The sequence below is a fragment of the Bradyrhizobium sp. Kon69 genome (assembly GCF_055807515.1).
Genome location: NZ_JBVVOS010000044.1, coordinates 1 through 48,800, shown reverse-complemented (window position 1 = coordinate 48,800; position 48,800 = coordinate 1). Strand labels below are relative to the sequence as shown.

Annotated in this window: 46 protein-coding genes; 30 read left to right on the top strand and 16 right to left on the bottom strand. The window is 63.6% G+C overall.

All coding sequences use genetic code 11. The features are described 5' to 3' along the window. Positions 1 to 200: 200 nt before the first annotated feature. Complete coding sequence (locus AC0L3U_RS36105; protein ID WP_473364824.1) at positions 201 to 743, bottom strand: winged helix-turn-helix transcriptional regulator; 543 nt, start codon at positions 741 to 743, stop codon at positions 201 to 203. Between the two features lie 224 nt (positions 744 to 967). On the opposite strand from AC0L3U_RS36105, the gene AC0L3U_RS36100 reads away from it, so the two are divergent. Further along, positions 968 to 1,705 (top strand): SDR family oxidoreductase, encoded by a 738-nt coding sequence (locus AC0L3U_RS36100; RefSeq protein ID WP_473289135.1) that lies wholly within the window; start codon positions 968 to 970, stop codon positions 1,703 to 1,705. 32 nt (positions 1,706 to 1,737) lie between these two features. Here AC0L3U_RS36100 and AC0L3U_RS36095 read toward each other — a convergent pair whose 3' ends face one another. Further along, positions 1,738 to 2,637: an SMP-30/gluconolactonase/LRE family protein gene (locus AC0L3U_RS36095; protein ID WP_473364823.1), complete on the bottom strand. Its 900-nt coding sequence runs from the start codon at positions 2,635 to 2,637 to the stop codon at positions 1,738 to 1,740. A 55-nt stretch (positions 2,638 to 2,692) separates the two neighbouring features. Next, a complete protein-coding gene (locus tag AC0L3U_RS36090) occupies positions 2,693 to 3,352 on the bottom strand; it encodes a GntR family transcriptional regulator (RefSeq protein WP_473364822.1) in 660 nt (219 codons plus the stop codon). A 227-nt stretch (positions 3,353 to 3,579) separates the two neighbouring features. Between AC0L3U_RS36090 and AC0L3U_RS36085 the strand changes: the two genes are divergently transcribed. The 9 genes from AC0L3U_RS36085 to AC0L3U_RS36045 all read left to right on the top strand — a co-directional run bounded on the left by AC0L3U_RS36085 (position 3,580) and on the right by AC0L3U_RS36045 (position 11,194). Next, positions 3,580 to 4,596: a TRAP transporter substrate-binding protein gene (locus tag AC0L3U_RS36085; RefSeq protein ID WP_473289130.1), complete on the top strand. Its 1,017-nt coding sequence runs from the start codon at positions 3,580 to 3,582 to the stop codon at positions 4,594 to 4,596. A 76-nt stretch (positions 4,597 to 4,672) separates the two neighbouring features. Then, entirely contained in the window at positions 4,673 to 5,182 is a 510-nt protein-coding gene (locus AC0L3U_RS36080; RefSeq protein WP_473364821.1) for a TRAP transporter small permease, read from the top strand. Between the two features lie 61 nt (positions 5,183 to 5,243). After that, positions 5,244 to 6,524, top strand: a complete 1,281-nt coding sequence (locus AC0L3U_RS36075; RefSeq protein ID WP_473364820.1) for a TRAP transporter large permease — start codon at positions 5,244 to 5,246, stop codon at positions 6,522 to 6,524. A gap of 31 nt (positions 6,525 to 6,555) precedes the next feature. Beyond that, the gene (locus AC0L3U_RS36070) at positions 6,556 to 7,050 is read left to right on the top strand and encodes a type II 3-dehydroquinate dehydratase (protein ID WP_473364819.1); all 495 of its coding nucleotides are present in this window, start codon (positions 6,556 to 6,558) and stop codon (positions 7,048 to 7,050) included. Positions 7,051 to 7,064: 14 nt separating this feature from the next. Next, positions 7,065 to 7,721 carry a hypothetical protein gene (locus AC0L3U_RS36065; protein WP_473364818.1) on the top strand — a complete coding sequence of 219 codons (657 nt, stop codon included), beginning with the start codon at positions 7,065 to 7,067 and terminating at the stop codon, positions 7,719 to 7,721. A 29-nt stretch (positions 7,722 to 7,750) separates the two neighbouring features. Further along, entirely contained in the window at positions 7,751 to 8,539 is a 789-nt protein-coding gene (locus tag AC0L3U_RS36060; RefSeq protein WP_473347654.1) for a sugar phosphate isomerase/epimerase family protein, read from the top strand. A 27-nt stretch (positions 8,540 to 8,566) separates the two neighbouring features. Further along, positions 8,567 to 10,288: an FAD-dependent oxidoreductase gene (locus AC0L3U_RS36055; RefSeq protein ID WP_473364817.1), complete on the top strand. Its 1,722-nt coding sequence runs from the start codon at positions 8,567 to 8,569 to the stop codon at positions 10,286 to 10,288. A gap of 158 nt (positions 10,289 to 10,446) precedes the next feature. Next, the gene (locus tag AC0L3U_RS36050; protein ID WP_247358340.1) at positions 10,447 to 10,608 is read left to right on the top strand and encodes a DUF2934 domain-containing protein; all 162 of its coding nucleotides are present in this window, start codon (positions 10,447 to 10,449) and stop codon (positions 10,606 to 10,608) included. A 298-nt stretch (positions 10,609 to 10,906) separates the two neighbouring features. After that, positions 10,907 to 11,194, top strand: a complete 288-nt coding sequence (locus tag AC0L3U_RS36045) for a DUF2934 domain-containing protein (protein WP_456768181.1) — start codon at positions 10,907 to 10,909, stop codon at positions 11,192 to 11,194. A gap of 243 nt (positions 11,195 to 11,437) precedes the next feature. Here the strand turns inward: AC0L3U_RS36045 and AC0L3U_RS36040 are convergent, their stop codons facing one another. Continuing rightward, positions 11,438 to 12,169, bottom strand: a complete 732-nt coding sequence (locus AC0L3U_RS36040; RefSeq protein WP_473364816.1) for a DUF3750 domain-containing protein — start codon at positions 12,167 to 12,169, stop codon at positions 11,438 to 11,440. Positions 12,170 to 12,289: 120 nt separating this feature from the next. Between AC0L3U_RS36040 and AC0L3U_RS36035 the strand changes: the two genes are divergently transcribed. Continuing rightward, on the top strand, positions 12,290 to 12,550 hold the full coding sequence (locus AC0L3U_RS36035; RefSeq protein WP_007595982.1) for a hypothetical protein: 261 nt from the start codon (positions 12,290 to 12,292) through the stop codon (positions 12,548 to 12,550). A gap of 109 nt (positions 12,551 to 12,659) precedes the next feature. Here AC0L3U_RS36035 and AC0L3U_RS36030 read toward each other — a convergent pair whose 3' ends face one another. Next, a complete protein-coding gene (locus AC0L3U_RS36030) occupies positions 12,660 to 12,917 on the bottom strand; it encodes a hypothetical protein (protein WP_473364815.1) in 258 nt (85 codons plus the stop codon). Between AC0L3U_RS36030 and AC0L3U_RS36025 the strand changes: the two genes are divergently transcribed. Next, positions 12,916 to 16,032 (top strand): DEAD/DEAH box helicase, encoded by a 3,117-nt coding sequence (locus AC0L3U_RS36025; protein ID WP_473364814.1) that lies wholly within the window; start codon positions 12,916 to 12,918, stop codon positions 16,030 to 16,032. The two genes, AC0L3U_RS36030 and AC0L3U_RS36025, sit on opposite strands and share 2 nt — an antisense overlap. Positions 16,033 to 16,035: 3 nt before the next feature. Here the strand turns inward: AC0L3U_RS36025 and AC0L3U_RS36020 are convergent, their stop codons facing one another. The 5 genes from AC0L3U_RS36020 to glgA all read right to left on the bottom strand — a co-directional run bounded on the left by AC0L3U_RS36020 (position 16,036) and on the right by glgA (position 21,876). Then, complete coding sequence (locus tag AC0L3U_RS36020) at positions 16,036 to 17,307, bottom strand: DUF892 family protein (RefSeq protein WP_018453925.1); 1,272 nt, start codon at positions 17,305 to 17,307, stop codon at positions 16,036 to 16,038. 145 nt (positions 17,308 to 17,452) lie between these two features. Further along, positions 17,453 to 17,746, bottom strand: coding sequence for a hypothetical protein (locus tag AC0L3U_RS36015; RefSeq protein WP_473289105.1), 294 nt, complete (start codon positions 17,744 to 17,746; stop codon positions 17,453 to 17,455). A gap of 104 nt (positions 17,747 to 17,850) precedes the next feature. Further along, the gene (glgX, locus tag AC0L3U_RS36010; protein ID WP_473364813.1) at positions 17,851 to 20,091 is read right to left on the bottom strand and encodes a glycogen debranching protein GlgX; all 2,241 of its coding nucleotides are present in this window, start codon (positions 20,089 to 20,091) and stop codon (positions 17,851 to 17,853) included. Between the two features lie 43 nt (positions 20,092 to 20,134). After that, positions 20,135 to 20,392: a hypothetical protein gene (locus AC0L3U_RS36005; RefSeq protein ID WP_473364812.1), complete on the bottom strand. Its 258-nt coding sequence runs from the start codon at positions 20,390 to 20,392 to the stop codon at positions 20,135 to 20,137. Positions 20,393 to 20,466: 74 nt separating this feature from the next. Next, entirely contained in the window at positions 20,467 to 21,876 is a 1,410-nt protein-coding gene (glgA, locus tag AC0L3U_RS36000) for a glycogen synthase GlgA (RefSeq protein ID WP_473364811.1), read from the bottom strand. A 335-nt stretch (positions 21,877 to 22,211) separates the two neighbouring features. On the opposite strand from glgA, the gene treZ reads away from it, so the two are divergent. Further along, positions 22,212 to 24,023 (top strand): malto-oligosyltrehalose trehalohydrolase, encoded by a 1,812-nt coding sequence (treZ, locus tag AC0L3U_RS35995; RefSeq protein WP_473364810.1) that lies wholly within the window; start codon positions 22,212 to 22,214, stop codon positions 24,021 to 24,023. A gap of 62 nt (positions 24,024 to 24,085) precedes the next feature. Beyond that, positions 24,086 to 24,943 carry a glucose 1-dehydrogenase gene (locus tag AC0L3U_RS35990; RefSeq protein WP_473364809.1) on the top strand — a complete coding sequence of 286 codons (858 nt, stop codon included), beginning with the start codon at positions 24,086 to 24,088 and terminating at the stop codon, positions 24,941 to 24,943. A 63-nt stretch (positions 24,944 to 25,006) separates the two neighbouring features. On the opposite strand, the gene AC0L3U_RS35985 is transcribed toward AC0L3U_RS35990, so the two are convergent. Beyond that, positions 25,007 to 25,522, bottom strand: a complete 516-nt coding sequence (locus tag AC0L3U_RS35985; RefSeq protein WP_027519885.1) for a YciE/YciF ferroxidase family protein — start codon at positions 25,520 to 25,522, stop codon at positions 25,007 to 25,009. A gap of 86 nt (positions 25,523 to 25,608) precedes the next feature. On the opposite strand from AC0L3U_RS35985, the gene AC0L3U_RS35980 reads away from it, so the two are divergent. From AC0L3U_RS35980 to AC0L3U_RS35970, 3 genes are all read left to right on the top strand, one after another. After that, a complete protein-coding gene (locus AC0L3U_RS35980) occupies positions 25,609 to 25,803 on the top strand; it encodes a hypothetical protein (protein WP_027519884.1) in 195 nt (64 codons plus the stop codon). 122 nt (positions 25,804 to 25,925) lie between these two features. Beyond that, positions 25,926 to 26,108 (top strand): hypothetical protein, encoded by a 183-nt coding sequence (locus AC0L3U_RS35975; RefSeq protein WP_473364808.1) that lies wholly within the window; start codon positions 25,926 to 25,928, stop codon positions 26,106 to 26,108. Positions 26,109 to 26,443: 335 nt separating this feature from the next. Beyond that, positions 26,444 to 26,629, top strand: coding sequence for a hypothetical protein (locus AC0L3U_RS35970; RefSeq protein WP_473364807.1), 186 nt, complete (start codon positions 26,444 to 26,446; stop codon positions 26,627 to 26,629). 44 nt (positions 26,630 to 26,673) lie between these two features. Here AC0L3U_RS35970 and AC0L3U_RS35965 read toward each other — a convergent pair whose 3' ends face one another. Then, positions 26,674 to 28,461 carry a peptide ABC transporter substrate-binding protein gene (locus AC0L3U_RS35965; RefSeq protein ID WP_473364806.1) on the bottom strand — a complete coding sequence of 596 codons (1,788 nt, stop codon included), beginning with the start codon at positions 28,459 to 28,461 and terminating at the stop codon, positions 26,674 to 26,676. Between the two features lie 391 nt (positions 28,462 to 28,852). Here AC0L3U_RS35965 and AC0L3U_RS35960 point away from each other — a divergent pair, with 391 nt between their 5' ends. The 10 genes from AC0L3U_RS35960 (at position 28,853) to AC0L3U_RS35915 (ending at position 40,179) form a co-directional block, all read left to right on the top strand. After that, on the top strand, positions 28,853 to 29,647 hold the full coding sequence (locus AC0L3U_RS35960; RefSeq protein ID WP_473364827.1) for a MetQ/NlpA family ABC transporter substrate-binding protein: 795 nt from the start codon (positions 28,853 to 28,855) through the stop codon (positions 29,645 to 29,647). Between the two features lie 135 nt (positions 29,648 to 29,782). Next, positions 29,783 to 30,817: a putative FMN-dependent luciferase-like monooxygenase gene (locus AC0L3U_RS35955; protein ID WP_473364805.1), complete on the top strand. Its 1,035-nt coding sequence runs from the start codon at positions 29,783 to 29,785 to the stop codon at positions 30,815 to 30,817. Positions 30,818 to 30,854: 37 nt separating this feature from the next. Then, on the top strand, positions 30,855 to 31,454 hold the full coding sequence (locus tag AC0L3U_RS35950) for a CMD domain protein (RefSeq protein ID WP_473364826.1): 600 nt from the start codon (positions 30,855 to 30,857) through the stop codon (positions 31,452 to 31,454). A gap of 14 nt (positions 31,455 to 31,468) precedes the next feature. After that, a complete protein-coding gene (locus tag AC0L3U_RS35945) occupies positions 31,469 to 32,047 on the top strand; it encodes an alkylhydroperoxidase domain protein (protein WP_473364804.1) in 579 nt (192 codons plus the stop codon). Between the two features lie 59 nt (positions 32,048 to 32,106). Continuing rightward, the gene (locus AC0L3U_RS35940) at positions 32,107 to 33,264 is read left to right on the top strand and encodes an ABC transporter substrate-binding protein (protein WP_473364803.1); all 1,158 of its coding nucleotides are present in this window, start codon (positions 32,107 to 32,109) and stop codon (positions 33,262 to 33,264) included. A gap of 13 nt (positions 33,265 to 33,277) precedes the next feature. Continuing rightward, positions 33,278 to 35,101: an ABC transporter permease gene (locus AC0L3U_RS35935; RefSeq protein ID WP_473364802.1), complete on the top strand. Its 1,824-nt coding sequence runs from the start codon at positions 33,278 to 33,280 to the stop codon at positions 35,099 to 35,101. Then, entirely contained in the window at positions 35,101 to 35,934 is an 834-nt protein-coding gene (locus AC0L3U_RS35930; protein ID WP_473364801.1) for an ABC transporter ATP-binding protein, read from the top strand. Before AC0L3U_RS35935 ends, AC0L3U_RS35930 begins: the two co-directional genes overlap by 1 nt. After that, on the top strand, positions 35,931 to 36,671 hold the full coding sequence (locus AC0L3U_RS35925; RefSeq protein WP_456768200.1) for an ABC transporter ATP-binding protein: 741 nt from the start codon (positions 35,931 to 35,933) through the stop codon (positions 36,669 to 36,671). Before AC0L3U_RS35930 ends, AC0L3U_RS35925 begins: the two co-directional genes overlap by 4 nt. A gap of 183 nt (positions 36,672 to 36,854) precedes the next feature. Continuing rightward, complete coding sequence (locus tag AC0L3U_RS35920; RefSeq protein WP_473364825.1) at positions 36,855 to 37,886, top strand: HoxN/HupN/NixA family nickel/cobalt transporter; 1,032 nt, start codon at positions 36,855 to 36,857, stop codon at positions 37,884 to 37,886. Then, complete coding sequence (locus AC0L3U_RS35915; protein ID WP_473364800.1) at positions 37,867 to 40,179, top strand: TonB-dependent receptor; 2,313 nt, start codon at positions 37,867 to 37,869, stop codon at positions 40,177 to 40,179. Before AC0L3U_RS35920 ends, AC0L3U_RS35915 begins: the two co-directional genes overlap by 20 nt. On the opposite strand, the gene AC0L3U_RS35910 is transcribed toward AC0L3U_RS35915, so the two are convergent. The 3 genes from AC0L3U_RS35910 to AC0L3U_RS35900 all read right to left on the bottom strand — a co-directional run bounded on the left by AC0L3U_RS35910 (position 40,176) and on the right by AC0L3U_RS35900 (position 43,906). Further along, on the bottom strand, positions 40,176 to 41,687 hold the full coding sequence (locus AC0L3U_RS35910) for a helicase HerA domain-containing protein (RefSeq protein WP_473364799.1): 1,512 nt from the start codon (positions 41,685 to 41,687) through the stop codon (positions 40,176 to 40,178). The two genes, AC0L3U_RS35915 and AC0L3U_RS35910, sit on opposite strands and share 4 nt — an antisense overlap. A 102-nt stretch (positions 41,688 to 41,789) precedes the next feature. Further along, positions 41,790 to 42,605 carry a YkgJ family cysteine cluster protein gene (locus tag AC0L3U_RS35905; protein WP_473364798.1) on the bottom strand — a complete coding sequence of 272 codons (816 nt, stop codon included), beginning with the start codon at positions 42,603 to 42,605 and terminating at the stop codon, positions 41,790 to 41,792. 236 nt (positions 42,606 to 42,841) lie between these two features. Further along, the gene (locus AC0L3U_RS35900; protein WP_473347646.1) at positions 42,842 to 43,906 is read right to left on the bottom strand and encodes a ketopantoate reductase family protein; all 1,065 of its coding nucleotides are present in this window, start codon (positions 43,904 to 43,906) and stop codon (positions 42,842 to 42,844) included. Between the two features lie 316 nt (positions 43,907 to 44,222). Between AC0L3U_RS35900 and AC0L3U_RS35895 the strand changes: the two genes are divergently transcribed. Together AC0L3U_RS35895 and AC0L3U_RS35890 are read left to right on the top strand one after the other, a co-directional pair. Then, positions 44,223 to 44,507, top strand: coding sequence for a hypothetical protein (locus AC0L3U_RS35895; protein ID WP_473289069.1), 285 nt, complete (start codon positions 44,223 to 44,225; stop codon positions 44,505 to 44,507). 261 nt (positions 44,508 to 44,768) lie between these two features. Next, on the top strand, positions 44,769 to 45,851 hold the full coding sequence (locus tag AC0L3U_RS35890) for an alpha/beta hydrolase family protein (RefSeq protein ID WP_473364797.1): 1,083 nt from the start codon (positions 44,769 to 44,771) through the stop codon (positions 45,849 to 45,851). 90 nt (positions 45,852 to 45,941) lie between these two features. Here the strand turns inward: AC0L3U_RS35890 and AC0L3U_RS35885 are convergent, their stop codons facing one another. Further along, the gene (locus tag AC0L3U_RS35885; protein WP_473364796.1) at positions 45,942 to 46,421 is read right to left on the bottom strand and encodes a MarR family winged helix-turn-helix transcriptional regulator; all 480 of its coding nucleotides are present in this window, start codon (positions 46,419 to 46,421) and stop codon (positions 45,942 to 45,944) included. A 505-nt stretch (positions 46,422 to 46,926) separates the two neighbouring features. Here AC0L3U_RS35885 and AC0L3U_RS35880 point away from each other — a divergent pair. Beyond that, on the top strand, positions 46,927 to 48,510 hold the full coding sequence (locus tag AC0L3U_RS35880; RefSeq protein WP_473347649.1) for a porin: 1,584 nt from the start codon (positions 46,927 to 46,929) through the stop codon (positions 48,508 to 48,510). The last annotated feature ends 290 nt before the right edge of the window (positions 48,511 to 48,800 follow it).

Below are 48,800 nucleotides of genomic sequence, written 5' to 3'. Positions count from 1 at the left end.
TGTGCTTTTCGCGCAGCGGACCGCGGGTGCCAGCCGGCACCCGGCCTTCCCTGCGCCCTCTTGGATAAGAGGGTGGAGTGACCAGGCAAAGCTCGGGCGAAACGCGCTGCGAGAACGAGAACTCATGTTCGCTGTTGAAAGATCAGTCGCATCATTTCCCGGGATATGTCGAACGGCGCTCGCGCTACGCGGCCGTCTCCTCACGCGGCCCTGCGGCGGGCCTTCGCCTTTGTCTCTAGCTTTGCCTTCAGCTTTGCTTTGGGCTTCTCCGGCGCCGCCGATGCCGGGGTGCGTCGAGCACCGGGGCCGGCGTGGATATGAACCTCCTTGGCCAAAAGCGGCTCGCCGCATTCGGAGCACACCATGACCGGATTGAAGTCCTTGCCGCATTTGCGGTGTTGATGCAGCAAAGGTCGCCCGCGCGCGTCGACCATATGAGTGTCGCCCCAATGCACGATCGCCATCATGATCGGATAGAGATCGAGCCCCTTCTGGGTGAGGATGTATTCGTGCCGCTTGGGCGAATCCTGATAGGGGGTACGACGCAACACGCCCTGCCGGACCAGCTTCTTCAGCCGTTCGGCGAGCAGGTGGCGCGTGATTCCGAGCGAAGACTGAAACCCCTCGAAACGGCGTGTGCGCAGGAAGCATTCACGCAGGATCAGAAGGGTCCAGCGGTCGCCGATCACGCCGATGGTTCGGGCCATCGAACACGGCTCGTCCTCCAGCTCACCCCATTTCATTCCAGATCTCCACTCTGCCCGCGGCTTCTGCGCGAATCGTCCAGGAATCCTTTTGGTCTGAAGACCATTCTAAATCGGCACTTACTGCGAGACAATGTTTCTCTGATCCTAAAGTCAGCCGGAAATGTACCAGGATTGACAGTTCTATTTTAGAACTGTAGGAATAGTCTGCGGCCTGGATGATGGTCCGACGACCGGATCCAGGCCTGACCGGGAGAAAGCCCTTGCAAAAGAGAAACGCGACCGTGGCCGTGATCGGCGCCGGTGATTTTATCGGCAGCGAGATTGCAAAGAAGTTCGCCTCCGAGGGCTTCACGGTGTTCGCGGGACGCCGCGACGGCGCCAAGCTCGAACCGCTCGTCAAGGAGATCGAGCAGGCCGGCGGCGAAATTCACGCCCGCGCGCTCGATGCGCGCAAGGAAGACCAGATCATCTCGTTTCTCGGCGACGCCGACAAGCACGCGCCGCTCGAGGTTTGCATCTTCAACGTCGGCGCCAACGTCAACTTTCCGATTCTCGACACGACCGAACGGGTGTTCCGCAAGGTCTGGGAAATGGCTTGCTATTCCGGCTTCCTCGCCGGCCGCGAGGCCGCGCGCCTGATGCTGCCCCGCGGCCAGGGCAACATCTTCTTCACCGGTGCGACGGCGAGCCTGCGCGGCGGAAGCGGCTATGCGGCGTTCGCCAGCGCCAAGTTCGGCCTGCGGGCGGTCGCGCAAGCCGCGGCGCGCGAATTGGGCCCGAAGAACATTCACGTGGCGCATCTGATCATCGATTCCGGCGTCGACACGGAATGGGTCCGGCAACGGCGGATCGAGGCGCTCGGTCCGAACGCGCTGGATGATCCCGACCTCCTGATGCCGCCGTCGTCGGTCGCCGAATCCTACTGGATGCTCTATCAGCAACCCAAAAGTGCCTGGACCTTCGAGCTGGAGATTCGTCCCTTCGGCGAGAAATGGTAGCGAAGCCGGTTCACGATGGCCCGTGCAAAGGTTCAGGATGAATTGCCGAAGCGGTGTTCCGGAAGTCCCTGTGCGATGCCATCGATGGCCAGAACATGGCCCGCCTGGGGTTCGCGGCTCAATTGCTCGCGATCCAGAAACTTCCTCGCCGTCGTCACGAACAGCGTCTTCAGGTCGGCTCCGCCGAAGCAGACGCAGGTCGGATTGGTCGCCGGCACCGGAATGACGGTATCGATCCGGCCGTCCGGCCGATAGCGCACCACCCGGCCGCCGGAGAAGAAGGCGGTCCACAGTCCGCCCGCGACGTCGATACACGCGCCGTCCGGCCTCTCCCCGGAGGTGCTGTAATCCGCGAACAGCCGTCTGTTGCGGATCACGCCGTCATCGAGATCGAAGTCGAACTGCCAGGTGCGGTATCGCCTCGTATCGGTGAAATAGAGCGTGCGATTGTCGGGTGAGAACGCGATGCCGTTCGTCACGATGACATCGCCGAACACGCGCGCCGTCCGGCCGTCCGGGTCCACACGATACAGCGCTCCGTTCGGTCGATGCAGCTGGTTGTCCATGGTGCCGATCCATAGCCGGCCTCGCGCGTCAACGCGCCCGTCGTTCAGGCGGTTGTCGGGGCCGCTTTCGACCTCGCAGAGCTGAGCTGGAGGACCGTCATCGGACGCGCGGCGATAAAGTCCCAGATCCTGCGCGAGCAGGTGGGAGCCATCCGCCGTCAGAGCCTGACTGCCGAGGAAGTTGCATGCGTAGGGAACAATCTGATGAGCGCCTGTCGCCGGATCGAACGATTGATGCAGCCGCCGGTCGATGTCGACCCACCACAGTCTGCGGGAGCGGTCGCACCACAACGGCGTCTCGCCGAGGATATCGCCGGCGGCGACCGCGGTCTCGACCCGATGCGCGGGGATCATGTCGGTGGTCATCCCGATCCGATTCCAACCACGAGCTGCCGTCGAAAGACGTCAGGCCGGTGGGCAATTAATCCTCGTTCCAGGAGGCGAGGGCGTGCGCGACGCAGCCGTTGATGTGGTCGGTGAGGACGGCTTTGGCACTCTTGATGTCGCGCTTGAGGGCACAGTCCAGCAGCGCCTTGTGCTGATTGATCGTCGCTGCGCCGCGGTAGCGCAGCGCATAGCGGAAATATTTGTCGAATACCACCGCGTGGGTCTGCATCAGCTCGCGCGAACCGCAGCTCGAGATCAGCGCCTGGTGGAATTCGCCGTCGTAGCGTTTGCGCAGCTCGGGATCGTCACCCTCCTTGAGCACGGTGCGTTCGGTCGCCGCCAGCTTGTGATGCGCCGACACCACGCGGCCTTCCCACTCGACGTCGCCGGCGCGGAACGACTCGGCCATCGCATGATGCTCCAGCAGGATGCGCAGACCGGCGAGCTCACGCAGGTTCTGGATGGAGATCGGCGCCACCTCGAAGCCGCGCTGGCCCTCGGCAACCACGAATCCCTCGGAGGTCAGACGATTGAGAATCTCGCGCAGCGTGCTGACGCTGAGGCCGTAATCTTCCTTCATGGCATCAAGCTTGAGGCGTCCGGATGGCGTGAGCACTCCGAAAATGATGTCGGCCCGGATGCGCTGATAGCCGCTGTCGCCCGCCGACAGGGGCCGTTCCTCGAGTGACGTCATGCCTTCTGATCCCGCCTGTCCCGATGGTCCGCCACCTCGGAGGCGGCCGAACCATCAATGTTGCCAGCACTATAGCAGATTTCGAACGTCCGACGCACAGTAAATCGTCATATGAAATGGATATCGTCATTTGACATGGAATACATGTGTGATGTCTAAATAGACCGAGGGTACGAAAAATGATGGCTTAAGCCGCCGTTCGCGCCCGTTCGAACAGGGAGGAAACGATGAGCTTGCTGGTACGGGCGCTGTCTGCGACGGCGATTTGCGTGGCGCTGACGGTCGGCGCATCCGCTGAGGACATTCAGGAGCGCACGATCAGGTGGGGACACCTGAACAACACCGATCACCCCGTCAGCGCGGGGGTGCAGAAATTTGCCGAGATCCTGCTGGCGAAGAGCGGGGGCAAGATGAAGGTTCGCGAGTTCGCGGCCTCGCAGCTCGGCAACGAGCTGCAGCAGCAATCCGCACTGCGTGGCGGCACGCAGGAAATGCTGTCGGCCTCGACGACGTCGCTCGCAACCGTCGTGCCGGAGTTCGGCCTCATCGACTTTCCATTCATCGTGAAGACCATCGAGCAGGCCGACGCGCTCGGGACCGGCAAATTCGGCACGTCAATGCTCGATACGTTGCCGCCGAAGGGGCTGATCGGTCTGGGCTATTGGGGCCTCGGCTTCCGCAACGTCACCAACAGCACGCGGCCGATCACCAAGGTCGAGGATTTCAACGGCCTCAAGCTTCGCGTGATTCCGAATCCGGTCTACCTTGAGACCTTCGGGTCCTTCAAGGCCAATCCCGTTCCGATGGCCTTCGGCGAACTCTACTCGGCGCTGGAGACCCGCACCGTCGACGGCGAGGAGAACCCCTTCACGGTCATTCTCTCCAACAAGTTCTACGAAGTGCAAAAATACGTCTCCGCCACCAATCACACCTTCACCCTGAACATCATCCTGGTGAGCAAGGCGTTCTGGGACAAGTTGTCGCCGACCGAGCAGCGCCTGATGCGCGAGGCGTACGAGGAGAGCCGAGGCTATCAAAAGGAGCAGACGCGCCTTCAGACCGAAAAGGCCCTGTCGGAACTGCAGGCGAAAGGCATGCAGTACAACACCGTCGCGCCGGAAGAGCTCGATCGCATGCGCAAGACGGCGCAGCCGGTGGTCGACAAGATTGCCGCCAATCTCAAGCCGGAGGCGGTCAAGCTGTTCAACGACGAGCTCGATCGCATCCGCAAGGACGTGAAATAGTCGACCTCGTCAGCATGCATAAGTAGGAGCCGACCGGTCGGCCGGCTCTTGAACTGACCTTGCCTGGACGGCCCGCATGGCACGAATTCTCGACCTCTATTGCACCCTGCTGAAGGGCATCATTGCCGCATTTCTTGCGGTGATGGTGGTGCTGGTGTTCGGCAACGTGGTGCTGCGCTACGGCTTCAACTCGGGAATCGCGATTTCCGAGGAGCTGTCGCGCTGGCTCCTGGTCTGGCTGACTTTCCTCGGCGCGGTCGTGGCAATGCGTGAGCACGCCCATCTCGGCGTCGATAGCCTTGTGCGGATGCTGCCGGCTTACGGCAAACGCATCTGCTTCATCGTCAGCTACGTCCTGATGCTGTTCGCCGACTGGCTTCTGCTCTCGGGAAGTTGGCGTCAGACGATCATCAATCTCGACGACCGCGCGCCGGCGACGGGGCTATCGCTCGGCATCTTCTATGGCGTCGGCGTGATCTTCGGCGTTTCGGCCGGAGTGATCCTTCTCTACGACCTGTTCCGTGTCATTTCCGGACAGGCCAGCGAAGCCGACATGGTCGCCGTCAGGGAATCGGAGGAGCACTGATGCTGTCTCCCCGTATCGTACCGCCCGGCGCTCCAATCCTGAAAATCACCGGGATCACGCCATGACGATTGCCGTCTTCACGTTCTCGCTGCTCGGCGCCATGGCGCTGGGCATGCCGATCGCCTTTGCGCTGATCGTCTGCGGCGTGGCCTTGATGAGCACGATCGACATGTTCGACGCCCAGATCGTGGCGCAGAACGTCATCAACGGCGCGGACAGCTTTCCGCTGATGGCCATTCCCTTCTTCATGCTCGCCGGCGAGGTCATGAACAAGGGCGGACTGGCCAAGCGAATCGTCAACGTTGCGCTCGTCGCAGTCGGACATTTTCGCGGCGGACTCGGTTACGTCACGATCCTCGCATCCTGCATCCTTGCGTCGCTCTCGGGCTCCGCGGCAGCCGATGCCGCGGCGCTGGCCGCCCTGCTGGTGCCGATGATGGTGGCGGCGGGCCACAAGAAATCCTATGCGGCGGGTCTGGTGGCGGCCGGCGGCATCATCGCGCCCGTGATTCCGCCCAGCATCGGGTTCGTTATCTTCGGTGTCGCCGCGGGCGTGTCGATCTCAAAACTGTTTCTGGCCGGGATCGTCCCGGGGATGTTGCTCGGGGCAGGGCTCTGCCTGGCCTGGTGGTGGGTGGTGCGCCGGGAGAACCTGACGCCCCCGCCAAGAGCATCGCTCGCGGAAATGGTGAAAGCGGTGGTCGACGGCTTCTGGGCGTTGATGCTGCCGGTTATTATCATCGTCGGCCTGCGCTTTGGCATCTTCACGCCGACGGAAGCCGCAGTGGTCGTCGCCGTCTATTCGCTGTTCGTCGCGATCTGCATTTATCGGGAATTGAAGCCGTCGCAGCTTTACGAGGTGTTCGTCTCCTCGGCGCTGACGACGAGCATCGTGATGTTTCTCGTGGCAGCGGCGCTGGTGTCGTCCTGGCTGATCACCGTGTCCGAGATTTCGACACAGATCGTCACCCTGCTGAAGCCGTTCATGGGCAACAACACGCTCCTGATGCTGGCGATCATGGTCGTGGTGGTGATCGTGGGAACGGCCCTCGACATGACGCCGACCATCCTCATCCTCACGCCGATCCTGATGCCGATCGTCAAGGCGGCGGGGATCGATCCCGTCTACTTCGGCGTCCTCTTCATCATCAACAATGCGATCGGCCTCATCACGCCGCCGGTCGGTATCGTGCTGAATGTGGTTTGCGGCGTCTCCAGGATCAGCATGGAGGACATCATCAAGGGCGTCTGGCCCTTCCTGATTGCACAATTGATCGTCCTGTTCGCGATGGTGCTATTCCCGGGATTGGTGACGATCCCTGCCAAATGGTTTGCCGGCTAGACGCGTCGGCAACAAAAGAAGGACAAGCGAAATGGCCGCAAGGATCATGATCCTCAACGGACCCAATCTCAATTTCCTCGGCATCCGCGAGCCCCACATCTACGGCTCGACGACGCTCGATGAGATCGAGGCGAGCTGTAAGTCGCTGGCCGATCAGCTCGGGGTTTCGATGTCGTTCCATCAAACGAACATGGAGGGCGAGCTCGTCAGCCTGATCCAGTCCGCCCATGGCAACGCGGATGCCATCATCATGAATCCCGCAGCCTATTCGTTCACCTCGATCGCGCTGATCGATGCGCTGAAGATTTTCGAGGGCGTGAAGATCGAGGTGCACATCTCGAACATCCACGCGCGGGACGAGCTGCACCGCCACTCGATCACGTCGAGTGCCTGCACGGCGGTCATTTGCGGTCTCGGTCCATATGGCTATCTCGCCGCGATGCTCGCGGTCGTCCAACGGTTGGGGCAATTGCCTGAGACCATCGCACCGGCTCTGCACGGGCTTGCGGCCCGCGGCAAGGCGTAGGCATGGAGGGCGGGATGCGCGGCACGGGATTTCTGGCCATCTGGAGCGACGTCGAGGCTCACGACCTGACCGACTATCGGCACTGGCTGACGCGTGAGCACACGACCGAGCGCGTGACGACGAAGGGCTTCCTGGCATCGCGTGTCTTCCGCGCGGCAAGGGACGACACCGATCGCTTCTTCATTCTGTATGAGTTGGAAACACCAGAGGTCCTCGACGGCGAGGCCTATCTGGCGCGCCTCAACGCACCGACGCCGTGGTCCCAGCGCATCATGCCGAAGCTCGGCAATTTCATGCGGGGCGGCGGTGCCATGATCGCGCGGGCAGGGCGGGGCGAGGGCGCATCGATCGTGGCGCTCCGGATCGAAACGCTGCCGAAGGATCCCCAGGGTCTGGCTCAGGCGCTCGTTGCGTGCGACGGGATTGCCGCCGTACAGATCGGCGCGACCGACGAGGCGCGGACGTCGGTGCGGACGACCGAGAAGGGCATGCGGAAGAACGAGGGCTTCTTCGCGGGGCTTTTGCTGATCGAGGCGCTCGACGTCGCCTCGTTGCAGGCTGCCTTGCAGCGGGCAAGCGAGCTTGCGCCCGACGTCATGGCCGGGGCGAGCGAGCCGGAAGTTTATCAAAGCATGTTTGCGCTCGACGCCCGTATCGCGGATTTCGGTTGATGGCAACGTTCTCGCTCGCCGCCTTGACCGTGCTCGAGCTTGCGCCGCCCGAGATGATCGAATTGGCCGCGCATTGCGGCTACGAAAAAGTCGGGCTCAGACTGTTGCCCGCCACGCCTGGCGGTGTTGCCTATCGCCTGATGGACGATGCGCCGCTCCTGCGGGAGACGCTCCGGCGGTTGGAGTTGACGGGGGTGACTGTCGCCGATCTCGAGGTCGTTGCGTTCAGACCGGAAACCGAGATGGCCTCGTTCACGCCCTTCTTCGAGGTGGGCGCGCGCCTCGGCGCCAAACACATCCTCGTCGCGGCCTACGATCCGGATCTGGCGCGGTTTTCGGATCGCTACCAGCAATTTTGTGAAGCGGCAGCAAGCTACGGCCTGACCTCCGATCTCGAATTCATGCCCTGGACCAGCGTTCCGGACCTGAAGACCGCAATGCGGATCGTCGGCGACGTCGATCATCCCGGTGCCGGCATTCTGGTCGATGCACTGCATTTCGATCGGTCGCAAAGTTCGCTTGCGGACCTCCGCGCTATCCCGGCGCACCGCTTTCACTACTGGCAATTATGCGATGGCCCCGCCGAACGCCCACCGACCACTGGGCAGCTCATCCATGCCGCTCGCGAGGAGCGGATGTTTCCGGGCGAGGGCGGAATAGACTTGATGGGGCTTGCAAGCGCGATGCCGCATGACCTGACCATCAGCATCGAGGTTCCGACCGTTCAACTAGCAAAGAGCGTCGACGCCGCGTCGCGAGCACGCCGGGCGTTGCTGGCGGGCAGAGCCGTCGTGGAGCGGGCGCGCAGCCAGAGGTGAGAATTCGGGAGGGAAGGGTAGTTCGGGATGCCGCAGGCCGATCGCTCCTGGGACGTCGAGACCGATCTCCTGGTCGTCGGGGCGGGTGCCGCCGGCATGACGACATCGCTGGTGGCTGCCCTCGAGGGGCTCGACGTGATCCTTTGCGAGAAGTCGGACAAAGTCGGCGGTACGACTGCGACCTCCGCCGGCACCATCTGGATTCCGGGCAATCGGCAGGGACTGCTTGCAGGAAGACCAGACTCGACCGAGGCGGCGCGTGTCTATCTTGAAGCATTGCTAGGCGAACACGCCGCGGACGCGCGTGTGGATGCGTTCCTCCAGACGGGTCCAATCATGCTCGATTATCTCGAGCAGAGGACGAGCGTACGGTTTGCGGCGCCGCCGGTACATCCCGACTACAAGAATCTTCCTGGAGCAGCGATCGGTGGTCGTGCTCTCGGCGCGGTTCCGTTCGACGGCCGCAAACTTGGCAAGGACTTCGAGCGTATCAGGCCCCCGCGGCGAGAGTTCATGGTCCTCGGCGGCATGATGGTCGGGAAGATGGACATTCCGGCGTTGCTGGCGCCATTCCGCAACTGGACGAACTTTAGGCATGTCGTCGGTCTTCTCGGTCGGCATTTGCTCGATCGACTTCGCTACAATCGCGGAACGCGTCTGATCATGGGCAATGCTCTCGTCGCGAGGCTGTTTGACAGCCTCCGTCATTCCGGCGTGGATCTGCGATATGAGACTGAGCTCAGCGAGCTCATCCGGAGCGGCGACGCAGTCGTCGGGGCCGTTTTGTCATCGTCCTCAAGACCGTTGGCAGTACGCGCCCGCAGAGGCGTGGTGCTGGCAACGGGAGGCATCGGCTGGAGCCGCGAACTTCGCGAAAGGTTTTTCCCCGAGGCCGCGCACCGATTTTCACTCGCGCCATCGTGCAATACCGGGGACGGCCTGCTCGCGGCCGAACGCGTCGACGCGGTGATCGAGCGCGATTTCGATAGCCCCGCCTTGTGGATGCCGAGCTCGGTCATGACGCAGGCGGACGGTTATGTCTCGGTATTCCCGCACATTATGCTGGATCGTGCCAAGCCAGGACTGCTTGCGGTGAACAAGTGGGGCCGCCGTTTCGTGAATGAAGCCGATTCCTATCACGACTTCGTGGAAGCGATGTTGCGATCGGACTCGCCTTCCGTATTAGCTACGCCGGCTTTCCTGATTTGCGACCGCGCCTTTATCGGCGACTATGGCATTGGCCTCGTTCATCCCGGGACGAGGGATCTGGACAAATTTCTGAAGGCTGAATATTTGCTGGCAGGCGAAACGATTGAAGCACTAGCCGAAAACATCGGCGTCGATGGCCGCGAGCTTGCTCAAACTATTGAGCGATACAATCGCTATGCCGAGAGCGGTGTGGACGAAGAGTTCGGCCGCGGTTCAAGCGAGTTGAACCGGTTCAATGGTGATCCCCGGAACGTGCCAAACCCGTGCCTGCACCGGATCGGTCCTGGGCCATACTATGCCGTCGCAGTATGGCCGACGGATCTCGCCAGCAGTGCCGGCTTGTGCACGGATTCAACCGCCCGGGTCCTGTCTAGCCGTGGGATGGCCATACCCGGACTCTACGCCGTCGGCACCGATTCATCCTCGATCTTTCGAGGCACTTATCCGGGCCCGGGCACGATGATCGGGCCTGCGATGGTATTTGGATGGTGCGCGGCGATGCATGCCGCCGGCGCTTCAGCTCAGGAAGAAGATAACTGAAAGCAGGGTCGTCCGTCGCTCCGAACTAGGAACTCTTGCGCACCATCGAGGCTTGACTCAGCGGGCCAGCGTCGCCGCCGATTTGCTGGCCTGCACGGCCCCGCCTCCAAGCCCCCATACCCCCCAGGGTGGGGCCGTGTCTCTTCGCAGGAGATGCAATGCCCGAGCCGACCGATCACGACATCAGAGAACGTGCGCACTGGCTTTGGGAGCGAGCTGGCAAGCCGGAAGGCCGCGAGGAAGAGTTCTGGCACGCGGCCGAGCAGGAGTTGCGCAACGAGGACAAGTCGAACCCCATGCGGACGCCGGATACGCTGTGACCAACAAGGGATGCCCATTCTGCCATGGTCTGGGATGGGTCTGCGAAAACCATCGGCTCCGCGCCTGGAGCGACGAATTGGGCGGCTGCCGCTGCGGTGAGGGCATGCCCTGCACCTGCAACGCGACGGAAGATCCCGAAACAAGGGCAGTGATCGTCGAAGCGGACACGACGTGGCATTGAAGGACTCTGGCATTGAAGGACCTGGCATTGAAGGCGGAACAGAGCCTTCCAGCAGGAATTGAGGTTGTGAGCAGCACGGGCTGCGACGCAGGCCCGTGGCTACGGCGGGGTTTGCGGTGGACGAGCGGCAAAAGATAGAGCACCAGATCGAACTCGCAACGCGAGCGGCTGCGCTCGTCAAAGACGAAACCACCGTCCAACGATTCAGGAACTTTGCCGAGGAGCTGAAGCAGAAGCTGCTTCGCATGATGGGGCGCGGCAAGGTGCGAGCGCGCGCTTACGAACTCTGGGAGCAGGCCGGTCGCCCGGCCGATCGGGATGTGGAGTTCTGGGTCGAAGCGGAACGGCAGATCGAACAAGAACGCGAACAGCGGAAGCTCTCGGATCCCTCAGACAAACGATAGAAAGCGAAGCGATAGGACGAAACGATACACAAAGAAAAAACCGCCGAGTTCTTCACCCTGGCGGCTTCAAAAGTCCGTAGCTGTTGGTCGCCTCTCCAGCCTCGTGCGTACCGCCGTTACCTTGTTTGCGGCCATGCAAGATCATTCTAGGCCAACGCGCTCGATTCTGCTGTGACCTGAAGCACACATTGGAAGGACGACGTGTGGCAACCGACCGCGGGTGCCAGCTGGCACCCGGCCTGCCTACGCGCCGGCCGCGACACCCAGGCGGCCGATGCCTGGAAGCTTCAGCGCGGGACGGCGGATGTCGAGGCCGAGCACCGCGCCGAGGAAATTGATCTCGACCCCTTCGACCCAGCCGATGGTCATGCCGAGATAGCCCGACAGCGAGGCGTAGAGCCCGGTGCCGGACGCCGTGATGCCGGCCCAGCGTCCGCTATAGGGAAAGTCCTTGCCGATGGCGGTCGGCGGCAGCACGGCGCGCAGCTCGGGAACGGCGTCCAGCGCCGCCTGCACGAAGGTGTTGGAATTCGGTCCCGGCCAGGCGCTGTAGTCGCCATAGGCACGGAACTTGTAATTCTCGACGACGGAACGGATCTTGGGAATCAGCGCTTCGGCCCGCGCGCCGTCGACGGCGACGACGGTTTCCGGAAGGGCGCCGAACCAGCGGCCGTCGGGGGCAAAGCCGTTGCTACGAATCGGGTCGCCCCAGGCCGTGTAGTCGTATCGGCTGTAGGTGGCGGCGCCCTTCTCCTTCACAACGATCCAGGTGTGAACGGCAAAAATACTCCGCCAGCGCACGGTGCGCGCGGCGAACACGCGGATCAGCGCGTCGGGATTGGCGGATGCGGGCGGCAGCAGGCCGGCGCTGGAGCGATCCGCCGTCTGCCAATTGCCGCGGCCGTCGCCGCGCAAATAATAGCGGCCGGCCGACACGCCGATCGGCAGGAAGATCAGCAGCAGGAACAGAATCAAGGATTTCCTCAAGGGCAAACGCGGTCAGGCGGGACGATGCCACCAATATAGTTCGCAAGGCACGCCGCGCCAGCGCTCTCCTGCTCTTGCATTCGGATGGTGCGGCCATATGTTGCGTCCATGAGGAAGTTGTCGCTCGTCGAGGACCAGGCCATCCAGGCGCGAATCGCGTACATCGCGGGCGCCGAGATTTTCGATCGCCTGTTCGCCGGCATCCGGTTCGACGAAATCGACGGCAATCTGCTGTTTGCCATTGCCAGCGACGAAGACTGCGCAGCCGAGATCGAGGACGAATTCTCGCACCAGCTCGCTGTGGTCGCAACGCACATCCTCGCGCAGAGCGTCGACGTGGTCGTGGTGCTGCCGAAGGTTCTGCAATAGCTTTCTGCCCGGCAGCCTTCCGCCCCGCTTGCCTTCGCCTTCTGTCTTTGCTTTTCAACGCAATTGCAAGATTGTAATGACGTCATTGGGCGCTCAGGCCCGAGGCGCGTTATCGACGGAGCTCGACGGGAGGGCTCGTCGTCGCTCGTCTCCATTTGCGAAACAAAGTTGGATACACATTGGCGCCCACCAGGAAAGCCCGGGCCACGACCGGCGCGATAAACACAAAAAGCAAGAGCTCGAAAAGCAAAGGCTCGATAAGCAACAGCGCGAAAAGCAAGACTTCGAAAAGTACCAGCTCGACAAGCAAGCGCCCGGACAAGAGCGCCTCGCGCTCCGCGGTCGCCTCCTCGTCGCCGCTCGGCATGCTGGCGCTGCATCTGCTCGATCACTGGGAGAAGTCCGGCCGCGACGGCCTCGTCTTCCTCTGCGATGACGAGAGCAGGGCGGAGCGGCTGGGCGGCGTGATCCACGCCCTCGATCCCTCGGTCGACGTGCTGGTGTTTCCGCGGCTGAATACGCTGCCCTTCGACGGCCTCGAGCCATCCCGCGAGATCGCGGGTCGGCGCAGCTCGGTGCTGCGGCGTCTCGCCAAGGCAAAGAAGCCCGTCTTCCTGGTGTCGACCGCGGAAGCGATCATGGAACGGCTGCCGCTGCCGGCGAGCTGGTCGCGGTCGAGCCTCACGCTGAAAGTGGGCGCACCCTATTCCGGGCCCGAGCTGGAGACGCGGTTGGAAGCTCTCGGCTACGATCTCGACGAAGAGGCGGAATATCCGGGCGGCGTCCTGTTCCACGGCAAGACGTTCGAAGTGTTTCCCGCCGGCGCGCTCGCTCCCTTCCGGATCGAGCATTCCGGAGACACGATCCGCAAGATCGTCGCGGTCGATCCGATCGAGCACGAGGTCGTCTACGAGACCGCCGAATTGATCATCGATCCCATGTCCGAGCGGATCGCGCTGGGAGCTACGCGCGGACAGCGGGCGACACTGCCGGATTATTGCAGCCGCGCGCGATGGATCGCGGATGCCGGGGTATCGGCCCACGCCGAGAGCTGGCTGGGCACGATCGAGGACGCCGCCGGCCGCAGGGACGCGGAGCGCGAGTATCTGGGGCAGGCGGACTGGAAGCAGTTGAAGAAGCGCATCAGCGTGCTGCCGCGCAAGGCCGCCTTCATCTCGACGCCGGAGTTCTCGAAGCTGGCCTCGCCGCGCAAGGCGCTTCGCGCCTTTGTCGCCGACATGCAGCGCGGCGGATCGCGGCTGCTGTTCGTCGCCGCCGTCGAGGATGACCTTCGCGCGATCGAGCGCATGAGCGGCATCAAGGCGGAGCGCCTGGCCGATTGGAGCGAGGTGACGAAGGCACGGAGCCGCGAAGGCGCGCTGCTGGCCGATTTCGACGCGGGGTTCATTGGCGCCGGCCGCAAGCCGCTTGTCGTCGTGACCGCGTCCGACGTGCTCGGCAGCCGGGCCCATCATCCCCAGCCGATGGCGCGCGCCTGGAACCCGGCGTTCGATCATCCCGACGTGCCCGAAAAGGGCGCCGCCATTGTCCATTTGCAACGCGGGCTCGCCGTGCTCGACGGCTTGCAGACCCTGGACATGGGCAAGGGATCGCGACGCGAGATGATCAGGCTCAAATTTACGGGCGACAATGCCGTGCTCGTACCGCCGTCCGATCTCGCGGTGATCTGGCCTTATGCCGGCGAGCCCGGCAAGCTGACGCTGGACAAGGCGGACGGCAGCAGCTGGTGGGCGCGGCGCACCGAGGCGGAAGCGGAAATCCAGGTCGCCGCCAAGGCGCTCGCCAAACACATCAGCCAGCGCCTCCGCCGTCGCGCACCCAAACTGGTGCCGCCGGGGCCGGCTTACGAAAAATTCGTCGCACGGTTCCCCTATTTCACGACAGTGGACCAGGGCCAGGCGATTCAAGACGTCCTCGACGATCTTGCGGCGGGCCATCCCATGGACAGGGTGATCTGTGGTGACGTCGGCTTCGGCAAGACCGAGGTCGCGCTACGCGCGGCGGCCGCAGTGGCGCTGTCGGGCAAGCAGGTGGCGATCGCGGCGCCGACGACCGTGCTGGCGCGGCAGCATGTCGAAACCTTCCGCAAACGGTTCGGCCCCCTCGGCATCGAGGTGGGAAGCCTCTCGCGAGCCAGTTCAGGCCCGGAGACGCGAGAGACCAAGGAGGGGCTGCGGCGCGGCACGCTGAAAGTCGTGGTCGGCACGCAGGCGCTTGCGGCAAAGGACGTGAAGTTCGCCGATCTTGGCCTCGTCATCATCGACGAAGAGCAGCATTTCGGGGCGGCGGAGAAGGCGAAGCTTTCAGGGCTCGCCAAGGGGGCTCATTCGCTGTGGATGAGCGCCACGCCGATTCCGCGCACGCTCGCGGCGGGACTTGCCGGCTTCAGGGATCTTAGCGTGATTGCCTCGCCGCCGGTTCATCGCCTTCCCATCGTGACCAGGATCGCGCCGCTGTCGGACGCTGCCATTGCCGCCGCGCTGCTCCGCGAGCGCAGGCGGCATGGTCAGAGCTTCCTGATCTGCCCGCGCATCCAGGATCTGGAGCCGATGCTGGCCCGTGTGCAATCGGTGGCGCCGGAGCTGCGCATCGTCTGTCTTCACGGCAGATTGCCCGTGGACGAGATCGACGATCGCATGATGAGTTTCGTCGACGGCGGGGCGGATGTGCTGCTGGCGACCAATATCGTGGAAAGCGGTCTCGATATCCCGCGCGCGAACACCATCGTGGTGTGCTGGCCGGAAAAGTTCGGGCTTGCGCAGCTGCATCAGCTCAGGGGACGGGTGGGACGCGGCGGCACGCGCGCGTTTGCTCATCTGCTGACGGAATCGACCTCGGAGCAGTCCGAGAAACGTCTGGCGGTGCTGGAGGAGTTCAGCAAGCCGGGTGCCGGCTTTGCGATCAGCGAGCGCGACCTCGACCTCAGGGGCGCCGGCGATCTGTTTTCGGAACAGCAGTCCGGCCACGTCCAGGTGTTCGGACCCGTGCTCTACAGTCATCTGCTGAAGCGGGCGTCCGAGCGAGGCAGCGATACCGGCGCCGATCTGTGGGTGCCCGATCTCAACATGCCGCTGGCCGACATGCTGCCTGAAGGCTACGTGCAATCGGAAGCGGTCCGGCTCGAGATCTATGGCCGCGCTGCCAGGTGCCGAAGCGACGACGATCTGGAAGACCTGGAGGAGGAGATCTCGCGTCGTTTCGGCAGGCTGCCGCCGGAGGCCCGCGACTTCTTCGCATCCGCCAGGCTCCGGATCGATTGCAAACGGCGCGGCATCGTCAGGCTCGATGTCGGCCCCGAGGCCGTCGCCGCGACGTTCCTGCCAGGGCGGCTGCGGAAATCCAGGGGAAAGTCGCAGACGGGAGCGCTGCAGCGCGACGGCGACCGCGTTGTTCACGTCGGCCGCCGCGACGAGGATCCGTTCCGCCGGGTCGAGGAGTTTCTCGACCTGCTGGACGGCTAGGGATCATTCGGTCTGCTCGACTGCCGCGGGCATTTTCGCCACCGACATCAGCGAGCGGGCCACCTGGTTGAGGAGCTGATCGGCGTTCTCCTCCTCGGCCAGCGATTTCGACAGCAGGGCGACAATGGCACTGTGGCGAAGCTGCTGGGCGAGGTTGCGCGCCGTGGTGTAGCCCGCGATCTCGTAATGCTCGACGCGCTGCGCAGCGCCGATCAGGGCGAGGTCGGCCGCCGCGTCCTCCTTGTCCTCGCCCTCGGCCATGATTTCCTGGCCCTCCTCGACGAGGCCCATCATGCCCTTGCAGGGCTTGGCGCGGGCGGATTTGCCCAGCATTTCGAAGCATTCGTTGATGCGCTCGACCTGCGCTTCGGTCTCCGCGAGATGCTGCTCGAACAGCTCGCGCAACTGGTCGAAGCGGGCGGCCTCCGCCATCTTGGGCAGCGCCTTGGTCAATTGCTTCTCGGCATGCAGGATATCGCGCAGCTCGTTGATGAGCAGATCGCCGAGACCCGCTTCGTCCGCCGGGGGCGAGCTCTCGGTGACGATGGCCGAGGCCGGGCCCGGTTCGCCCGCCTGGATCGCCGGCGACTCCGTGAAGACCCAGTCGCCGCCCTCGTTCCAGGGGCCGCGCGTGTCGATCTCGCCATGATCGCCGGCGCCGGTGGAATCATTGAAGAACTGGTCGACGAGGCCGGGCGTCGGGGCGATGCGGCCGATGCTGAAGGCCGGCTTGCCCATGCTCTCGAGCGCGAGCGCGAACGCCTTCATGTGCGTGATCTCGCGGGTCATCAGGAACTGCAGCGCGTCCTTGCTGCCGGCGTCGTCGCAGAAGTTGATCAGCCGCTCGTAGACGATCTTGGCCCGCGCCTCTGCGGCGATGTTGCTGCGCAAATCGACGTCGAGCTCGCCGGTGATCTTCAGATAGTCGGCGGTCCAGGCATTTCCCTGCGAGTTGAATAGATTGACCCCGCCGCCGCCCGCGATGGCGATGAGGGGATCAGCTTCGGCCGCCTGGCGGTCGAACTTCGACGGCTTGAGATGCATCCGCGCCAGCGTGCCGACGACTTCCAGATGGCTGAGCTCTTCGGTGCCGATGTCCATCAGGAGGTCCTTGCGATCGGGATCCTCGCAGTTCAACCCCTGGATCGAGTACTGCATCGCGGCGGCGAGCTCGCCATTGGCGCCGCCGAACTGCTCCAGCAGCATGTTGCCAAAGCGCGGATCCGGCTCGTCGACGCGAACGGTGAACATCAGCTTCTTGACGTGATGATACATGGTGGACTCTCGGGTGCAGGAGGGAGTGGAAAGAAGGTGAGTCTCGAACGGGCGGCTTCAGCGTTCGTTCCTCGCGAAACGACCTGCGCCGATAATGTCAGGCGCAGGTCGTTCGAACTCGATGGGTAGGATTGCGGGGGACCGTTCAGCGTTGATCCGGACGCTTGGCAGGCGGCCCGCTCTTGTTGCCAGGTGCGCCCTGAATATGCGCCGGATCCTGCGATTGCACGGCGGTGTTGCCAGTGGAGCTCGTCGAGCTCGATCCGACGGTCTCACCGGGCTTGGCGGCCGGACCGTTCTTGTTGCCGGGCTGTCCGGCAATCCCGGCACCCGAATTCTGCGCGCTCGGCGCGGACGAAACGTCAGGCTTGCTGGCCTGCGCCCAGGCTGCTCCAGGCAGCGCGAGAGCGGCGAGGATAACGGCACCTGTGAACTTCATCTCGGTGTTCTCCGACTGATGCCCCATCTACTCGAACGCCGGTGACCTGCGTGCGTTCCCTGTCGTCATCAACTCGAAAAGTCTTCTCGCGTTATCATGGCGAACTATCCGGGCAGTGGCGCCTCCACGACGTCCAGCAGCGCGCCGAGGCCCTGTCGCAGACGGCGGGTGGCGATGCTCTCGGTCGCGAGACCGAACACCACGAGGGATCGCCCGGTCATCGCATAAACATGCCCGAACTCGAACGCGGGCATCTGCCCCTCCGGTTGATTGGTGTCGATCAACCCGATCCAGCTGCGTCCCTCGGCGACCGCGGGCAAGGTGAAATTGACGACGTCGTGATGAGCATTGTAGATCAGCAGCATGGTTGCGTCCGAACCGCGGCGCTTGATCCCGGTCTCCTGGGCGCGGCCGTCGAGCAGCAAAGCGAAACATTTGGCGTTGCCGTCCTGCCACTGCTCCGTCGTCATTTCCTCCCCGGACGGCGCGAGCCACGTCACGTCCTTGACGTCCAGCTCTTCGTTGTGGGAGCCGACCAGAAAGCGGCTGCGGTAGAGAATCGGAAATGCCTTGCGCGTGGCGATCAGCTTGCGGGTGAATTCGCGAAGGCTGCGGCCATTTGCGGTGATGCCCATCCAGTCGAGCCATGTGGTCTCGTTGTCCTGGGCGTACGCGTTGTTGTTGCCGTGCTGGGTGTGTCCGAATTCGTCGCCGGCAAGCAGCATGGGCGTGCCGTGAGACAACAGCATGGTCGCCAGCAGATTGCGCTTCTGGCGCTCGCGCAGCGCAATGATCTCCGGATCGTCCGTCGGTCCCTCGGCGCCGCAATTCCAGGAATGATTGTTGCTGTGGCCGTCGCGATTGTCCTCGCCATTGGCTTCGTTGTGCTTGTCGTTGTACGAGACGAGGTCATTGAGATTGAAACCGTCATGGGCGGTGACGAAGTTGACGCTGGCCCATGGCCGGCGGCCGCGCTTGTTGAAGAGATCGCCGGAGCCAGACACGCGCTTGGCGAAGTCCGCGATCGAACCCTCGTCGCCCTTCCAGAAAGCGCGCACGGTGTCTCTGAACTTGTCGTTCCACTCCGCCCATCCCGGCGGAAACTGACCAACCTGATATCCGCCCGGACCGATGTCCCAGGGCTCGGCGATCAGCTTGACGCTGGAGAGCACCGGGTCCTGGCGGCACGCATCGAGGAAGCCGCCGCCTTCGTCGAACCCGTAGGGCTCCCGTGCCAGGATGGTGGCGAGGTCGAAGCGGAAACCGTCGACCCGCATCTCGGTCGCCCAGTAGCGCAGGGAATCCGCGACCAGTTGCAGCACACGCGGGTGCGACAGGTTCACCGTATTCCCGGTACCGGTGTCGTTGATGTAGTAGCGCTGCTGGTCCGGCAGCAGGCGGTAATAACTGGCGTTGTCGATGCCCTTGAACGACAGGGTCGGGCCGAGCTCGTTTCCTTCCGCGGTGTGATTGTAGACGACGTCGAGGATGACCTCGATGCCATGAGCGTGGAACTGGTTAACCATGGCTTTGAATTCGTTCGCGAACGGCGTCTTGAGGTAACGCGGCTCCGGCGCGAAGAAGGCAAGGGAGTTGTAGCCCCAGTAATTGCGCAGGCCTTTCTCGACCAGATAGCTGTCGTCGACGAAGGCATGGATGGGCAGCAATTCTGCACTGGTGATGCCGAGCGATCGCAGATAGGCCGGGACCTCCGAATGCGCGAGGCCGGAGAACGTGCCGCGGTCTGCGTCGGGCACCAGCGGATGCAGCTGGGTAAAACCCTTGACGTGCATCTCGTAGACGATCGTCCGCTCCCACGGAACTTCCGGCTTGCGCGCGGCGCCCCAGGTGAAGGCCGGGTCGATGACGCGGCATTTCTGCATCAAGGGCGCGCTGTCGCGTTCGTCGTAGGAGAGATCCTTGTCGGCATGGTCGAGCCGGTAACCGAACAGCTCCGGTCCCCAGCGCAGCCGGCCGACCAGTTGCTTGGCGTAGGGATCGAGCACGAGCTTGTTGGGATTGAAGCGGTGTCCCGCGTCGGGTTCGTAGGGGCCGTGGACCCGGTAGCCGTAGACGGTGCCGGGACGCGCCGCGGGCAAATAGCCGTGCCAGACTTCGTCGGTATATTCCGGGAGTTCGATCCGCTCCAGTTCGGTCTCACCGTCGTCGTCGAACAGGCAGAGCTCGACCTTTGTGGCATGGGCCGAAAACAGCGCGAAATTAACGCCGAGCCCGTCCCAGGTGGCGCCAAGCGGAAACGGCTTGCCCTCGCTGATGCGGGAGCGGCGCAGGCTCGAGGCCGCGCGCGTCAGGGCGTCGTCTGATGAATGTACTGGTTGATCCATTGTTGCCCCCGAATAGTCCTTCAAGAATTTTGTGCAGTAGCCGTCACTTCCGCGTCGCCTGCTCGCCAACCGCCGCAGAGGCGATGACTGCGACAGGAGGCACATCGTCCGGCTTTGGCAGCGTGGTTGCCCTTTGCAGCGCCGCCTCCTTGCTGATGGCCGCAATCGAGTTGCCGGTCCGCTCGACGATGCTGGTCAGCTCCGCGTCGGACAATCCGAGACGCTTTCTGACAAGGCGCACCTGAGTACGGTCGGCAAGGTCGAGCTTGTTACGGATTGGTTGTGGCTTCGGGCGGCGCATGGCGAAAACTCCTGTGTAGAGTTGCAACCGTCCCCCAAGTCATTCCGTTCCCTGCTTGCCTTGCAGTCGCCCGTCTAGATCGAAGATTTGTAGATCGCCGCGTAGGACTTGGCCGACTGGGTCCAACTGAAGGCCTGTGCCATGGCCGCGCGGCGCATGTGATCGAGTCGGTCCTTCATGCCGAAGGTGGAAAAGGCCCGGCAAAGGCTTCCAAGGAAGCCGGGGGCTGACGCACGGTCGAACAGGAAGCCCGTCTCGCCGTCCACGATCGTCTCGGCGAGACCGCCGGTGCGATGGCCGATTGGCAGCGAGCCGAAGCGCTGGGCGTACATCTGGCTCAGCCCGCAGGGTTCGAAGCGCGACGGCATCAGGGTAAAGTCGCTGCCGGCGAAGATCTTTCGTGCCTCGGCGTCGTCGAAGCCGATCTTCACGGCGATCGAGCGCGGCGCGCGCACCTGCGCCTGCAGCAGCGCCTCCTCGAACCGCGTTTCGCCCTTTCCTGTCACGACAATCTGGCCGCCCGCATCGACGATCGCTTGCGCACTCTCGATCACGAGGTCGACGCCCTTCTGGTGCACCAGGCGCGCCACGAGCGCGAACAGGGGGCCTCTCGAGACCGCCAGCCCGAACTGTTCCCTGACATCGTCGGCGTTCAATGATCGTTCGGCCCAGTCACCGGCGCCGAATGGCTGGAACAGCGAGGAGCAGGTGCGCGGATCCCAGCTCTCGTCGATTCCGTTTAGAATGCCGGAAAGCTGGTTGCGATCGGCCCGTTGCCGCAACAGCCCTTCGAGACCGCAGCCAAACTCGGCCGTGGTGATCTCGCGGGCATAGGTCTGACTGACGGTCGTCAGGTGGGACGCGTAGACCAGGCCGGCCTTGATGAAGGACAGGCGATTGTAGAATTCCACGCCGTCGATGTGGAAGCTCGCCTCGGGAATCCCCAGCGGCGCGAGCGAGCTGCGGTCGAAGACGCCTTGATAGGCCAGATTGTGGATCGTGAACACAGTTGGAATGTGCGCGTAGTGCCATTCCAGATAGCCGGGGATCAGTGCACATTGCCAGTCATTGGCATGGACGAGATCAGCGGCCCAATCCTTGTCGACCAATCCTCTCGCAACCTGCGCGGCGGCATAAGAGAAGGTCGCGAACCGGACATTGTTGTCGCCCCAATCAGCTCCGCGGCCATCGGCATAGGGCGTGCCGTCGCGTTCGTACAACGCCGGGCACCGGACGACGTAATAGGTCATGCCGTCGGCGGTATGCCCGAGATCGATGGCAAAGGCCGGAAGGGCCGCGAAAGGTTGGCATCGTCCGACGGTCGTAAGGTCTTGTAATCCGCGCAGGACAGCCGGGTAGCCGGGGATGATGACGCGAACGTCGGCAAAGTCGCGCAAGGCGCGCGGGAGAGCCGCCGAGACCGCGGCAAGTCCACCCACTTGAATGAAGTCTGATACTTCGGGCGTCGCGAAAAGGATCCGCATGCGTCACGCCGCCCGGCCCGAGGGACACCACTGGCCTCTGCCAACCATCTCTAGAATTCCAATTGCGCTTCCCCAACGGAGCGCAATTCCTGAATTCCGCGCCGCAACAAACGTTCCTAACTTTCGCCACCGAACAGACTTTTTTTGTCCTCGGTTCAAAAGTGCACACAGAGCGTGTGCGCCGGGTGCGGCGCTCGCCTGAGGAACGAATGCCTGCATCTCGGCTTCTCACGTCCTGAGCATGCTTAAGCGATCGTAAAATCGAGCCTCGCGAAGCGCGTCGTAACTTCCAGCCATGCACGCAAAGGCGGCCAGTTTTGAGTCACAGATTGGGAATGGCCGGGCAAGCGCGACACCACGGTCCTCGATGCCTCGATCACGGGGTCTGCTTCAATCTCTGGGCGCCGACGGCGCAATCGGTCGAATTGCTCGAGGCCGGCCGGCCGCCACTCCGGATGAAGCGCGACGAGGATGGCTGGTACCAGTCGTTGAGTCCCACCGCGCATGTCGGCACGCGCTATCAGTTCAGGATCAACGAAGATCTCGTCGTTCCCGACCCCGCCGCGTTCTTCCAGCCCGACGACGTCGGGGCGCCGAGCGAGGTGATCGACACCACGGTGTTCCGGGATTCGGTGCTCTATCCCGGCCGCCCCTGGGCGGAGGCCGTGATCTACGAACTGCATGTCGGCACCTTCAGCGAGGAAGGCACCTATGCCGGCGTCGAGAAGAAACTGCCCTATCTGCGCGATCTCGGCATCACCGCGATCGAGCTGATGCCGCTCAATGACGTCCCCGGCCGGCACAATTGGGGCTATGACGGCGTGCTGCTGAATGCGCCGAATGCACGCTACGGCAGGCCGGAGGACCTCAAGCGGTTGTTACGCGCGGCGCATGCCCTCGACATCATGGTTTATCTCGACGTCGTCTATAACCATTTCGGGCCGCAGCTGAACTATCTGCATCTCTATGCGGAAAGCTTCTTCACCACGCGCCATAGCACCGGCTGGGGCCCTGCCGTCAACCTCGAGGGACACGACGGCGCGTTCGTGCGCGAGTTCCTGATCGAGAACGCGCTCATGTGGCTGCGCGACTACGGGTTCGACGGCTTGCGGCTCGACGCCGTTCACGCGCTGAAGGACGATTCCGATCGCCATTTCCTGGTCGAGCTTGCCGAGACGGTTCGCAGTCAGCTGCCCGGCCGGCGCGTGCATCTGATGCTGGAGAACGAGGCCAATCAGGCTCGCCTGCTCGACCGGGCGCAAGGGCGAACCAGGCTCTATGACGCGCAATGGGGCGATGATTTTCACAACGCGCTCCACGTGCTGTTGACGGGCGAGGACGAAGGCTATTATCGCGCCTTCGCAGACAGGCCGCTCGAACATCTCGCGCGAGCGCTCACCGAGGGCTTTGCCTACCAGGGCGAAATCTTTCCGCTGCATGACACACCGCGCGGCGAGCCGAGCGCGCATCTGCCGCCCGAGGCCACCATCTTCTTCGCCCAGAACCACGACCAGATCGGCAACCGCGCGTTCGGGGAGCGGCTTTCCGCGCTGGTCGGTCCGGAGAAACTGGATCAGGCCATGGCGCTGGTTCTCTTGAACCCGCACATTCCGATGTTGTTTATGGGTGAGGAAGCCGCGGCCGAGACGCCATTCCTGTTCTTCGCAGACTGGGCCGGCGAAGCCGCCGAGCTGACGCGGGAAGGGCGGCGCAAGGAGTTTGCGCATTTCAAGGCATTCTCGACGCCCGACATGCGCGCCAGAATTCCGGATCCGTGCGATGAAAAAACCTTCGCAGCATCGAAGCTCGACTGGACCGGCATCGACCGCTCTCCCGCCAGCGCCAGGTTTCGTGGTCTGACGACCCAATTGCTGAAAATACGGCGCGAGAGGATCGTGCCGCTGATCAAACGGGGTTTCGTGTCGGCTCATTGCAAGTTGCTGGGGGAGGACCAGCGTAAGGGCGGCCTGGATGCCCGTTGGCGGACGGAGGAGAGGCACATCTTGCAGATTGTTGCCAATTTCGCCGACCGCGAACTGTCTATGCCGGCGTTGGTTGCGGGCGAGAGCCTATGGCGATTGGGCGCCGCCGACGGCGCAGCCCTGTTGCCGAACGATATCATCGTAAGGCTTGGTCAAGAGGCGTGATGGAACGCGAGGAACGCTTCCGAAAGCTTTCCGTTAGCGGAGCAAATCCCTGGAGCCGCTCCATGACCGAATATCCAAAGCCGCCTTACCCTCCGCAACAGCAACCGATGCCCGGTTCGACCCGCGCGATGAATCCGCGACCGGATCACGGCGAAGAAAGTTACAAGGGCTCCGGCCGCTTGGTCGGAAAGAAGGCTATCATCACGGGAGGCGACAGCGGCATCGGCCGCGCGGTCGCGATCGCCTATGCCCGGGAAGGCGCTGACATCGTCATCGCCTATTTGAACGAGGACGAGGATGCCGCCGAGGTCAAGGCGCTGGTGGAGCGCGAGGGACGCAAGGTCGTCCTGATCCCCGGCGACATCCGCAATCCCGATCATTGCCGCGCGATCATCGCCCGCGCCGTCGAGACGTTCGGCGCAATAGACATCCTCGTCAACAACGCGGCCCATCAGGACACGTTCAAGGAGATCGCTGATATCAGCGACGAGGAGTGGCAGCGGACGTTCGAGACCAACATCCACGCCATGTTCTATCTCACCAAAGCTGCGGTGCCCCACATGCGGCCGGGAGCGGCGATCATCAACACCGCGTCGGTAAACTCCGACATGCCGAATCCGACCCTGCTGGCTTATGCCACGACCAAAGGCGCCATTCAGAATTTTACCGGTGGGCTCGCCCAGATGCTGGCGGCGAAGGGCATTCGGGTCAATGCCGTCGCCCCGGGTCCGATCTGGACGCCGCTGATTCCATCGACGATGGCGGAGGACACCGTGAAGAATTTCGGCAAGCAGGTGCCGATGCAACGGGCCGGCCAGCCGGCCGAGCTCGCGACCGCCTATGTCATGCTGGCCGATCCGCTCTCGAGCTACACATCGGGAGCGACTCTGGCGGTCACCGGCGGGAAACCGTTCATCTGACCGAACGTGCGACGAGAAGGTGGCAGCCCTGCGAGCAGGGCCACCACGCCCAGTACGTCTCGATCAAGCGGCGCTGGACGCCTTGGCATTGACGCCCTTGCGAAGTGCCACCGTGTTCAGCTTGGTGTTGGCGGCCTTCTCTTCGTTCAGGTTCGTCGTGAGGAAGCGCACGATGTCGTCGTGCCCCAGCTCCTCCGCCCATGCGATCAGCGTGCCGTAGCGGCACATTTCATAATGCTCGACGGCCTGTGCGTTGGCCACGATCGCGGCGTCGAGCACGGCCTTGTCCTCGATCTCGCCCGCCGTCTCGTCGGCCTCCTTGATGATGCCGTCGATGGCGGGACAGTGTGTTCCGCTGGGCTCCTTGCCGAGCTTCGCGAACACCTTGCCGAGCCTGTCGACCTGCTTGTTGGTCTCTTCCAGATGAGCTTTCAGTCCGGTGACGAGGTCCCTGTTGGTCGCCTTGTCGATCATCTTCGGCAGCGACTTCAGGATCTGCTGTTCCGCGTAATAGATGTCCTGCAGCCCGTGCAGCAGCAGGTCTTCCATCGATTTGATGTCCTTGGTGAAGAATCCCATAAACGACGTCTCCTTTCACAATGATGGAACTGGAACGCCGCACAGCCGCAGCTGTTCCATTTCTGTGACCAGATCAGGAGAGCCGAATGAGCGATGGTGCGGATCATCTTGCGAGCCTGCTCGGACGGGCGGCGATGGACGTGTGGGGCGACATGCCGCGCGATATCCAGGAAGCGCTGTTCGAGACCGCCATGAAGGGACGGCCTGCGGAGCGGGAAGAGCTCGCGCGGCTGCTGCACGAGCGGCATCCCCGTACGCTGCATCCGGCGCGGCCAGGCTGAGCCGCGGCAGGAACGATCCGGCAAGAAGCCGATTTGTAAAATGGGTGGGGCGCGGTGAATGGGATTCGACGAAGCCCGTGAGCCGTAGCTCCGCTCAGGATCATATCGGTGAGTCGAGCGGCGTGACTGAAACGATTATCGGAAAATGGTACGATCCGATCTCCCAGAGATGGATTGTGCCGCGCGAAGCGCCCCCGTTGGCGGGCTATTCGCAGTCCACCCCGGAGAAGGGGTTGGAGACCCGCGCATCGGGCGAGGCGGAGCGGATCTGGGACCTGCTGGTGGATTGCTGCGCGCGCGGGTGATGCCCGAGCCGCAACATCATTGGCTTCTGCTGTCTGCAATTCACAGAGTGATGACATAGACCGCAAAGGCAATGATGAGTGCCAGGCTCACGACGGCGGTGCTGATCAATATTTTGCCCATGGCGCGTCCGTGCTGTCTCGCAGCGTCAATGAAACAGCCGTCCTTTTCGTTCCGGACCGGACAGGTGAAGGCTCCGACTGTTCACATGTGAACAAAGCGCGTCGGTACCAAATGGCTTGAACTATATCATTTGATATAGATATGGCTCAGCCCGCTCTTATCATTGGCCATCCGGAAAGGCACCGCATGGTGCCCATGACATGGAGACCCGATCGTGCACAGGCGGCGTCGCGTTCCGCAAACCACCACGCTTCAAGAGCGGCTTGCGGAGTTCACCAGGACCATCCGCGAAAAGGCCGAATCGTTGCCCGACGGCAAGGAGAGGGATGAGCTGATGAAACGGCTGAGAAGCGCCGACACGGCGTCAAACCTCGACCGTCAATTTGCCGGCAGGGATTGAGCTGGTCTGCCGACGCGGAGATCGCGCGTCCAGCCTCTCAGGCGTCAGCTGCGGTACCAACTCGCCAGATTCCAGGTCGTGACGTCCCATCCCGACATGTCGACCATGAGGTTGTTGACCCCTGCGTTGACGATGTTGCGGGAAAGAAGCGGCAGGAACACGTTTGCCTCGCAAAAAGTCTCGTCCACCTTGATCAGAAGCGCGGCGCGCTTGACCGGATCAAGCTCGTTCTGCGCAGCCTTGTAGGCCTTGTCGGCCTCGGGATCGGACCAGCGCGAGACGTTGCGGCCGAGCCATTTGTTGTCCTTGTTGGAGATCTCCCAGGAGACGCACTGGTTCAGGAAGCGCTCCGGGTCGGGCTGCGGCTGCGTGGTGTTGTACATCTCCATGTCGGCATAGAACTTCGAGTAGGTGTCGGGATTGCCGACGTCGGACGAGAAGAACACCGATGCCGTGACCGCCTTGATCTCGATCTCGATGCCGGCCTTCTGGCAGGCCTGCTTGATGATGGCCTGCGTCTTCTGACGCGGCGCATTGGTCGAGGTCTGGAAGACGAATTTCAGCTTCTTGCCGTCCTTCTCGCGGAGGCCGTCCGCGCCCTTGGCCCAGCCGGCTTCATCCAGGACCTTGTTGGCCTTGTCGACGTCGAACTCGTATTTCAGCTTTGGCGACTTGAACTGTTTGGGTGCGTTGACGAAGCTCGCGGTGGCGATGCCGCCGCGCCCGTAAATGAACTTCTGGATCGAGTCGCGGTCGATCAGCAGGTTCATCGCGCGGCGAACGGCGGGATCGGACAGTGTCGGGTGCTTGGTCTTGGGGCTGGAGCGCTCGCCGTCCACCTCGGTCCACGGGTCAGTCGTGTTGAGGATGATGAACTCGACGTTGCCGGAAGGCGTGACGTCGAGCTTGCCCTTGCCGCTGGCCTCCATGCGCTTGAGGACCTCTTCCTCCACCTGCATGTTCCAGGCAAAGTCGTATTCACCGGTCTGCAGCACGGCGCGCGCCGCGGACACCGCATCGCCACCGCCCTTGATCTCCAGCGTGTCGAAATGCGGCTGGTTCTTGACGTGATAGTCGGGATTGCGTTCGGCCCGGATCAAGTCACCGGGCTTGAACTCGACGAATTTGTAGGGACCGGTGCCGACCGGCTTCAGATTGCCCGGCGCTTCGCGCGACTTCGCGCCGACATAGTCGCCGAAATGATGCTTCGGCAGGATCGGACCGACCGAACCGACGAACGGGTCGGCCCAGAACGGGGTCGGGGCCTTGAAGAGCACCTTGACGGTGTGGTCGTCGATCTTCTCGACCGTGATGTCCTTGTAGGACCCTGTGGTGTACGCCGCCGTGGCGAGATCCGAGGCGTATTGCCAGGTGAAAACGACGTCGTCGGCGGTGAAGGGCTTGCCGTCATGCCATCTCACGCCCTGTTTCAGTTTCCAGGTCACGCTCAGGCCGTCCGGCGAAAGGCCGCCGTTCTGCTTGGACGGAGCCTCGGCCGCGAGGCAGGGGACGAGGTTGCCCTCCTTGTCCCAGCCGGCGAGGGGCTCGAAGAAGACGCGCGAGGCGATCTGGTCCTTGGTGCCGAGCGCGAAATGCGGATTGAGCAGCGTCGGCGCCTGCCAGAGCAGGATCTTGAGCGGGCCGCCGCCGCCGGCCTTGGTCGGCTTGTAGGGCAGCGTGGCATCCGCCATCGCCACGTCGTTCCAAACCAGGATCTGGCTCGCGACCGGCGCTGCGATCCCGATCGCAGCCATCGTCTGCATGAACGAGCGTCGCGACAGCTTGCCCTGCTTTACCTCAGCGATGGACTTGCGGATTTCGTTCTCGTTCATCGGATGATCCCCACTTCACAGACAAGTCGTCACCGGCCAAAGCCCATCATGTTTCATCATGGGCGAGGCGGCAATGCCGACAGGGTGAGAAAACCCTGCGGCGAAATGACGAATGTGCGGGGAGAGGTCCGAAGCCCGGATGGAGCCGACCGCAACCAGGATAAGTCCACCCGCGGCAGGCTGCGCCCTGGATTGCGCTTCGCTCCATCGGGCTAGGGGCAACGATCCGTGCTGTTTTGCCGTGATGCGCCTCACGCTTGCGCGGGTGCATTCGTTCCCCACATGCGGTCGAGTGGAGAAGCGTCGTCCGCGCTAGCAGGCCAATATGGATTTCCATTTCATTGATTTCGCCCCGCGGAGAAGCGAATACGGTTCCAATCATTGCCAAGCCATGGAGACCAAGATGTCGTTTCGCCTTCCCCTGATCCTTGCCACCGCGCTCGCCGCCTGGTCGGCCGCCGCTTCAGGCGAGACCATCAAGATCGGCGTGACGCCGGGGCCGCACGCCCAGATCTTCGAGGCCGTGAAGCCGATCGCCGCCAAGCAGGGTCTCGACATCCAGCTCATCGAATTCTCCGACTACGTCGTGCCGAACGCCGCGCTCGATGCCGGCGAGATCCAGGCCAATTCGTTCCAGAATCAGCCTTATCTGGACAACCAGAAGGCGGACCGTGGCTACAAGATCGAAGCCGTCGGCCTGACCGTGAATTTCCCGATCGGTGTCTATTCCAAGAAGCACAAGTCCTTCGCCGACATTCCCGAGGGCGGCAAGATCTCGATCCCGAACGATCCGACCAATGGCGGCCGCGTGCTGCTGCTGCTGCGCGACAAGGGCGCGATCAAGCTGAAGGACGGCACGGGCTTCAAGCCGACGGTGCTCGATATCGCCGAGAATTCCAAGAAGCTGAAGTTCATCGAGGTCGACGCGGCGCAGGCGCCGCGCGCGCTCGACGATGTCGACGCCGCCGCGATCAACACCAATTATGCAACCCAGGCGGGCCTCGATCCCGTCAAGGATCCGATCCTGCGCGAGGACCCGAAGGGTCCCTACGTCAATCTCATCGCCGTTCGCACGGTCGACAAGGACAAGCCCTGGGTCAAGATCCTGGTGGACAGCTACCACACCGCGGAGGTCAAGGAGTTCGTCCTGACCAAGTTCAAGGGCGCGGTACTGCCGAGCTGGTAGGCAGTCTGCCCAGCCAAAGTTCAGCTCAGGGCGATCCCGGCGGCAGGCTTGCGTACGAGCCCTGCGCGATGCCCGCTTGTCTGGAGCTGCGGCAACCGACATCATCGGGGCCCATCCTCGTCCGACAGGGGTCGTATGAAACGCTTAGCAAACCTGAAACGCCTGGGGTTTTTCACGCGGCTCCTCGACGAGGCCCCGCCCGCCGACCGATATCGCTTCGCGGCCGAGCAGATCGTGCGCGCCGAGAAGGCGGGCCTCGATTCCGCGTGGATCGCGCAGCACCATTTCCACGAGCGCGAGGGCGGCTTGCCGTCGCCCTTTACTTTCCTCGGTTACGCCGCAGCCCAAACCTCGCGCATTCGGCTCGGCACCGGCATCGTCACCTTGCCGCTGGAGAATGCAGTGAGGGTGGCGGAGGATGCTGCAGTGCTTGACCTGCTCTGCAATGGTCGCTTCGAGCTCGGTGTCGGCACCGGCGGCAATCCCTCGGCCTTTGCCGCCTTCGGCCTCGACAGCGCCCAGCGCAACGAGATCTTTGCGCGCAATCTCGAGGTCGTCCGCTCCGCGCTGGTGGGCAAGCCGCTCGACGGTGGCGACAGGCTCTATCCGCAGCGGCCGCAACTGGACGACAGGATCTGGCAGGCGACGTTCTCTGTGGCGGGCGGCGCGCGTGCCGGCAAGGCGGGCGACGGCCTGTTGCTGTCGCGCACCCAGCCTCGACCCAAGGAGGCGCCGAAGGCAACGCTGGCCGAGATTCAGAATCCGGTGATCGATGCCTATCTCGAAGCGCTGCCGCCGGGACGCGAACCCCGCATCATGGCCTCGCGCACAATCTTCGTCGCCGACGACCGCGCCGAGGCGATGCGCCTTGCCGATATCGGGCTGCGGCGCGCGCTGCCGCAATTCCTCAAGGGCGGCCACGCCAAGCCGGGCGAGACGCTGGAGGAGATGATCGCGGCGTTCGACACCCATGTCGGCGCGGCCGACGACGTCATCGCTTCGCTCCGCGCCGACGCCACGCTGGAGCGGGTGACCGATCTGGTGTTCCAGGCGCATTCGGTCGATGCGCCGCACCCTTATATCCTGCGCTCGATCGAGCTGGTCGCGGAGAAAGTCGCGCCGGCTCTCGGCTGGACGCGGACGGCGCCCGATGTGGCGCTCGCGGGTTAGTCGGAATGAACATAATCGCGTTGCACGAGGCTAAATGATGGGCACGAAAGATATCATCGACACGCTCGCCGGGATCGAACTGGGTTCGGCCCTCGACGCCATTCGCGCGCGTCGCCTGCAGGCACGCGACAACGCGCAGAAGAGCTATCTCTCGCTGTTCGAGCCGATGGACGCCGGCGACGTCTCGCTGGTGGAGCGCGCGGCGGTCGCGCTCTTCGTGACGGGGCTCCACGGCGAGTCCCCCGTTGCGACCTTCTATCGCGAGAAGCTTGCGGGGAGTGCGGGTGGGGCCGCTCTGCTTGAAGCTATCGAGGTCGAGATCACACGGGGCAAGACCTCGGGTCCCTATGGCTCCTTTCCTTCGGGCCCGCTATCAGTCGAGAACACAGCCGGTCTTATTTATCGCGTGAGCACGGCGAGCAAGTCCGTTCTCGGCGCCCGGCTCGTCGCGGCGTTCGAGCACGCGCACCTTCTGGTGTTCCGGCCGCGCGATGCGGCGTCCACCGACATGAAGGCGTTGCTTGCCGCCGGCTGGTCGAACACCGGCATCGTCACCTTTTCTCAACTCGTCGCGTTCCTGTCGTTTCAGGTGCGGGTCGTCAGCGGCCTGCGCACGCTCGCCGCAGCGAACGCATAAGAGGAGGCTGCAGCATGAGCGCCACCGTCAACCCCCCCGTCGTCTTCACCCAGGATGAGCTTGGTTGGGTCTCCTGGATCGATCCGCTGCCCGAGGCCGAGCTGACCGAGCGGCATTTCGCCGGCCTCGTCGATCGCTCCCGTTCCAAGTCCGAGTATTTCCGCCTGCTGGTGCGCGATCCCGAGGTGCTGGAAGCCCGCACCAAGACCGACAAGGACATCTTCTACAACGTCGCCGACGGCCTGCCGCGCGCCGAGCGCGAACTCGCGGCGGCTGCGACCTCGCGCTACAACGGCTGCATTTACTGCGCCTCCGTGCATGCGCGTTTCGCCAGCACCTATTCCAAGCGCCGCGACGACGTGCAGCGCCTGCTCGACGAAGGCGTTGGCGCCGATCTGGGCGAGCGCTGGAATGCGGTCGTTAAGGCTTCGGTGGCGCTGGCTGCAACGCCGATCGCGTTCGGTCCTGATAATATCGATGAGCTGCGCCGCGCCGGTCTCGGCGATGCGGAGATCGTCGACGTCATCAACGGCGCGTCGTTCTTCAACTGGGCGAACCGGCTGATGCTGTCGCTCGGTGAGCCCTCGAAATAGGCAATCTCACCGGCATAAAAATTGCTGCTTGTTTTAACATTGAGTGGATGGAGCCGTGCATGAGCAACATCGATCGTCGTACCCTGGTCAAGGGCTCGCTTGCCGCCATGATGGCGGGAGCAGCCTTCTCGCGCGCCGCGCTTGCGCAATCGTCCGAACCGATTTTGCTGGGCGTCAGCGGTCCGTTGACCGGGCCGAACGCGCAATATGGCACGCAGTGGAAGCAGGGCTTTGATCTCGCGCTCGACGAGATCCAGGCAGCGGGCGGCATCAACGGCCGCAAGCTCGCTTACAGCTTCGAAGACAGCCAGAGCGACCCGCGCCAGTCGGTGGCGATTGCCCAGAAGTTCGTCTCCGATCCCAGGATTGTCATGGAGCTCGGCGACTTCTCGAGTCCCGCCTCGATGGCGGCCTCGCCGATCTATCAGCGCGGCGGGCTGGTGCAGTTCGGCTTCACCAATTCGCATCCCGACTTCACCAAGGGCGGCGACTTCATGTGGAGCACCTCGGTCAGCCAGGCCGACGAGCAGCCGCTGCTGGCCTCCTATGCCGTCAAGCGTCTCGGCCTGAAGAAGCTCGCCGTGCTGCACCTCAACACCGATTGGGGCCGCACCAGCCGCGACTATTTCGTCAAGGCCGCGAAGGAGCACGGCGCCGAAATCGCCGTCACCGAAGGCTACATCGCGGAGGAGCGCGACTTCCGCTCCACGCTGGTGCGGGTCCGCGACGCCAATCCGGACGGGCTGATCCTGATCTCCTATTATTCCGACGGTGCGCTGATCGCGCGCCAGGCGCGCCAGGTCGGGCTGAAGCAGGTGATCTGCGCCGCGAGCTCGGTCTACTCGCCGAAATTCCTGGAGCTCGGCGGCGAGGCCGTCGAGGACGTCCATGTCGGCACGCGCTACTTCCCGGAAGACCCGCGCCCCGAGGTGCAGACATTCATCGCGGGCTTCAAGAAGAAATACAACGGGGTAGAGCCCGACGCGTTCAACGCCTACGCCTATGACGCGATGAACATGGCGGCCGCCGTCGTCAAGATCGCCGGCGCTGACCGACGCGCGATCCGCGACGCCTTTGCGAAAGTGAAGGACGTCTCGAGCGTGATCTTCGGCAAGGCGACGTTCGACGTCGAGAGCCGGCGCGTCAAGGGCGCCATGAACGCCGAGCTCGTCGTGCGCAAGGGTCAGTTCGCGCTCTGGGACGGCAAGCCGACCTGAGGGGATTTTCTGCGTGTCTTCCTGGCTCGACTACACGATCAACGGGCTGATCGTCGGTAACGTCTACGCCCTCGTTGCGGTCGGGCTCGCGCTGATCTTCGGCGTCAGCCGGCTGATCAACTTTGCGCAAGGCTCGATCTATCTCGTTGGCGCCTATATCGGCTGGGTCGCGGTGGTGCAGCTGCATACGCCGCTGCCGCTCACCATCATCGTGGTCGCGGTGGCGGCGGCGCTGGTGGGCTTGATCATCGAACGGTTCGGGCTGCGTCCGCTGCAGAACTCGGTGCGCATCGCACCGCTGCTGGCGACCATCGGCATCAGCTTCGTGCTCGATCAACTGGTGATGCTGACTTTCTCGCCCAATCCGCGCGCGCTGCCGAGCCAGTTGCCGGATATCCGCTTCCAGATCGGCGGCGGCACGATCGGACCGCTCGATCTCTTGATCGCTGGCGTCGGCATCACCAGCGCGCTGCTGCTGTTCGTATTCCTGCGCTATAGCAAGCTTGGCTGGGCCATCCGCGCCACGGCCCAGGATCGCGACGCCGCAATGCAAATGGGCGTCGACGTCAATCGCGTCAATCAGGCCGTGTTCGGCATTGCGGCGGCGCTCGGCGGCGTTTCCGGCCTGCTGGTCGGCATGTACTACAACCAGATCGACACCGCGATGAGCCTGCAGGCGACGCTCAAGGGCGTCGTCGCCGAAGTCGTCGGCGGCGCCGGCAACGTGCCGGGCGCGGTGATCGGCAGCCTGCTGCTCGGACTGGTCGAGAGCTATGGCGTCGCCGTGTTCGGCACCAGCTACCGCAATCTGTTCGCGTTCCTGCTGCTGGTCGTGGTGCTCGTGCTGCGGCCAAACGGTCTGTTCGCCAGCGCCCGGCAGGCGCCGCCCGAGCCGCTCACCGGCACCTTCATCGCGCCGAGCCGCCCGGTGCGCATTCCGCGCTGGGCTCTGCTGATCGCTGCCGCCGTCTTCGCGATCCTGCCGCTGTTGCCGGTGTCGTTTTACGTGCTCCAGACCCTGATCAACGCCTGGCTGCTCGGCATGCTCGCGCTGAGCCTCACCCTGGTTGCAGGCACGATCGGTCAGGTCTCGCTGGGACACGCCGCGCTGCTCGCGATCGGGGCCTACACCTCCGCGCTGCTGTCGCTCAATTTCGCCGTCCCGGTCGTCCTTGCCATCATCGGCGGCGGCCTGATGAGTGCTGCGCTGGGCACGGCGCTGATCTCGCCGTCGTTCCGGCTGCGCGGGCATTATGTGTCGATCGCGACGCTCGCGATCGGCGAGATCGTCTCGCTGGTGATCCTGAACTGGGAGAGCGTCACGCGCGGGCCGATCGGCATCTCCGGCATCCCGCCGCTGTCGCTCTTCGGCTATGAGCTGGTAAGCCCGATTTCGATCTACTGGTTCAGCTTCATCGTGATGGTCGTGCTGGCGCTGCTGCAGGGACGCCTGCTCGGCTCGCATCTCGGCCGCAGCTTTCGCGCCATCCGCGACGACGACATCGCCGCGCGCGCCTATGGGCTCAGCCTGAATCGCTACAAATCGCTGGCCTTCATCTTCGGTGGCTTTGCCGCCGGGATCAGCGGCGGCATCGCCGCGCATCTCTATTCCTACATCAACCACGAGACCTTCAACACGCAGCAATCCATTTTGGCGCTGACCGTGGTGATCCTCGGCGGCCTCGGCAATGTCGTCGGGGCGATTCTCGGGGCGGTCGCGCTGGTCGGGCTGCCGGAAATGTTCCGGATCGCGGCGGAGTATCGCATCCTGATCTACGGCATCGTGCTGCTGCTGCTGGTGCGGTTCAGACCGCAAGGCTTGTTGGGGACGATGTGATGAGCACGACCATGCTGTCCCTGCGCGGGCTGACGCGGCGTTTCGGCGGCCTCACCGCCGTTGACGCCATCCATCTCGATCTCGCCAAAGGCGAACTCGTCAGCATCATCGGCCCAAACGGGGCCGGCAAGACGACATTGTTCAATCTCGTGACCGGGCTTGACCGGCCGGACGCCGGGACGGTTCGCTTCGAGGGACTGGACATCACGGGTCTCTCGCCGGAGCGGCTCGCCGCCGCAGGCATCGCGCGCACGTTCCAGCTCGGCCGCGTCTTCGGCAATCTCAGCGTGATGGATAACGTGTTGATCGGTGCCCACACGCGGCTTCGTGCGGTCAAGCCGGCCGTGCCGGTGATCGGACCATTGCTGGAATTGGGGTTGGCGTTGCTGCGCCCTGCGAGCGTCAAGGCCGAGGAGGAGCGCTTGCGCGAGGAGGTGAAGGTCATTCTCGCGCGCTTCGGCGAGCGGCTGCTGCCGCGCATCGACCAGCCGGCCTACAGCCTCTCCTACGCCAATCGTCGCCGCGTCGAGATCGCGCGGGCGCTCGCGCTGAAGCCGCGTCTGCTGCTGCTGGACGAGCCGACCGCCGGCATGAACCCGACCGAAACCACGGAGATGCAAGGGCTCGTCGCCGAGTTGAAGGCCGAAGGGCTGACGATCTTGCTGATCGAGCACAAGCTCGAAATGGTGATGCGCCTCTCCGATCGCGTCATCGTCATGGACGAGGGCAAGAAGATCGCGGAAGGCCCGGGTGAACAGGTGCGCGGCGATCCCAAGGTGATCGAGGCCTATCTCGGCCACGGCCTGGCGACGAAGCAGGAGAGCGCGGCATGACGAACTCGCCTCCCGATGCGCTGCTCGCGCTCACCGACGTCAATACCTTCTACGGCCAGGCCCAGGTGCATTTCGACCTGTCGATATCAGTGCCGCGCGGCCACATCGTCTGCCTGCTCGGCGGCAATGCCAGCGGCAAATCGACGACGATGAAGATCATTTTAGGCCTGGTGAAGCCACGCTCGGGCGAGGTGACTTTCGACGGTGCCTCGCTGCTCGGACTGACAACGCCGCAGATCGTCCGCCGCGGCATCGCCTCGGTGCCGGAGGCACGGCGCCTGTTCGCGGACATGAGCGTGCGCGAGAACATCCTGATGGGGGCGTTCGTGCGCGACGACCGTGAGGCGATCGCGCAGGATCTCGACAAGATGCTCACGCTGTTCCCGAAGCTCGGCCAGCGGCTGTCGCAGCGCGCCGGCTCGCTCTCCGGCGGCGAGCAGCAGATGGTCGCGATGGCGCGCGCGCTGATGAGCCGTCCCAGGATGATCGTGATGGACGAGCCGACCATGGGCCTGTCGCCGCTTTACGTGGACCGCGTGCTGGAGCTGATCCGCACCATCAACCAGGAGGGCGTGTCGGTTTTCATGGTCGAGCAGAACGCCAGCCTCGCGCTCGAAATCGCGCACGAGGCCTATGTGCTGCAGACCGGCAAGATCGTTCTCTCCGGCTCCGCCCGCGCGCTGAAGGACGATCCCCGCATCCGCGATGCTTATCTCGGCGGGTCTGAGGCTGCCTAGCTCTCGGCCTGATGGCGTCTGGAGGGATGCCGCAAGCACTGCTGCAAAGCCGTGCCGCCCCGCCGGGATTGCACTGGTCAGTATGACCATCTTATGAAAAGATCATACCGCTCGTGCGATGGGCGTGCAGCGGACGGAATGATTGTCGTGACGAGATGGTCCTTGCGGGCGGTCGAGCCCGGAATGGTGCTGCTGTTCGGCGGGCTGATTGGGGCCAACATCGCGGCGTGGGTCTGGACGTTCGCGGCGTTTGGTGACCGGCCGACGGTGATGGCGACCGCGCTGCTCGCCTGGGTGTTCGGCCTGCGCCACGCCGTCGATGCCGACCACATCGCGGCCATCGACAATGTCGTGCGCAAGCAGATGCAGGCAGGTGGCGCGCCGCGCAGCGTCGGTCTCTATTTCGCGCTCGGCCATTCCACGATCGTTGTGGTCGCGACCATGCTGCTCGCGCTCGGCGTCGTCAGCCTCGGTGGCGACAGCCTGCTCAAGGAGATCGGCGGCTTCATCGGCACGTCGGTGTCTGCGCTGTTCTTGCTGGTGATCGCGGCCATCAATCTCGTCATCTTCGCCGGCTTGTGGCGGACGTTTCGCGCCGCGCGGGAGCAGGGCATTCACGACGCCGAGGGCCTCGATGCCCTGCTTGCCAATCGCGGCCTCCTGGCGCGGCTGTTCGGCCCGATGTTCCGCCTGGTGACAAAACCCTGGCACATGTATCCGCTCGGCTTCCTGTTCGGGCTCGGCTTCGACACCGCAACCGAGATCGGCGTCCTCAGCATCTCCGCCGGCGAAGCCGCGCGCGGCGCTTCGTTTGCCGATGTTCTCGTTTTCCCCGCGCTGTTCGCATCTGGCATGGCGCTGGTCGATACCGCCGACTCCGCGCTGATGGTGAGCGCCTATCGCTGGGCCTTCGTCGATCCGCTGCGAAAGCTCTGGTACAACCTCACGATCACAGGGGCTTCGGTGGCGGTGGCGCTGTTGATCGGCGGCATCGAGGCGCTCGGGCTGATCGCGGACCGGCTCGGCCTGTCCGGCGGCGTGTGGGCATTGGTTGCCGCGCTCAACGACTCGCTCGCCAATGTCGGCTTCGCCGTGGTCGCGCTGTTCGTGATCGCCTGGCTCGTCTCGATCGTGCTCTATCGGCGCATGTTTGCGCTCCACCGAGCGGCCACGCCAAAATTGCTGCAATGCGCCGATGCCACCGAGACGGTCTGAGTCCGACCGACGCTGCGGCGCGCTGACGGCATTTTCGGTCTTGGTGCTGCTCGCAGATGGCGGCGACGCCCTCGCGCAGAACGCAGGCACATCGCGCGAGCTGCCGCCGGTCCAGGTCAGCGGCGGCGAGACGAAACCTCACAAGAAACCGGCCGCAGCTCGACGGTCCAGCATGCTGGTCCAGTCGAGCGACCGCATCGTTGCTGACCCGACAGCCATGCGAGCGTCCGATGCGCGCAGCGTCGCCTCGGGCGCAAAAGGCCCGCCCGGCATGGCAAGCGAGATCACCGTCTCCGGCGAGGACATCAACGCGCGCCCTTTCACCCGGCCCGGTGAGGCGCTCGAAGCCGTGCCGGGGTTGATCGTGACCCAGCATTCCGGCGAAGGCAAAGCCAACCAGTATTTTCTGCGCGGCTACAATCTCGATCACGGCACCGATCTCGCCATCGCCGTGGACGGCGTGCCCGTCAACATGCGCACACACGCGCATGGCCAGGGTTATGCGGACCTGAACTGGCTGATCCCGGAGACCATCGCCGCGATCGACGTACGCAAGGGGCCATATTTCGCCGACGAGGGCGATTTCGCTTCGGTCGGTAGCGTTCACATCGGTCTGATCGACCGCACCAAGGGGCTCGCGCAGGTGAGCGCCGGCAGCTTTGGTTATCGCCGCCTGCTCGGCATGGACTCAACGAAGGTTGGCGACGGCTCGCTGCTCGTCGCCGGCGAGATCGGCACCTATAATGGGCCGTGGGACAATCCCGACAATGTCCGCAAGCTCAACGGTCTCGTTCGCTACAGCCAGGGTACCGCGACGGATGGCGTATCCGTCACCGGCATGGCCTATGCGAACAAATGGAATTCGACTGATCAGGTGCCGCAGCGAGCGATCGCGCGTGGCCTGCTCGACCGGTTCGGCTCGGAGGATCCAAGCGACGGCGGCAACACCAATCGCTTCGCGCTCTCCGCCCGCATCGCGCAGAGTGACGATGTGGGGTCTTGGAAAGCCAACGCCTATGTGGTGAAGAGCCAACTCGACCTCTTCAACAACTTCACCTATTTCCTTGGCGATCCCGTGCTTGGCGACCAGTTCCACCAGCACGATGACCGCCTGATGGCCGGCGCCAACATCTCGCGCACGCTGGACGGCTCGTTTGCGGGGCTGCCGATGCAGACCACGATTGGCCTGCAATCGCGCCATGATTCGATCGATCTGGCGCTGACCAATAATTTTCGGCGCGGCTTCGTCTCCAACATCCGCAGCGACAAGGTCGGCGAGGGCAGCGTCGGTGCATTTGCCGAAAACACCGTGCGCTGGACCGATTGGCTCCGGACCACAATTGGCTTGCGCGGCGACTACTATGCCGCTGATGTCGCATCCCTGTTCAACCAAAATAATTCCGGTCGCGCCGATGCCGCGCTCGGCAGCCCGAAGTTCAGGATGGTGCTCGGTCCGTTCAACCAGACCGAATTCTTTCTCGGGGCCGGCTACGGCATGCATTCGAACGACGCGCGCGGCGCGACCACGACCGAAGACCCGAGCGATCCCGCGACAAGGCTTACGCCGTCGCCGCTGCTGGTGCGGACCAAAGGCGCGGAGATCGGCGTTCGCAGCAGGATCGTCCCCGGTCTCGACACCTCGCTCAGCCTCTTCATCCTCGACCAGGATTCCGAGATTCTATTTTCGGGCGATGCCGGCGACACCTCGGCGACCCGCGCCAGCCGTCGCTACGGCTTTGAGTGGACCAACCATTACCGCCCGCAACCATGGATCGAGATCGACGCCGATCTTGCGATGACCCATGCGCGCTTCCGTGGATATGACAGCGATCAGGCCGAGGTCTACGCCTCGCTCACCGGCTATCCCGAGGCGCAGGCCGGCAACGCGCCCGGCAATTACATCCCGAACGCGCCGGCGATGGTGGCATCAGCTGGCATCACGCTCGGCGAGAAGACCGGCTGGTTCGGGGGCTTGCGCTGGCGCTATCTTGCGTCGAGCCCACTGACGGAAGACAATGCGTTCCGTTCGTCCGCGACCAGCATCTTCAACGGACGCCTCGGCTATCGCATCGACAATGGCTGGCGCCTTCAGCTCGACGTGCTCAATCTCTTCAACATGCAGGCGAACCAGGTCACCTACGCCTATGGGTCGCTGCTGAAAACCGACACGCTCTACGCCCTATGTACCTCAGGCACCGCGCCCGCCGCGGTCTGCCAGAACGGCGTGATGGACACCGTGCTGCACCCGGTCGAGCCGCTGACGTTCCGCGTGACTGTGGCGGGAGCGTTCTAGGCCGACGCCGCGCTCGCGACCTGCTCCGTCGGCAGGTCGTCGGCATTGGGATCGCCCGGCGCGGTGGCCCAGGCCAATTCCACCAGCGTCACGAACCGGCGGCCGGCGCCGTCGAGCTGGCAGACGATCAGGCCCTGCTCTTCCATGTAGCCGAGCAGGCGCTGCGCCCGGCGCAGCGAATGCGAGCCGTAGGCGCGGGCGATCGCGGCGTCGCCCGGACACGGCCAGCCTTCTTTAGCCGCGCGCGCGATCATCATGAACACGCCCTGCATGTCCTCGGGCAGGATCGAGGCGCGCAGCGACACATCCTGCCAGGCGTCGTCCTCGGCATGCTCGGCGCCAAGCCCAGCGCGTGCACGTGTCAGCATGCGGCGGAATTCGGTGAGGTCGGGCACCGCCGAGCCGAGGCCCTCGATGCGGCAGCGGACCACGAACTCCTGGTACAGCACGCCGACCGCGCGGAAGCCGGCATCGGGCGCAGCGAGCACGGCACGAAGGGTCCGATCCACGCGCTCGCGCCGTTCCGCGAGCTCCTCGGCACTGACCGGAGCCTCGATCATTTCGGGCCCGATCTCCGGTGCCGCAGCCTTCGCGGCGCGGAGCTGCTCGAGCAGATCGGGCGCGGGCCGGCGCTGCGGCCGGCTGGCATCGGGCGGCGGCGCGGCCAGGATCACAGCGCGCATATTTTCGAGCGCGGCTTCGGGCATCGGCATCAGCCGCGGCGTGGAATTGCGCGGCTGGGTTTCGGTCGCGCCGATGTTCAAACGCAGGGGGCGTCGCGACAGTGCGGGGCCGAGCGCCATGAATTGTCCGCGTTCGAGATCGCGAAAGGATTCGGCCTGCCGCCGCTCCATGCCGAGCAGGTCGGCGGCGCGCGCCATGTCGATGTCGAGGAAGGTGCGGCCCATCAGGAAGTTGGACGCTTCCGCCGCGACGTTCTTGGCGAGCTTCGCCAGCCGCTGGGTCGCGATGATCCCGGCAAGCCCGCGCTTGCGGCCGCGGCACATCAGATTGGTCATCGCGCCGAGCGAAAGCTTTCTCGCTTCGTCAGAGACTTCGCCCGCGACCGCAGGCGCAAACAGCTGCGCCTCGTCGACCACCACCAGCATCGGATACCAGTGGTCGCGGTCCACGTCGAAGAGCCCGCCAAGGAAGGCCGCGGCGCGGCGCATCTGGTTCTCGGCGTCGAGCCCTTCGAGATTGAGCACGGTGGAGACGCGATGCAGCCGCGCGCGCTCGCCGGCGACCTGAAGGCCGCGCTCGGTGTGATCCTCGGCCTCGATCACGAGATGGCCGAAATGCTCCGCCAGGGAGACGAAATCACCTTCGGGATCGATGATGGCCTGCTGCACCCAGGGCGCGCTCTGCTCCAGCAACCGCCGCAGCAGATGTGATTTTCCGGAGCCCGAATTGCCCTGCACCAGGAGGCGGGTCGCCAGCAGTTCCTCGAGGTCCATGGCCGCCGCGGCGCCCGCCGTGGTCTGCCCCATCTCGATCGCAACCGTCATGCCCGACTCAAGTCCCATCATTCGCGGACAGGGGCTTATCAACCCGGCCGCGGCGCGTCGAGCGCCACGGCGCAAATCATGGTCCGTTGCCCACGGCGGAGTTCAGGCGTGATTCGATTGCCGTAGAAGTGCGGGCCGATAGGGGGCTTGTGGATCGTCGTCCTCATTCGAGGGAATGGCGCAGGAGCCGAATTCCTGCCTGATCCGCTCGATTTCGGCGATGCGTTCGTGCAGCCGCTGCAAATGCTCCGGGGATTTCGCCCGCCAGAATCGGAAGGTGTCGGCGGTGAGTGGCAGGAAGGCGGTGCCGAACAGCGTCGGCTCGGGAACGACGGTGCGCCCGAGCAGCAGGAACCGGTCAGCGCCGGAGACGACGAGCGTCGCGTAGCCGCGATTTCCGATTCGCTTGATCCCGTTCAGCGACCATTCGACGAGCTTGCTGAAATAGGGCTCCTCGCGCCAGCGGTCGGGGCAATGGTCATCGACCGTCACGTTCACGGCGTCCTGGCTGAAATGCACGATGATGCCCGACTTCGCGGGAAACCAATCGTCGTCGAGATGGCCTTGCAGCCAGGCGCAGACGAATGAACGGCACATCTGGGGACGGCGCTCGTAGATGGTGCAACCCGTGCCGGCCTGCCAATGCTTGCACAGCTGGTTCACCGGCTTGTCGACGGCGGCCACTTCGAGGATGTCGCAGCAGGCATTGCACGAGCTGCATTGCCGAGTGGGCGGCGGCGCAGTTCGACCGGCTGCCCTGAAACCCTGGCCATCGCGAACGACCAGCCGCTGCTTCTCGAGTGCGTTCAATGCGCGCTCGATCTTGAGGCGGGACAAGCCGGTCGCGTCAATGACACCCTTTATCGTCGTTGCGCCGGCTTCCACGGCGCGAACGACCTGCAACGTCGTCTGATCCATCTTCGACTACTTGTTTTTCTGCCTTCCAACTGGCGATCGCGCGCCGATCAGGAAGTTGCGGAACTGCCTGCCGGCCTGTCGCGCGGCGGATAATTCGGTAACTCGCATGGCTAGAACTCGCATGGATGCGATGTTTGCGCAAATCGATGGCGCCCCGGGGACGGTCCGAACTGCGCCTGATCGCGATCGATGTGCCAATTCCGGGCAGGCAGCAAGGGGGGCCGTGCCGAATGTTGTTACAGCGCGCCCGATCCGCCCTGCACGATCTTCTCGTTGAGCTTCAGGTCCACGGTCTCGACCGTGCGGTCGATCTCTGCATTGGGCGCGCCGAGCTGATGCGAGATCAGCTTGACCAGCAGGTCGACGCGCTCGATGAAGGGCGCGCCGCCGGCCACCGCGCGTGCGGCCGATGACGGCTTCAGCAGGCTCTCGGCGGCCTTGGCGTATTTCGCGAACGGCACCTGGTCCTGCGGATCGGCGCCGAGGCGCCGGGCAATGGCGTCGACATGCTCGTAGATCGTCTGCGAGCGCGCGAGATCACCGTGCACGGCGTCGCGGATCGACTGCGGCTCGTGCGGCGTGATGCAGCGATAGTTGCCGGTCAGCAGCATCGACCATTTCGCCAGCGGCACGAACAGGGAATCGAACACCTTCAGCTTCACCGGCACGTCGTGGCCATCGAGGGTCACCGCGTCGATGTCGGCTTCGAGCTCGCGCAGCACCTTGTTGTGCTTCTCGTCGGCGAACACGGAGGCCTTGAAATTCGTGGGCAGACCGACGTGAAGCACGTTCGCAGCCTCTTCCGGCGGACGGAACGCCTGCGGGTCGGGCGAGCACAGGGTCACCAGCCCGGGCTCGAAGCGCTCCCACACCTGCGCATTGGTGTAGGCTTCCTCGAGATCCATGTCCGCGAGCGAGGGGATCCGCTTCAGATAGGGCAGCGGCGGCATGTTCATGATCGACAGGCACGGCAGCTTCGCCGCGGCGATCCTGACCATGAGAACGCGCACCGTGTGGTTGGTGTATTGCGGCTCCTGCATCGCAAGGCCGATCATGTCGTAACGCGACAAGTCCACATTGGCGGGTGTCACGGCGTCAAGCTTGCCGGGTAGGTCGCGCGAGAAGATGGCGCGGTGAACCGCCTCGTCACGCAACTTGATGCGCACCTCGGTACCCTCGCGGTTGATCAGCTCCGCGGTCTTGGCGCGGCAGACCAGGGTCACGTTGTGCCCCGCCATCAGCAGCTTCGTGCCCAGCAGGGAGCCGTAGGAAGCCCCGAGAATCAGGATGTTACGCGCCATGTCTCGTCCCTTTGACAATTTGTGATGTTTTTGAGCCCCGGCCGTCATCCGCGGGCGAGTTTGGCGGGCATGTAAGGCAAAGTGCGTGGGGATGGCAACTGGGATAATGGATACAAGGGTCGGGACGGCTCAGCAGGCGGTCCAGCCTGTTGCTTGCCGCCGAAAGCGAGAGGACGCCTCATCGGCGACGGGCTCTGCAGGTGCATGAGCTGCTCAAATAACTGGCTTACCGAAGTAAGGAATGTTGTAGGTCCCGATCGCCCGGGCTCACCCGGAACGCGATCATACCTGGTCACGTCGCGCGCGCCGGGTGCGGATGAGCGACGTCGAGGATTTTGTCGCGCGGGTTTTCCTGCGACGCCGACCGCCGAAAAGTCCCGTGGCGAAGGCCGTTGGCATCATAAACGGCAATCCGCCGCATCCCTCGATCGCCATCGTGATGGATGGCACGCCGGATCGGCGTCATGAGGAATTCATGATGGAAGCCGATACAGGCCCTGCGTTTTTCGCCATCGAACGCGATCCAATTTTTAGTCGTCCATCGCAACAAAAAACTGCAAACGCGGGACGGCAAAAAGTGGCAGAATGGTGCGGGGCCTAAACTGTGTATCAGCAACGGAGCTGAGACGTGACGATTGAGTTGGAGCCGGCGTGAGACTTGCTTTGCGACCGGTTCGTTCGGACTGTAGTCCGTCTGGTCCAGTGCCCCCGCCCGCGAAGGGAAAACGGAACGATAAGCGGGACGGCAGACGCACATGTGATCACGCAAGCGTGAGGTCGCATCGAGCAGACATGCAGGGCGTTGCGCTGACAGCGTTGCGCCTGGTCCAAGCAACCGCCGACGCGCCGTTCGGGGACTGACATGGAAGATGATCATTGGCCTCACTGCGCGTGCGACGGCGCCGGTCGAAGCCTGGAGTGCTTGCGGAAACGCGCGTCCGACTTTTTCGAAAGCTTGTCCGTCGCGGAGCTCGGGCGCGAGGCGCACAGGCATCGGTGGATTTCGGACTGGTTGCGGATCTCAGGCGAGTACCGGATCTTCGCCGAATCGGCGCGCGTAGCCGGTTCAGCTCAGGTCGCGCGGGAAGCGTGGCTGTGCTCGCTGACGGCCCTCGAAGTCGCGAGGAACCTGTCTTGGCCCGGAGATCCCGGGAGTACCGACCTCGTAGACAAGGTCGGACTCAGCCTGAGGGGCTTCGAGGAGGAGGCCGGTTCGGCGATCGAGCGCGTGGAGATCGACTGCTTTGATCAAGGCTCGCTTGCGGGCTACTTTCTGCCGGCGTTCCCCGACCGGTCTTTCGCACCCGCGGTTATCTGTGTCAGCGACGAGGACATCACCCTGGGCTCGATGATGAGCAGGCTGTTGCCGGTCTCAGGGCGACGGAACATGTCACTCCTGCTCGTTGATGCCGGCGATTCATCCGGTCGCAGCCCCTTCAAGCCGGCGCATATTCTGCAATGCTGGCTGGATTACCTGGAAGCTCGTCCGGACGTCGATTCGCAGCAGATCGCGGTCTACGGCGAGGGGGCGGCGGCCAGTCACGCCTCCCGTCTTGCCCTCCTGGATCGCAGGATGGCTGCCGCCGTGTGCGACGGCGGCATTGCGACTCCGGTCATGCGCCGGGCATCGCTGCGCTGGATGATCGGTGTCGAGCAGGCGGTCCGTGACGGGACCTCGACGGGTTCGTTGCTGCCGTCGCGTCGGATACCTTGCCCTCTTCTGATGGTCGTCGGGAGCCGCTCAATGGTTTGGGAGGAGAATGCTCTCGAACTGCAAGCAGGCTATCGGCAGGCCGGAGCCGATTGCGCGACCGTCGTGCCGAACCGCATTCCACACCCTCTGGGCGAGGTCGAGAATTTCATCGCGGTGGACGATTTCATTTTCAAATGGCTCGACAGCAAACTTGGAATTGCCCGGCAGCTGGATTCTGTGACCTACCTCTAAGGCGCCAAGAGATTAGGAAGGCGAGATTGGGAATGCGAGAAGAGATTGGGGATGAATCGAGGCGCGGGCTCCGCGCCTGACGGCAGTGGGTCAGGACACGTCGATCGCCAGCAATCGAGCCGCCAACCGGGCATTCTTGGCAATCGTTGCGAGCGCGGCATTCAGATCGGCCAGGATCTTCTCGTCGAGCTCGTTGAACATGGTCGAGTTCAAGGCGAGCTTTCTCTTCGACAGTTTTTCGATCTCCGTCGTTGCTTTCGCCGTCAGCGACATCAGGACGTAGCGTGCGTCGTCTGCAGCAGGCCGTCGCGACAGGAAGCCGCCCTTTTCGAGGCTCTTGGTCTGGTTGGTGACGAAGGCGGGGTGGACGCGCAGCTTGTTCGCGATGTCGATTCCGGCGACACCTCGCCCTTCGTCCAGTTCGGTGATGGCCATCAGGATCAGCCACTGCGGCTCGGTAATGCCCAGCAGTCCGGCCCAGCTGGTGTGGATGTCCTCCAGCTGGGAATGAATTTCGACGACGTTCCAGATGAAATCCGTAATCGCCCTGTCGAGTTTCTTCTCGATCATGTGGCTCCCTCCCCGTTTATCCCTTGCCTATCTTTAGTGGGATATCTTGGAAGCGTCTCGAAAATCGCGCGCCGATCCAAAAGAGAGATACCGCGGGGAAGGAATCTTAGGCTCAATTATTACTTGCAAAGAACAATTAATTTTATTATCGACTATTCCACTCTATTTCGCTGCTCTTGACCCACGCGATGGACAGCGATGCGAGACCTCCAAGAAGCCCTCGGGATGCCCCCCGAGGGCTTTACTTGTTTTTCTACACGGTTTTTTCGGGGGATATCGCCGCTGTTGCTCTCAAGACACATCGCGGATCGAACTGTCGATTCATCAAATCAATAAATTGAGGCAGTTGTTTTTATAAACTATATGTGAAGCCACGACGGAGGGGGGGCACCTCACTGTCGTTTCAGTCCGGACCTTCGTGCGGATCTGAATTGAGCGAAATTGAGAGGGTAAAGCGGCGCCCACCGAGGAGCCGAGCCCCCTGAACCGACTTGGAGGTTTACTAATGAAGTTGACGAAGACACTCTTTCTCGGCTCGGCTGCCGGCCTGATGGCCGCCTCCGGGGCGTTCGCAGCCGATCTTCCCGTGAAGGCCAAGGCGGTCGAATACGTGAAGATCTGCTCGCTGTACGGCGCCGGCTTCTACTACATCCCGGGCACCGACACCTGCATCAAGCTCGGCGGCTACGTCCGCGCTGACGCGAACTTCAACACCAACTCGGACTTCAATCCGAACCAGGGCGGTACTGCCGGTGCTCGCAACCGCCTGATGAACTACTACACCTTCCGCGCTCGTGAAGACCTCAACATCGACACCCGCACCGCGACCGAGTACGGCGTGGTCCGCACCTTCTTCGACGGCGTCTTCACCTGGACGAGCGGCAATTACACCCCAACCGGTTCGGCAACGGGTGGCACCCAGTACAGCGGTGCGCTCGGTCTCAACGCTGCGGGCACCGCCCTCGTCGGCTCGAATGGTAGCGGCAGCGTCAACGGCACCGACGGCAACACCTCCGGTGGCGCGCTCGGCGTATACTATGCCTTCATCCAGTTCGCCGGCTTCACCATGGGTAAGGCCGTGTCGCAGTTCGACGCGCCCTGGACCAACTATCCCGGCAACATCACCGACAACCTCGTCGGCGGCAGCGGCACGGTCACTGGCGTCAACCAGTTCACCTACACCGCCGACTTCGGTCAGGGCGTCACGGCCTCGTTCTCGGCTGAAGACGTCTCGGCCTACTATCAGGCCGGCAACGTCAACATGACCGGCGCGACCGCGGGCGGCATGATTGGCGGCTCGTACGGCACCAACGCCATCGGCGGCACCCGTTCGCCGAACCTCGTCGGTCAGGTCCGTGTCGATCAGGCCTGGGGTCTGTTCCAGGCGTCGGTGGCTGCACATGACAACCACGTTGGTTACTACGGTGCGACCGAGCCGACTGGCCACCCCGACGACAAATGGGGTTGGGCGGTTCAGCTCGCTCTGTCGATCAAGAACATCCCGACCGGCGCGGGTGACACGATCAACATCCAGGGCGTCTACACCGACGGTGCGACCCGCTACAACTTCCAGAACCTGTCGGGCAGCAGCTACGCGCTGTACGGCAATTCGGGCATTGCTGGCTCTTACGGCAGCATCGGCTTCGCCAGCGCTCCCGATACGGTGTTCGTGACCGGCAGTTCGCAGGAAACCGTCAAGACCTGGGGCTTCCGCGGCGCTTACACCCACAACTGGGATCCGTACTGGAACTCCTCGCTGTACGGTGCCTACGCGCAGGCCCAGTTCGGCACACTGGCCAAGACCACGCTCTGCGGTGCTGGTGGCGCCGGCGGTGTGTTCGGCGGCCTGGCGGGTGTGACGGGTTGCAACCCGGACTTCGCGATCGGCCAGCTGGGTGTCGTCACCCGGTGGACCCCGGTCAAGAACCTGACATTCTCGGCGGACGTGTCCTGGACCCATCTCGACCAGAAGTATTCTGGAACGGTTGGCCTCGTCCCGAACGTCGTGACCGCCAAGCCGGCTGCGGTTTACGAATTGAAGGACCAGGACTCGATCGCCATGATCTTCCGCGCTCAGCGCAACTGGTAAGATCTGTCGAACATATGAACGAACACCCGGCGGGAAACCGCCGGGTGTTTTTCGTTGGGCAAGGCAGATGATGTGAGGCGGCGACCCCGAAGTCCGGTGCCCGGAACGCAAGGCGCAATCCGGGGCCGCTCCGCCCGGCATTCGGCACCGTCCCGGATTACGCTGCGCTCCATCCGGGCTACGGGACCGCGCCTGTGTCGCCCTCCTGTCAAGCCGCCGCCGCAAAAATATTCCACTTTACCGAAATTCGGTTTTGGCGTATGTGTCGCCCATCCCGGCTCATTCTTGAG

Excerpts from the sequence above, each read along its gene's own strand:
- AC0L3U_RS35910 (WP_473364799.1), bottom strand. The coding sequence starts at position 41,687 with ATGACGGTTGCGATCGAGATGGGGCAGACCACGGCGGGCGCCGCGGCG.
- AC0L3U_RS35920 (WP_473364825.1), top strand. The coding sequence starts at position 36,855 with ATGGTGCTGCTGTTCGGCGGGCTGATTGGGGCCAACATCGCGGCGTGG.
- glgX (WP_473364813.1), bottom strand. The coding sequence starts at position 20,091 with ATGGATCAACCAGTACATTCATCAGACGACGCCCTGACGCGCGCGGCC.
- AC0L3U_RS36075 (WP_473364820.1), top strand. The coding sequence starts at position 5,244 with ATGACGATTGCCGTCTTCACGTTCTCGCTGCTCGGCGCCATGGCGCTG.
- AC0L3U_RS36080 (WP_473364821.1), top strand. The coding sequence starts at position 4,673 with ATGGCACGAATTCTCGACCTCTATTGCACCCTGCTGAAGGGCATCATT.
- AC0L3U_RS35890 (WP_473364797.1), top strand. The coding sequence starts at position 44,769 with ATGGAAGATGATCATTGGCCTCACTGCGCGTGCGACGGCGCCGGTCGA.
- AC0L3U_RS35965 (WP_473364806.1), bottom strand. The coding sequence starts at position 28,461 with ATGAACGAGAACGAAATCCGCAAGTCCATCGCTGAGGTAAAGCAGGGC.
- AC0L3U_RS36005 (WP_473364812.1), bottom strand. The coding sequence starts at position 20,392 with ATGCGCCGCCCGAAGCCACAACCAATCCGTAACAAGCTCGACCTTGCC.
- AC0L3U_RS36020 (WP_018453925.1), bottom strand. The coding sequence starts at position 17,307 with ATGTATCATCACGTCAAGAAGCTGATGTTCACCGTTCGCGTCGACGAG.
- AC0L3U_RS36105 (WP_473364824.1), bottom strand. The coding sequence starts at position 743 with ATGAAATGGGGTGAGCTGGAGGACGAGCCGTGTTCGATGGCCCGAACC.
- glgA (WP_473364811.1), bottom strand. The coding sequence starts at position 21,876 with ATGCGGATCCTTTTCGCGACGCCCGAAGTATCAGACTTCATTCAAGTG.
- AC0L3U_RS36055 (WP_473364817.1), top strand. The coding sequence starts at position 8,567 with ATGCCGCAGGCCGATCGCTCCTGGGACGTCGAGACCGATCTCCTGGTC.
- AC0L3U_RS36095 (WP_473364823.1), bottom strand. The coding sequence starts at position 2,637 with ATGACCACCGACATGATCCCCGCGCATCGGGTCGAGACCGCGGTCGCC.
- AC0L3U_RS35955 (WP_473364805.1), top strand. The coding sequence starts at position 29,783 with ATGAAACGCTTAGCAAACCTGAAACGCCTGGGGTTTTTCACGCGGCTC.
- AC0L3U_RS36070 (WP_473364819.1), top strand. The coding sequence starts at position 6,556 with ATGGCCGCAAGGATCATGATCCTCAACGGACCCAATCTCAATTTCCTC.
- AC0L3U_RS35930 (WP_473364801.1), top strand. The coding sequence starts at position 35,101 with ATGAGCACGACCATGCTGTCCCTGCGCGGGCTGACGCGGCGTTTCGGC.
- AC0L3U_RS36090 (WP_473364822.1), bottom strand. The coding sequence starts at position 3,352 with ATGACGTCACTCGAGGAACGGCCCCTGTCGGCGGGCGACAGCGGCTAT.
- AC0L3U_RS35905 (WP_473364798.1), bottom strand. The coding sequence starts at position 42,605 with ATGGATCAGACGACGTTGCAGGTCGTTCGCGCCGTGGAAGCCGGCGCA.
- AC0L3U_RS35960 (WP_473364827.1), top strand. The coding sequence starts at position 28,853 with ATGGAGACCAAGATGTCGTTTCGCCTTCCCCTGATCCTTGCCACCGCG.
- AC0L3U_RS35950 (WP_473364826.1), top strand. The coding sequence starts at position 30,855 with ATGGGCACGAAAGATATCATCGACACGCTCGCCGGGATCGAACTGGGT.
- AC0L3U_RS36085 (WP_473289130.1), top strand. The coding sequence starts at position 3,580 with ATGAGCTTGCTGGTACGGGCGCTGTCTGCGACGGCGATTTGCGTGGCG.
- AC0L3U_RS35945 (WP_473364804.1), top strand. The coding sequence starts at position 31,469 with ATGAGCGCCACCGTCAACCCCCCCGTCGTCTTCACCCAGGATGAGCTT.
- AC0L3U_RS35895 (WP_473289069.1), top strand. The coding sequence starts at position 44,223 with ATGAGCGACGTCGAGGATTTTGTCGCGCGGGTTTTCCTGCGACGCCGA.
- AC0L3U_RS35885 (WP_473364796.1), bottom strand. The coding sequence starts at position 46,421 with ATGATCGAGAAGAAACTCGACAGGGCGATTACGGATTTCATCTGGAAC.
- AC0L3U_RS35925 (WP_456768200.1), top strand. The coding sequence starts at position 35,931 with ATGACGAACTCGCCTCCCGATGCGCTGCTCGCGCTCACCGACGTCAAT.
- AC0L3U_RS35940 (WP_473364803.1), top strand. The coding sequence starts at position 32,107 with ATGAGCAACATCGATCGTCGTACCCTGGTCAAGGGCTCGCTTGCCGCC.
- AC0L3U_RS36050 (WP_247358340.1), top strand. The coding sequence starts at position 10,447 with ATGCCCGAGCCGACCGATCACGACATCAGAGAACGTGCGCACTGGCTT.
- AC0L3U_RS35900 (WP_473347646.1), bottom strand. The coding sequence starts at position 43,906 with ATGGCGCGTAACATCCTGATTCTCGGGGCTTCCTACGGCTCCCTGCTG.
- AC0L3U_RS35985 (WP_027519885.1), bottom strand. The coding sequence starts at position 25,522 with ATGGGATTCTTCACCAAGGACATCAAATCGATGGAAGACCTGCTGCTG.
- AC0L3U_RS35980 (WP_027519884.1), top strand. The coding sequence starts at position 25,609 with ATGAGCGATGGTGCGGATCATCTTGCGAGCCTGCTCGGACGGGCGGCG.
- AC0L3U_RS36035 (WP_007595982.1), top strand. The coding sequence starts at position 12,290 with ATGAGGAAGTTGTCGCTCGTCGAGGACCAGGCCATCCAGGCGCGAATC.
- treZ (WP_473364810.1), top strand. The coding sequence starts at position 22,212 with ATGGCCGGGCAAGCGCGACACCACGGTCCTCGATGCCTCGATCACGGG.
- AC0L3U_RS35880 (WP_473347649.1), top strand. The coding sequence starts at position 46,927 with ATGAAGTTGACGAAGACACTCTTTCTCGGCTCGGCTGCCGGCCTGATG.
- AC0L3U_RS36015 (WP_473289105.1), bottom strand. The coding sequence starts at position 17,746 with ATGAAGTTCACAGGTGCCGTTATCCTCGCCGCTCTCGCGCTGCCTGGA.
- AC0L3U_RS36025 (WP_473364814.1), top strand. The coding sequence starts at position 12,916 with ATGCTGGCGCTGCATCTGCTCGATCACTGGGAGAAGTCCGGCCGCGAC.
- AC0L3U_RS36065 (WP_473364818.1), top strand. The coding sequence starts at position 7,065 with ATGCGCGGCACGGGATTTCTGGCCATCTGGAGCGACGTCGAGGCTCAC.
- AC0L3U_RS35990 (WP_473364809.1), top strand. The coding sequence starts at position 24,086 with ATGACCGAATATCCAAAGCCGCCTTACCCTCCGCAACAGCAACCGATG.
- AC0L3U_RS35915 (WP_473364800.1), top strand. The coding sequence starts at position 37,867 with ATGCCACCGAGACGGTCTGAGTCCGACCGACGCTGCGGCGCGCTGACG.
- AC0L3U_RS36030 (WP_473364815.1), bottom strand. The coding sequence starts at position 12,917 with ATGCCGAGCGGCGACGAGGAGGCGACCGCGGAGCGCGAGGCGCTCTTG.